Genomic DNA, 43,225 nt, shown 5'->3' with positions numbered 1-43,225 from the left:
GAAAAGTTTGAGCGGACCAAGCCGCACGTCAACGTTGGTACGATTGGTCACGTTGACCACGGCAAGACGACGCTGACGGCAGCGATCACGACGGTGCTGACGAAGAAGTTCGGCGGCGAAGCGAAGGCTTACGACCAGATCGACGCGGCACCGGAAGAAAAGGCGCGCGGTATCACGATCAACACGGCACACGTCGAGTACGAAACGGCTAACCGCCACTACGCACACGTCGACTGCCCGGGCCACGCTGACTATGTGAAGAACATGATCACGGGCGCGGCACAGATGGACGGCGCGATCCTGGTTTGCTCGGCAGCAGACGGCCCGATGCCGCAAACGCGTGAGCACATCCTGCTGGCACGTCAGGTTGGCGTTCCGTACATCATCGTGTTCCTGAACAAGTGCGACATGGTGGACGACGCTGAACTGCTCGAGCTGGTCGAGATGGAAGTTCGCGAACTCCTGTCGAAGTACGACTTCCCGGGCGACGACACGCCGATCGTGAAGGGTTCGGCCAAGCTGGCGCTGGAAGGCGACACGGGCGAGCTGGGCGAAGTGGCGATCATGAGCCTGGCCGACGCGCTGGACACGTACATCCCGACGCCGGAGCGTGCAGTTGACGGCGCGTTCCTGATGCCGGTGGAAGACGTGTTCTCGATCTCGGGCCGTGGTACGGTGGTGACGGGTCGTGTCGAGCGCGGCATCGTGAAGGTCGGCGAAGAAATCGAAATCGTCGGTATCAAGCCGACGGTGAAGACGACCTGCACGGGCGTTGAAATGTTCCGCAAGCTGCTGGACCAGGGTCAGGCAGGCGACAACGTCGGTATCCTGCTGCGCGGCACGAAGCGTGAAGACGTGGAGCGTGGCCAGGTTCTGGCGAAGCCGGGTTCGATCACGCCGCACACGCACTTCACGGCTGAAGTGTACGTGCTGAGCAAGGACGAAGGCGGCCGTCACACGCCGTTCTTCAACAACTACCGTCCGCAGTTCTACTTCCGTACGACGGACGTGACGGGCTCGATCGAGCTGCCGAAGGACAAGGAAATGGTGATGCCGGGCGACAACGTGTCGATCACGGTGAAGCTGATCGCTCCGATCGCGATGGAAGAAGGTCTGCGCTTCGCAATCCGCGAAGGCGGCCGTACCGTCGGCGCCGGCGTCGTCGCCAAGATCATCGAGTAAGCCAGTTATTCGTTGATCGACAGTTTTGGGGCTGGCAACAGCCAGCCCCAGCATGGTTTAGGGGTATAGCTCAACTGGCAGAGCGTCGGTCTCCAAAACCGAAGGTTGGGGGTTCGATTCCCTCTGCCCCTGCCAAAAATCGCCACGTGTCCCACGTGGCATTTGTTTTAAGGTGTTATGGCGAATCCATCCGTCGAAACTGTAAATACCTCCGGCGATAAGCTGATGCTGGCCCTGGGCGTATTGCTGGTCTTGGCCGGATTCGTGGGCTTCTTCTGGCTGGCCAACCAGCAGTGGTATGTCCGCGGTGCCGCATTGGCGGTAGGTATCATCGCCGGCGTGGCCGTCGGCCTGATGTCCGCACCTGGCAAGAGCCTCATCGCGTTTGCCAGGGATTCGTACAAGGAAGTCCGCAAGGTCGTTTGGCCCACCCGCAAGGAAGCAACGCAAACCACACTCGTCGTGTTCGGTTTCGTGCTCGTGATGGCGATTTTCCTCTGGTTGAGTGACAAATCGATCGAATGGGTGATTTTCTCGGCGATTCTGGGTTGGAAATGATATGAGCGATACTCCGGCATCCCCGAGCGGAAAGCGTTGGTACGTCGTGCACGCCTACTCCGGTATGGAGAAGAGCGTGCAGCGTGCGCTTCAGGAGCGCATCGAACGTGCTGGCATGCAGGATAAATTCGGTCAGATCCTGGTTCCGACCGAAGAAGTGGTCGAAGTCAAAGGTGGCCACAAGGCAGTAACCGAGCGTCGTTTCTTCCCCGGCTACGTGCTGGTGGAAATGGAAATGACGGACGAAACGTGGCACCTCGTGAAGAACACGGCGAAGGTCACGGGTTTCGTCGGCGGTGCGCGTAACCGCCCGACTCCGATTTCCCCGAAGGAAGTCGAAAAGATCATGTCGCAGATGCAGGAAGGCGTCGAGAAGCCGCGCCCGAAGACCCTGTTCGAAGTTGGCGAGATGGTGCGTGTCAAGGAAGGCCCGTTCACGGACTTCAACGGCACGGTCGAAGAAGTCAACTACGAAAAATCGCGCGTGCGTGTGTCGGTCACGATCTTTGGCCGATCCACTCCGGTCGAACTCGAGTTCGGCCAGGTCGAAAAAGTTTGATCCCGATTCGGTGGGCAGCCTCGGCTGCCCACCTTCGCGCTTACGGTCCGCGTTATGGCCGTTGAGGAGCGTCAGTAGCCAGCGGCGAACGCGCGTTATCACTCACCGAACGCCGTCTGGCGTTCCAACGAGGTTTACAAATGGCAAAGAAGATTGTCGGCTTTATCAAGCTGCAGATTCCTGCAGGTAAAGCCAACCCGTCGCCGCCGGTCGGTCCGGCACTGGGCCAGCGCGGCCTGAACATCATGGAGTTCTGCAAGGCGTTCAACGCGCAGACTCAAGGCATGGAGCCGGGTCTGCCGGTGCCGGTGGTCATCACGGCATACGCTGACAAGAGCTTCACGTTCGTGATGAAGACGCCGCCGGCAACCGTCCTGATCAAGAAGGCGGCGAAGGTGGACAAGGGCTCGAGCAAGCCGCACACCGACAAGGTCGGTTCGATCACGCGCGCTCAAGCCGAAGAAATCGCGAAGACCAAGATGCCGGACCTTACGGCAGCTGATCTGGACGCAGCCGTTCGCACCATCGCTGGTAGCGCACGCTCGATGGGCATCACTGTGGAGGGCGTGTAAATGGCTAAGATCTCCAAGCGCCGTCAGGCATTTGCCGCCAAGGTCGACCGTCAGAAGCTGTACGCGATCGAAGACGCACTGGCACTCGTGAAAGAATGCGCGAGCGCGAAGTTCAACGAATCGATCGACGTCGCAGTCCAGCTCGGCATCGATGCGAAGAAGTCGGACCAGGTCGTTCGTGGTTCGGTCGTTCTGCCGGCAGGTACGGGCAAGTCGGTTCGCGTTGCCGTGTTCGCGCAAGGCGAGAAGGCCGAGCAGGCTCGTGCAGCAGGCGCGGAAATCGTCGGTATGGAAGACCTGGCTGAGCAGATCAAGGCTGGCCAGATGGACTTCGACATCGTGATCGCTTCCCCGGACACGATGCGTATCGTCGGTACGCTCGGTCAGATCCTCGGCCCGCGCGGCCTGATGCCGAACCCGAAGGTTGGTACGGTCACGCCGGACGTCGCAACCGCCGTCAAGAACGCGAAGGCTGGTCAGGTGCAATTCCGTGTCGACAAGGCCGGTATCATCCACGCGACCATCGGCCGTGCATCGTTCGAATCGACCGCACTGCGTTCGAACCTGTCGGCGCTGATCGAAGCGCTGCAGAAGGCCAAGCCGGCAACGAGCAAGGGCGTCTACCTGCGCAAGATCGCACTGTCGAGCACGATGGGCGTCGGCGTGCGTGTCGACCAGGCTACGCTGGCAGCGTAAGAAAGTATTCGGGCCGCTTCGTTCTCGAAGCGGCCTACATGGGCTTTGGGCGGTTGTTCGTGCAGTTGGGCGGGCAACCGGTTATCAAAGACCGTTGGTGGGACGCAGCAGGCAGGCGATCCCTTAATTCAAGCCAACGCAGATGGCGAACCCGAAAAAGTTTTGCAGTGGTGAAGCCGCAGGTCGTGAAGCGATTCACGGCGTGAGGTGGAAATACTCCTAACGAGGTCGGACGCCGTTGTTGAACGAGGTACGTGAGGTTTCGGCCATGCCGGCCGCGCCGAACGTATCGTTTCTGGAGGCTAACCGTGCCGCTTAATAGAGAAGACAAGCAAGCCGTCGTCGCTGAGGTTTCCGCGCAAGTCGCGAAGGCCCAGACCGTTGTGCTGGCTGAGTATCGTGGAATTGCGGTTGGCGATCTGACCAAGCTGCGCGCGAAAGCGCGTGAGCAACAGGTTTACCTGCGCGTGTTGAAGAACACGCTGGCGCGTCGCGCTGTTGAAGGTACCCCTTTTGCTCCGCTGGCAGAGCAGATGACTGGTCCGCTGATCTACGGCATCTCGGAAGATGCAATTGCCGCTGCTAAGGTCGTCAACGACTTCAGCAAGAGCAATGACAAGTTGGTCATCAAGGCTGGTTCGTTCGATGGCAAGGTGATGGACAAGGCTGGCGTGCAAGCGCTGGCAAGCATCCCGAGCCGTGAAGAACTGCTCTCGAAGCTGCTGTTCGTTATGCAATCGCCTGTTTCGGGCTTCGCGCGTGCCCTGGCCGCGCTCGCCGAGAAGAAGCAAGCGGAAGCTGCGTAAGCGAACGTGCATCAGCGTTACTGATCGCTGGCTGTATCCGAATTCAATTTAGGAGTATTTCAAATGGCAATCGCAAAAGAAGACATCCTGGCAGCAGTCGAAGGGATGACCGTTCTGGAACTGAACGAACTGGTCAAGGCGTTCGAAGAGAAGTTTGGCGTGTCGGCAGCTGCAGTGGCAGTCGCTGGCCCGGCAGGCGGCGGCGCTGCTGCTGCTGCAGAAGAAAAGACCGAATTCACGGTCGTTCTGGCTGAAGCAGGCAGCAACAAGGTTGCAGTCATCAAGGCAGTTCGCGAACTGACGGGCCTGGGCCTGAAGGAAGCGAAGGACGTCGTTGACGGCGCACCGAAGGCTGTCAAGGAAGGCGTCGACAAGGCTGCTGCTGAAGAAGCCAAGAAGAAGCTGGAAGAAGCAGGCGCGAAGGTCGAAGTCAAGTAAGTTTCGACGCGCTGTGCGAAGGCTGGCGGTATTTTCACCGCCGGCCTTTTTGTGCTTTGTGGGGACGTTATTCTGGCACTCATTCGGGAGCCCGAATAATCGGCCCCAGAAGCCAAAGAAAACCGCCGAATCGTTGTCAATGCATCGATTGGCGTTTCTCTTTGTCTTCTGAAGCGACTGCAGAAGGCAAGTTTGGTCGGGTAGCGGGCAACACAGGCATCCGCTGCCGTCAGCCAGCGGTTGGTAGCGGCCAACCACCAAGCTTCTCGGCTCGTTCAAGCCATCGGGCGGCCATCGGGTCTCAGTCGGTGAACACTCGGGTTTGAAACGTCCAGGTATCCCGCCTCGACAGCACCCGCCGTGATTCGGAGATCGTATGCAATATTCCTTCACCGAGAAGAAGCGCATTCGCAAGAGTTTCGCGAAGCGCCCCATCGTTCACCAAGTTCCGTTCTTGCTGGCCACCCAGCTTGAATCATTCAGCACGTTTCTGCAAGCCGATGTGCCTGGCGCGCAACGCAAGCCTGAAGGTTTGCAGGCCGCCTTCACATCGGTATTTCCCATTGTTTCGCACAACGGCTTCGCGCGCCTCGAGTTCGTGAGCTATGCGTTGTCCGCGCCGGCATTCAACATCAAGGAATGCCAGCAGCGTGGCCTGACGTACTGCTCCGCGCTGCGCGCGAAGGTCCGCCTCGTCATCCTCGACAAGGAATCGCCGAACAAGCCGGTCGTCAAGGAAGTGAAGGAGCAGGAAGTGTACATGGGCGAAATTCCGCTCATGACGCCGACGGGCTCGTTCGTCATCAACGGCACCGAGCGTGTCATCGTCTCGCAGCTGCACCGTTCGCCGGGCGTGTTCTTCGAACACGACAAGGGCAAGACGCACAGCTCGGGCAAGCTGCTGTTCTCGGCACGGATCATTCCGTACCGCGGCTCGTGGCTCGACTTCGAATTCGATCCGAAGGACATCCTGTACTTCCGCGTCGACCGTCGCCGCAAGATGCCGGTCACGATCCTGCTGAAGGCCATCGGCCTGACGCCGGAACAGATCCTCGCGAACTTCTTCGTGTTCGACAACTTCACGCTGATGGGCGAAGGCGCGCAACTCGAGTTCGTGCCCGAGCGCCTGCGTGGTGAAGTCGCGCGCTTCGACATCACGGATCGTGATGGCAAGGTCATCGTCCAGAAGGACAAGCGGATCAACGCGAAGCACATTCGCGACCTCGAAGCCGCGAAGACCAAGTTCATCTCGGTGCCGGAAGACTATCTGCTCGGCCGCGTGCTGGCGAAGAACGTCGTCGACGGCGACACCGGCGAAGTGATCGCGAGCGCGAACGACGAAGTCACGGAAAGCGTGCTCGAGAAGCTGCGCGAAGCGGACATCAAGGACATCCAGACGCTCTACACGAACGATCTGGACCAGGGTCCGTACATCTCGTCGACGCTGCGTGTCGACGAAACGACCGACAAGACGGCCGCGCGCATCGCGATCTACCGCATGATGCGTCCGGGCGAGCCGCCGACCGAAGAAGCGGTCGAGGCGCTGTTCAACCGTCTGTTCTACAGCGAAGAAGCGTACGACCTGTCGAAGGTCGGCCGCATGAAGTTCAACCGCCGCGTCGGCCGTGACGAGATCGTCGGCCCGATGACGCTGCAGGACGACGACATCCTCGCGACGATCAAGATCCTCGTCGAGCTGCGCAACGGCAAGGGCGAAGTGGACGACATCGACCACCTCGGCAACCGTCGCGTGCGTTGCGTCGGCGAACTGGCGGAAAACCAGTTCCGCGCGGGTCTCGTGCGTGTCGAGCGCGCGGTCAAGGAACGCCTCGGCCAGGCCGAAAGCGAAAACCTGATGCCGCACGACCTGATCAACTCGAAGCCGATTTCGTCGGCGATCCGCGAGTTCTTCGGTTCGTCGCAGCTGTCGCAGTTCATGGACCAGACCAACCCCCTGTCGGAAATCACGCACAAGCGCCGTGTTTCCGCACTGGGCCCGGGCGGTCTGACGCGCGAACGCGCAGGCTTCGAAGTGCGTGACGTGCACCCGACCCACTATGGCCGCGTGTGCCCGATCGAAACGCCGGAAGGTCCGAACATCGGTCTGATCAACTCGCTCGCACTGTACGCGCACCTGAACGAGTACGGCTTCCTCGAGACGCCGTACCGCAAGGTCGTGGACAGCAAGGTGACCGACCAGATCGACTACCTGTCGGCGATCGAGGAAGGCCGCTACATGATCGCGCAGGCGAACGCCGCGATCGACGAAAACGGCACGCTGATCGACGAACTCGTGTCGTCGCGTGAAGCCGGCGAAACGATGATGGTCACGCCGGACCGTATCCAGTACATGGACGTCGCGCCGTCGCAGATCGTGTCGGTTGCAGCTTCGCTGATCCCGTTCCTCGAGCACGACGATGCGAACCGTGCACTGATGGGTTCGAACATGCAGCGTCAGGCCGTGCCGTGTCTGCGTCCGGAAAAGCCGGTCGTCGGTACGGGCATCGAGCGCACCTGCGCGGTCGACTCGGGCACGACGGTCCAGGCGTTCCGCGGCGGCGTGGTCGACTACGTCGACGCAGGCCGTATCGTGATTCGCGTGAACGACGACGAAGCGGTCGCGGGTGAAGTCGGTGTCGACATCTACAACCTGATCAAGTACACGCGTTCGAACCAGAACACGAACATCAACCAGCGTCCGATCGTGAAGATGGGCGACAAGGTCTCGCGCGGCGACGTGCTGGCCGACGGCGCCTCGACGGACCTGGGCGAGCTCGCGCTCGGCCAGAACATGCTGATCGCGTTCATGCCGTGGAACGGCTACAACTTCGAAGACTCGATCCTGATCTCGGAGAAGGTCGTTGCGGACGATCGCTACACGTCGATCCACATCGAAGAGCTGAACGTCGTTGCACGCGACACGAAGCTCGGGCCGGAAGAAATCACGCGCGACATCTCGAACCTGGCGGAAGTCCAGCTCGGCCGTCTCGACGAATCGGGCATCGTGTACATCGGTGCTGAAGTCGAAGCCGGCGACGTGCTGGTCGGCAAGGTCACGCCGAAGGGCGAGACCCAGCTGACGCCGGAAGAGAAGCTGCTGCGCGCGATCTTCGGCGAGAAGGCTTCGGACGTGAAGGACACGTCGCTGCGCGTGCCGTCGGGCATGAGCGGCACCGTGATCGACGTCCAGGTGTTCACGCGTGAAGGCATCCAGCGCGACAAGCGCGCCCAACAGATCATCGACGACGAACTGAAGCGCTACCGTCTCGACCTGAACGACCAGCTGCGCATCGTGGAAGGCGACGCGTTCCAGCGTCTCGCACGCATGCTGGTGGGCAAGGTCGCGAACGGCGGTCCGAAGAAGCTCGCGAAGGGCACGAAGATCGACCAGGCTTACCTGGAAGACCTCGACCACTACCACTGGTTCGACATCCGCCTCGCGGACGACGAAGCAGCGGCATCGCTCGAAGCGATCAAGAACTCGATCGAAGAGAAGCGTCACCAGTTCGACCTCGCGTTCGAAGAGAAGCGCAAGAAGCTCACGCAAGGCGACGAACTGCCGCCGGGCGTGCTGAAGATGGTCAAGGTGTACCTCGCGGTCAAGCGTCGCCTGCAGCCTGGCGACAAGATGGCGGGCCGTCACGGTAACAAGGGTGTCGTGTCGAAGATCGTCCCGATCGAAGACATGCCGTACATGGCCGACGGCCGTCCGGCAGACGTCGTGCTGAACCCGCTGGGCGTTCCGTCGCGGATGAACGTGGGTCAGGTTCTGGAAGTGCACCTCGGCTGGGCCGCGAAGGGCCTCGGCTGGCGTATCGGCGAAATGCTGCAGCGTCAGGCGAAGATCGAGGAACTGCGCGTGTTCCTGACGAAGATCTACAACGAGTCGGGCCGCCAGGAAGACCTGGAAAGCTTCACCGACGACGAGATCCTCGAACTCGCGAAGAACCTGCGCGAAGGCGTGCCGTTTGCAACGCCGGTGTTCGACGGTGCGACCGAGGAAGAAATGGGCAAGATGCTCGACCTCGCGTTCCCGGACGACATCGCGGAACAGCTCGGCATGAACCCGTCGAAGAACCAGGTCCGCCTGTACGACGGCCGCACGGGTGAAATGTTCGAACGTCGCGTGACGCTCGGCTACATGCACTACCTGAAGCTGCACCACTTGGTCGACGACAAGATGCACGCACGTTCGACCGGCCCGTACTCGCTCGTCACGCAGCAGCCGCTGGGTGGTAAGGCGCAGTTCGGTGGCCAGCGTTTCGGTGAAATGGAAGTGTGGGCACTCGAAGCGTACGGCGCGTCCTACGTGCTGCAGGAAATGCTGACGGTGAAGTCGGACGACGTGACCGGCCGGACGAAGGTTTACGAGAACCTCGTCAAGGGCGATCACGTGATCGATGCAGGCATGCCGGAATCCTTCAACGTGCTCGTGAAGGAAATCCGCTCGCTCGGTATCGACATCGATCTCGACCGCAATTAATCGGACTACGGAGAGAAGGCAATGAAAGCTCTGCTCGATCTATTCAAGCAAGTCCAACAGGAAGAAGTTTTCGACGCGATCAAGATCGGTCTGGCCTCGCCGGACAAGATCCGTTCGTGGTCGTTCGGCGAAGTGAAGAAGCCGGAGACCATCAACTACCGTACGTTCAAGCCGGAACGCGATGGTCTGTTCTGCGCGAAGATCTTCGGGCCGATCAAGGACTACGAGTGCCTGTGCGGCAAGTACAAGCGCCTGAAGCACCGCGGCGTGATCTGCGAGAAGTGCGGCGTCGAAGTGACGCTGGCGAAGGTGCGTCGCGAACGGATGGGCCACATCGAGCTGGCCTCGCCGGTCGCGCACATCTGGTTCCTGAAGTCGCTGCCGTCGCGTCTGGGCATGGTGCTCGACATGACGCTGCGCGACATCGAACGCGTGCTGTACTTCGAAGCATACGTGGTGATCGAACCGGGCATGACGCCGCTGAAGGCGCGGCAGATCATGACCGAAGAGGATTACTACAACAAGGTCGAGGAATACGGCGACGAATTCCGTGCCGAGATGGGCGCGGAAGGCGTGCGTGAACTGCTGCGTGCGATCAACATCGACGAGCAGGTCGAGACGCTGCGCACCGAGCTGAAGAACACCGGCTCGGAAGCGAAGATCAAGAAGTACGCGAAGCGCCTGAAGGTCCTCGAGGCATTCCAGCGCTCGGGCATCAAGCCTGAGTGGATGATCCTCGAAGTGCTGCCGGTGCTGCCGCCGGAACTGCGTCCGCTCGTGCCGCTGGACGGCGGCCGTTTCGCGACGTCGGACCTGAACGACCTGTATCGCCGCGTGATCAACCGTAACAACCGGTTGAAGCGTCTGCTCGAGCTGAAGGCACCTGAAATCATCGTCCGCAACGAAAAGCGGATGCTGCAGGAAGCCGTCGACTCGCTGCTCGACAACGGTCGTCGCGGCAAGGCGATGACGGGCGCGAACAAGCGTCCGCTGAAGTCGCTCGCCGACATGATCAAGGGCAAGGGCGGTCGTTTCCGTCAGAACCTGCTGGGCAAGCGCGTCGACTACTCGGGCCGTTCGGTCATCGTGGTCGGCCCGACGCTGAAGCTGCACCAGTGCGGTCTGCCGAAGCTGATGGCGCTCGAGCTGTTCAAGCCGTTCATCTTCAACAAGCTGGAAGTGATGGGCGTCGCGACGACCATCAAGGCTGCGAAGAAGGAAGTCGAGAACCAGACGCCGGTGGTGTGGGACATCCTCGAAGAGGTGATCCGCGAGCACCCGGTGATGCTGAACCGTGCGCCGACGCTGCACCGTCTCGGTATCCAGGCGTTCGAGCCGGTGCTGATCGAAGGCAAGGCGATTCAGCTGCACCCGCTCGTCTGCGCGGCGTTCAACGCCGACTTCGACGGTGACCAGATGGCCGTTCACGTGCCGCTGTCGCTCGAAGCGCAGATGGAAGCGCGTACGCTGATGCTGGCGTCGAACAACGTGCTGTTCCCGGCCAACGGCGATCCGTCGATCGTGCCGTCGCAGGATATCGTGCTGGGTCTGTACTACGCGACCCGCGAAGCGATCAACGGCAAGGGCGAAGGCCTGTCGTTCACCGGCGTGTCGGAAGTGATCCGCGCGTACGAGAACAAGGAAGTCGAGCTGGCCTCGCGCGTCAACGTGCGGATCACCGAAATGGTCCGCAACGAGGACACGTCGGAAGGCGCGCCGGAATTCGTGCCGAAGATCTCGCTGTACGCGACGACCGTCGGTCGCGCGATCCTGTCGGAGATCCTGCCGCACGGCCTGCCGTTCTCGGTGCTGAACAAGCCGCTGAAGAAGAAGGAAATCTCGCGCCTGATCAACACTGCATTCCGCAAGTGCGGTCTGCGTGCGACGGTCGTGTTCGCCGACCAGCTGATGCAGTCGGGTTTCCGCCTCGCGACGCGTGCCGGCATTTCGATCTGCGTGGACGACATGCTCGTGCCGCCGCAGAAGGAAACGATCGTCGGCGACGCTGCGAAGAAGGTGAAGGAGTACGACCGCCAGTACATGTCGGGTCTCGTCACCGCGCAGGAACGCTACAACAACGTGGTCGACATCTGGTCGGCAACGTCGGAAGCGGTCGGCAAGGCGATGATGGAGCAGCTGTCGACGGAGCCGGTGACGGACCGCGACGGCAACGAGACGCGCCAGGAGTCGTTCAACTCGATCTACATGATGGCCGACTCGGGCGCCCGGGGTTCGGCGGTGCAGATTCGTCAGCTGGCCGGTATGCGAGGCCTGATGGCGAAGCCGGACGGCTCGATTATCGAGACGCCGATTACCGCGAACTTCCGCGAAGGCCTGAACGTGTTGCAGTACTTCATCTCGACCCACGGCGCACGTAAGGGTCTGGCTGATACGGCACTGAAGACCGCGAACTCGGGTTACCTGACGCGTCGTCTCGTCGACGTCACGCAGGATCTGGTGGTGGTCGAGGACGATTGCGGCACGTCGAACGGCGTCGCGATGAAGGCGCTGGTCGAAGGCGGTGAAGTCGTCGAGGCGCTGCGCGACCGTATCCTCGGCCGCGTCGCGGTCGCGGACGTCGTGAACCCGGAAACGCAGGAAACGCTGTACGAATCGGGCACGCTGCTCGACGAAACGGCGGTCGAGGAAATCGAACGCCTCGGCATCGACGAAGTGCGCGTGCGCACGCCGCTGACCTGCGAAACGCGTTACGGTCTGTGCGCGGCCTGCTACGGCCGTGACCTCGGCCGCGGCTCGCTCGTGAACGTCGGCGAAGCAGTCGGCGTGATCGCGGCACAGTCGATCGGTGAGCCGGGCACGCAGCTGACGATGCGTACGTTCCACATCGGTGGTGCGGCATCGCGTGCGGCAGTGGCGTCGTCGGTCGAAGCGAAGAGCAACGGTATCGTGCGTTTCACGGCGACGATGCGTTACGTCACCAACGCGAAGGGCGAGCAGATCGTCATTTCGCGTTCGGGCGAGGCGCTGATCACCGACGATTTCGGTCGCGAGCGCGAGCGTCACAAAGTGCCGTACGGCGCGACGCTGCTGCAACTCGACGGCGCGACGATCAAGGCCGGCACGCAGCTGGCGACGTGGGACCCGATGACGCGTCCGATCATCACCGAGTACGGTGGTACGGTGAAGTTCGAGAACGTCGAGGAAGGCGTGACCGTCGCGAAGCAGATCGACGACGTGACCGGCCTGTCGACGCTGGTCGTGATCGACGTGAAGCGTCGTGGTTCGCAAGCTTCGAAGAGCGTGCGTCCGCAGGTGAAACTGCTCGACGCGAACGGCGACGAAGTGAAGATCCCGGGCACGGAGCACGCAGTGCAGATCGGCTTCCAGGTCGGCGCACTGATCACCGTGAAGGACGGCCAGCAAGTGCAGGTGGGTGAAGTGCTTGCACGTATCCCGACCGAAGCGCAGAAGACGCGTGACATTACCGGCGGTCTGCCGCGGGTGGCGGAACTGTTCGAAGCGCGTTCGCCGAAGGACGCCGGCATTCTCGCGGAAGTCACCGGTACGACGTCGTTCGGCAAGGACACGAAGGGCAAGCAGCGTCTCGTCATCACGGACCTCGAAGGCAATCAGCACGAGTTCCTGATCGCGAAGGAAAAGCAGGTCCTGGTCCACGATGCTCAGGTCGTCAACAAGGGCGAAATGATCGTGGACGGCCCGGCCGATCCGCACGACATCCTGCGTCTGCAGGGTATCGAGGCGCTGTCGCGCTACATCGTCGACGAAGTGCAGGACGTGTATCGTCTGCAGGGCGTGAAGATCAACGACAAGCACATCGAGGTGATCGTTCGCCAGATGCTGCGTCGTGTGCAGATCACCGACAACGGCGATACGCGCTTCATCCCGGGCGAACAGGTCGAGCGTTCCGACATGCTGGACGAGAACGATCGCATGATCGCCGAGGGCAAGCGCCCGGCTTCGTACGACAACGTGCTCCTCGGTATCACGAAGGCGTCGCTGTCGACCGACTCGTTCATCTCCGCGGCATCGTTCCAGGAAACGACCCGCGTGCTGACCGAAGCGGCGATCATGGGCAAGCGCGACGATCTGCGCGGCCTGAAGGAAAACGTGATCGTCGGCCGTCTGATCCCGGCCGGTACGGGTCTCGCGTTCCACAAGGCACGCAAGGCGAAGGAGATGTCCGACCGCGAGCGTTTCGACCAGATCGCAGCGGAAGAGGCATTCGACTTCGGTACGCCGAGCGCGCCGGCGGAAGAGCCGCAACACCCGGCAGCCGAATAAGCGCGGGCGGCGCGAGCCGCCTCACGCTGCCGTATTCGCTGTCATCGAAACCGCCCGGTCCGCCGGGCGGTTTTTTTTATCCGTCGTTCACGTGCATGACGGGCTTGCCGCACGGTCGCGCAGGCCCGTCATGCGCGCGCTCGAACCCTGTCCGATCGGCCAACGTTGCACGATTCGCCGCGCGCTGCGCGAGCGGGTTGTTAAAATTGCGGTCATCCTTCCGCCGTCCTCGTTCTCACTCATGTCCCGCGCCCTCGAAATCCTCGACGAAGTTTTTGGTTATTCCGCCTTTCGCGGCCAGCAGGGCGAGATCGTCGAACACGTCGCCGGCGGCGGCGATTGCCTCGTGCTGATGCCGACGGGCGGCGGCAAGTCGCTGTGCTACCAGATCCCGGCGCTGCTGCGCCGCGAGGCCGGGCAGGGCGCGGGCATCGTGGTGTCGCCGCTGATCGCGCTGATGCAGGACCAGGTCGCCGCGCTGAGCGAAGTCGGCGTGCGCGCGGCCTACCTGAACTCGACACTGTCGGGCGCCGAGGCCGCGGCGACCGAGCGCGCGTTGCGCGAGGGCGAGATCGACCTGCTGTACGTCGCGCCCGAGCGGCTGATGACGGGTCGCTTCCTCGACCTGCTCGAGCGCGCGAAGATCGGCCTGTTCGCGATCGACGAGGCGCACTGCGTGTCGCAGTGGGGCCATGACTTCCGTCCCGAATACATCCAGCTGTCGGTGCTGCACGAACGCTTCCCGTCGGTGCCGCGCATCGCGCTGACGGCTACTGCCGACGCGATCACGCGCGACGAGATCATCCATCGCCTCGCGCTCGACGACGCGCGTGTGTTCGTGTCGAGCTTCGACCGCCCGAACATCCGTTACCGGATCGTCGAGAAAGACAACGCGCGTTCGCAACTGCTCGATTTCATCCGCGCGGAACACACGAACGCGGACGGCACGACCGACGCGGGCGTCGTCTACTGCCTGTCGCGCCGCAAGGTCGAGGAAACGGCCGAATGGCTGAAGGCCCAGGGCGTGCGCGCGCTGCCGTATCACGCGGGGATGGAGTTCGAGGTACGGCAGAAGCACCAGGAAATGTTCCAGCGCGAGGAAGGCATCGTGATGTGCGCGACGATCGCGTTCGGCATGGGCATCGACAAGCCGGATGTGCGCTTTGTCGCGCACCTCGATTTGCCGAAGAGCGTCGAGGGCTACTACCAGGAAACCGGCCGTGCGGGCCGCGACGGGATGCCGGCGAACGCGTGGATGGCGTACGGGCTCGGCGACGTCGTCCAGCAGCGCAAGATGATCGACGAGTCCGATGCGGACGACGCGCACAAGCGCGTGCAGACGTCGAAGCTCGACGCGTTGCTCGGGTTGTGCGAGACGATCTCGTGCCGGCGCGTGCGGCTCCTGAACTACTTCGGCGAGGCGAGCCAGCCGTGCGGCAACTGCGACACGTGCCTCGAACCGCCCGATTCATGGGACGCGACGCGCGAGGCGCAGATGGCGCTGTCATGCGTATTCCGCGCGCAGCGCGCGAGCGGCTTCAATTTCGGCTCGAGCCATCTGATCGAGATCCTGCGCGGCGGCCGCACGGAGAAAGTGTTGCAGCGCGGCCACGATCAGCTCAGCACGTTCGGGATCGGCGCATCGCTGTCCGAACCCGAGTGGCGCGCGATTTTCCGGCAACTCGTCGCGTACGGCTATCTCGCGGTCGACCATGGCGGCTTCGGCGCGCTGATGCTGACCGAGGCCGCGAAGCCGGTGCTGAAGAACGAGGAGAAGGTCACGCTGCGCCGCTACGTGAAGCCGCAGCGCACGCGCCAGTCGTCGAGCCGCAGCGGCACCCGCGTCGACCCGACGGCCGGCATGGGCACGCGCGAGCGCGCACGCTGGGACGCGCTGCGCGCGTGGCGCGCGGAAACCGCGAAGTCCGACGGCGTGCCGGCCTACGTGATCTTCCACGATGCGACGCTGGCCGAAATCGCGCGCAACGCGCCAGAGACGATCGACGACCTGCGCCATATCCCCGGCATGGGCGTGCGCAAGCTCGAACGCTTCGGCGACGAGATCATCGACGTCGTCGAATCGGCGTGACACAGGTGTTCCGACCCTTCCGGTAAACCGCCCGCGCGGCTGGCAAATCACGCAAGCCGTTGACTTAGTTGGTATTTCCGGAATATCATGCTGGGTTCCGGTATTCGGTGGGCCGTGTCGCGTTCGAAAGCTCGCACCCGATTCGCCGGTTCGGAAGTCAACTGTGCGTCGATTCTCGCTTTGCCCGAAATCGATGTGCAGATTTTGTTCAATTTCAGGAATAAACAATGCCAACCATCAACCAACTGGTTCGCAAAGGCCGTCAGTCGGAAACGACGAAGAGCAAGAGCCCGGCCCTGCAGGACTGCCCCCAGCGTCGCGGCGTGTGCACCCGTGTGTACACGACGACGCCGAAGAAGCCGAACTCGGCACTCCGTAAGGTCGCCAAGGTTCGTCTGACGAACGGCTTCGAAGTGATTTCGTACATCGGCGGTGAAGGCCACAACCTGCAGGAACACTCGGTTGTGCTGATCCGCGGCGGCCGTGTGAAGGACTTGCCGGGTGTGCGTTACCACATGGTTCGCGGCTCGCTGGATACCCAGGGCGTCAAGGACCGTAAGCAAGCGCGCTCGAAGTACGGCGCGAAGCGTGCAAAGGCTGCCAAGTAAGCAGTTTTTGATCAGGGATCGCCGCAGGGCGGTCAAGGCGGGAGTGCCGGATTGCCGGTGCTGTCGAGTAAGTGGTCACCCGGCCAAGCTGGTTAGTCGTGAAGATGTGATCGGGTTTGTTGGTGGCCGCGGAGCTGGAACCAGCTCCAACTGAACAAGTAAAGGAAGAATCATGCCGCGTCGTCGCGAAGTCCCCAAGCGGGAAGTGTTGCCGGATCCGAAGTTCGGCAACGTTGATGTTGCCAAGTTCATGAACATGCTGATGCTGTCCGGCAAGAAGTCGGTTGCAGAGCGCATCGTTTATGGCGCATTCGAACAAATCCAGACCAAGGGTGGCAAGGACCCGCTGGAAGTGTTCACGGTTGCGCTCAACAACGTGAAGCCGGTGGTCGAAGTGAAGAGCCGCCGCGTTGGTGGTGCCAACTATCAAGTTCCGGTCGAAGTGCGCCCGTCGCGTCGTATGGCATTGGCGATGCGCTGGCTGCGTGAGGCTGCGAAGAAGCGCAGCGAGAAGTCGATGGCTCTGCGCCTGGCAGGTGAACTCTCCGAAGCGGCCGAAGGCCGTGGCGGCGCGATGAAGAAGCGCGATGAAGTTCACCGCATGGCAGAAGCCAACCGCGCGTTCTCGCATTTCCGTTTCTAAGCGCCTGGCTGGGCTGTTTGCGGAAATAAATTCCGGGCGGGTGCGCTTTTCAGGCGCCTCGCCCGTTTGTGTTGAAGCATGATGCAGCTGGGCTGCATCATGTCATCCCAGTAGAGGATCAAAGTGGCTCGCAAGACTCCTATCGAGCGCTACCGCAATATCGGTATTAGCGCTCACATCGACGCCGGCAAAACGACGACGACCGAGCGCATTCTGTTTTACACCGGTGTGAACCACAAGATCGGTGAAGTCCACGACGGCGCAGCAACGATGGACTGGATGGAGCAGGAACAAGAGCGTGGCATCACGATCACGTCCGCTGCTACCACGGCCTTCTGGAAGGGCATGGGCGGCAACTATCCGGAACACCGCATCAACATCATCGACACCCCGGGCCACGTCGACTTCACGATCGAAGTGGAGCGTTCGATGCGCGTGCTCGACGGCGCGTGCATGGTGTACTGCGCAGTGGGCGGCGTGCAGCCGCAGTCGGAAACGGTGTGGCGCCAGGCTAACAAGTACAAGGTGCCCCGTCTCGCGTTCGTCAACAAGATGGACCGTACCGGCGCGAACTTCTTCAAGGTCTACGACCAGCTCCGTCTGCGCCTGAAGGCGAACCCGGTTCCGGTCGTGGTGCCGATCGGCTCGGAAGAAAACTTCAAGGGCGTGGTCGACCTGATCAAGATGAAGGCGATCATTTGGGACGAAGCGTCGCAAGGCACGAAGTTCGACTACGTCGACATCCCGGCCGAGCTCGCCGAGACCTGCAAGGAATGGCGCGAAAAGATGGTCGAAGTGGCTGCTGAAGCCAGCGAAGACCTGATGAACAAGTACCTGGAAGAAGGCGATCTGCCGGAAGCCGACATCGTCAAGGCGCTGCGCGACCGTACGATCGCGTGCGAAATCCAGCCGATGCTGTGCGGTACTGCGTTCAAGAACAAGGGCGTGCAGCGTATGCTCGACGCCGTGATCGACTTCCTGCCGTCGCCGGTCGACATCCCGCCGGTCAGGGGCGAGCTCGAAAACGGTGAAGAAGCAGAGCGCAAGGCGTCGGACGAAGAGAAGTTCTCGTCGCTCGCGTTCAAGATCATGACCGACCCGTTCGTCGGCCAGCTGATCTTCTTCCGTGTGTACTCGGGCGTCGTCAATTCGGGCGACACGCTGCTGAACTCGACCAAGGGCAAGAAGGAGCGCCTCGGCCGGATTCTGCAGATGCACGCGAACCAGCGTGAAGAAATCAAGGAAGTCCGTGCGGGCGACATCGCTGCTGCGGTCGGCCTGAAGGAAGCGACCACGGGCGACACGCTGTGCGACCCGGCGAACCCGATCGTTCTCGAACGCATGGTGTTCCCGGAGCCGGTGATTTCGCAGGCTGTCGAGCCGAAGACCAAGGCTGACCAGGAAAAGATGGGCCTCGCGCTGAACCGTCTGGCGCAGGAAGATCCGTCGTTCCGCGTGCAGACCGACGAAGAGTCGGGCCAGACCATCATTTCGGGCATGGGCGAGCTCCACCTCGAAATTCTGGTCGACCGGATGAAGCGTGAATTCGGCGTGGAAGCGACCGTCGGCAAGCCGCAGGTTGCATACCGCGAAACGATCCGTTCGACGGCGAAGGATGTCGACGGCAAGTTCGTCAAGCAGTCGGGTGGTCGCGGCCAGTACGGTCACGCGGTCATCACGCTCGAGCCGAACGAACAAGGCAAGGGCTACGAGTTCTTCGACGAGATCAAGGGTGGTGTGATTCCGCGTGAATACATCCCGGCGGTCGACAAGGGTATCCAGGACACGCTGAAGTCGGGCGTGCTGGCTGGCTTCCCGGTCGTCGACGTGAAGGTTCACCTGACGTTCGGTTCGTACCACGACGTTGACTCGAACGAAAACGCGTTCCGCATGGCCGGTTCGATGGCGTTCAAGGAAGCGATGCGCAAGGCGAACCCGGTCGTCCTCGAGCCGATGATGGCTGTCGAAGTCGAGACGCCGGAAGACTACATGGGCAACGTGATGGGCGACCTGTCGGGCCGTCGCGGCATCGTCCAGGGCATGGAAGACATGGTTGGCGGCGGCAAGATCGTTCGCGCCGAAGTGCCGCTGTCGGAAATGTTCGGTTACTCGACGTCGCTGCGTTCGCTGACGCAAGGTCGTGCAACGTACACGATGGAGTTCAAGCACTACGCTGAAGCTCCGCGCAACGTTGCTGAAGCGATCATCAGCGCGAAGTCGAAGTAAATCTGCAGCTACCAACCGATATTTTTTGAAAGAAGAGAATCATGGCAAAAGAAAAGTTTGAGCGGACCAAGCCGCACGTCAACGTTGGTACGATTGGTCACGTTGACCACGGCAAGACGACGCTGACGGCAGCGATCACGACGGTGCTGACGAAGAAGTTCGGCGGCGAAGCGAAGGCTTACGACCAGATCGACGCGGCACCGGAAGAAAAGGCGCGCGGTATCACGATCAACACGGCACACGTCGAGTACGAAACGGCTAACCGCCACTACGCACACGTCGACTGCCCGGGCCACGCTGACTATGTGAAGAACATGATCACGGGCGCGGCACAGATGGACGGCGCGATCCTGGTTTGCTCGGCAGCAGACGGCCCGATGCCGCAAACGCGTGAGCACATCCTGCTGGCACGTCAGGTTGGCGTTCCGTACATCATCGTGTTCCTGAACAAGTGCGACATGGTGGACGACGCTGAACTGCTCGAGCTGGTCGAGATGGAAGTTCGCGAACTCCTGTCGAAGTACGACTTCCCGGGCGACGACACGCCGATCGTGAAGGGTTCGGCCAAGCTGGCGCTGGAAGGCGACACGGGCGAGCTGGGCGAAGTGGCGATCATGAGCCTGGCCGACGCGCTGGACACGTACATCCCGACGCCGGAGCGTGCAGTTGACGGCGCGTTCCTGATGCCGGTGGAAGACGTGTTCTCGATCTCGGGCCGTGGTACGGTGGTGACGGGTCGTGTCGAGCGCGGCATCGTGAAGGTCGGCGAAGAAATCGAAATCGTCGGTATCAAGCCGACGGTGAAGACGACCTGCACGGGCGTTGAAATGTTCCGCAAGCTGCTGGACCAGGGTCAGGCAGGCGACAACGTCGGTATCCTGCTGCGCGGCACGAAGCGTGAAGACGTGGAGCGTGGCCAGGTTCTGGCGAAGCCGGGTTCGATCACGCCGCACACGCACTTCACGGCTGAAGTGTACGTGCTGAGCAAGGACGAAGGCGGCCGTCACACGCCGTTCTTCAACAACTACCGTCCGCAGTTCTACTTCCGTACGACGGACGTGACGGGCTCGATCGAGCTGCCGAAGGACAAGGAAATGGTGATGCCGGGCGACAACGTGTCGATCACGGTGAAGCTGATCGCTCCGATCGCGATGGAAGAAGGTCTGCGCTTCGCAATCCGCGAAGGCGGCCGTACCGTCGGCGCCGGCGTCGTCGCCAAGATCATCGAGTAATATCGACGATCCGCGGATCCCTCCGGGGTCCGCGATTCCACGGTAGGCAGTCGTACCGTCGAAACCGGGTGCCCAGTTCGATCTGGCACCCGGTTTTTCTTTGTGGCGTGCGCGTTGCCATATTGACAAACGCACACCACCGCTTCGATTTTTCGTGTAGAATCGCGGGCTTAGCAGTGGAAGTACCGTTCGGGACCGGGCGCCTCGCTCCCCGCAGGCAACAGGTTTCGCGTTCTTTTAGTGTCCGGCGATGCAACATCGCCTCGCTCTTTTCAAGGAATCGTCATGCAGCAACAGAAAATCCGCATTCGCCTGAAGGCTTTCGACTATCGTCTGATCGATCAATCGGCTGCCGAGATCGTCGATACCGCGAAGCGGACTGGCGCAATCGTCCGTGGCCCGGTGCCGCTGCCGACGCGCATTCAGCGTTTTGACATCCTGCGTTCGCCGCACGTCAACAAGACGTCGCGCGATCAGCTCGAAATCCGTACCCACCAGCGCCTGATGGACATCGTCGATCCGACCGACAAGACGGTTGACGCGCTGATGAAGCTCGACCTGCCGGCTGGCGTCGACGTGGAAATCAAGCTGCAGTAAGGCTTTCGGCGCCTCCCGGCGTGTCGGGTGGTGCTAAGTCTTTGTATTGCTTGCGGAAATCGAGAAGTCGGGCTATACTGCTTGGCTTTTCGCGTATTCGCGTAAAAAAGTTGGGCCTTGCGTGCCCGGCATTTTGTAAATCAGCCCCGACCAATCGCAGTCGGGAATGGAGAAAATGATGAGCCTTGGACTCGTAGGTCGCAAGGTTGGCATGACCCGTATCTTCACGGCTGAAGGGGATTCGATTCCCGTCACCGTGCTGGACGTGTCGGACAACCGCGTGACGCAGATCAAGACTGTTGAAACCGACGGCTACACGGCCGTGCAGGTTGCATTCGGCTCCCGCCGCGCATCGCGCGTGACGAAGCCGCTGGCAGGTCATCTCGCCAAAGCCGGTGTCGAAGCCGGTGAAATCCTCAAGGAATTCCGCATTGACGCGGCCAAGGCAGCCGAGCTGTCGAATGGCGCCGTGGTCGGTGCTGATCTTTTCGAAGTAGGCCAGAAGGTCGACGTGCAAGGCGTGTCGATCGGTAAGGGCTACGCCGGTACGATCAAGCGTTACAACTTCTCCTCCGGCCGTGCTACCCACGGTAACTCGCGCTCGCACAACGTGCCGGGCTCGATCGGTATGGCGCAGGATCCGGGTCGCGTTTTCCCGGGTAAGCGCATGACGGGTCACCTCGGTGACGTTACGGTGACGGTGCAGAACCTCGAAATCGCTCGTATCGACGCAGAGCGCAAGCTGCTGCTCGTCAAGGGCGCGATTCCGGGCGCGAAGGGCGGCAAGGTTTTCGTGACGCCGGCCGTCAAGACCAAGGGGGCGAAATAATGGAACTCAAGCTCCTGAACGAAAATGGTCAGGAAGGTGCAGTGGTCAACGCGTCGGACGTCGTGTTCGGTCGTGACTACAACGAAGCGCTGATCCACCAGGTCGTCGTCGCGTACCAGGCGAATGCTCGCCAGGGTAACCGCGCACAGAAGGACCGCGAGCAAGTCAAGCACACCACCAAGAAGCCGTGGCGTCAGAAGGGTACGGGCCGCGCTCGTGCCGGTATGTCGTCGAGCCCGTTGTGGCGTGGCGGTGGTCGCATCTTCCCGAACTCGCCGGAAGAAAACTTCTCGCACAAGGTCAACAAGAAGATGCATCGCGCAGGTCTCTGCTCGATCTTCTCGCAGCTGGCCCGCGAAGGCCGTCTGTCGGTCGTCGAGGACATCATCCTCGAAGCGCCGAAGACCAAGCTGCTGGCTGACAAATTCAAGACCATGGGTCTCGACTCCGTTCTGATCATCACGGACACGGTCGACGAGAACCTGTACCTGGCTTCGCGCAACCTGCCGCACGTGGCGATTGTCGAGCCGCGCTACGCTGACCCGCTGTCGCTGATCTACTTCAAGAAAGTGCTGGTCACGAAGGCTGCGGTCGCCCAGATCGAGGAGTTGCTGTCATGAGCGAGATTCGCAAGAACGATCATCGTTTGATGCAGGTCCTGCTCGCACCGGTGATCTCGGAAAAGGCGACGCTGGTTGCCGACAAGAACGAGCAAGTCGTGTTCGAAGTCGCACCGGATGCCACGAAGCAGGAAGTGAAGGCGGCTGTCGAGCTGCTGTTCAAGGTTGAAGTTGATTCGGTCAACGTGCTGGTTCAGAAGGGCAAGCAAAAGCGCTTCGGCCGTTCGATGGGCCGCCGCAAGGACGTGAAGAAGGCGTACGTTTGCCTGAAGCCCGGCCAGGAAATCAACTTTGAAGCGGAGGCCAAGTAATCATGGCAATCGTGAAAGTTAAGCCGACATCGCCGGGTCGCCGCGCGATGGTCAAGGTGGTCAACAAGAACCTGCACCAGGGCAAGCCGTTCGCGGCACTGCTCGACTCGCAGAGCTCGACCGCCGGCCGTAACAACAACGGCCGTATCACCACGCGTCACAAGGGTGGTGGTCACAAGCAGCACTATCGTATCGTCGACTTCCGTCGCACGAAGGATGGCATTCCGGCAAAGGTCGAGCGTCTCGAGTACGACCCGAACCGTAGCGCGAACATCGCGCTGGTGCTCTACGCAGACGGCGAGCGTCGCTACATCATCGCCCCGAAGGGCCTGACCGTCGGCCAACAGCTGATGTCGGGTTCGGAAGCGCCGATCCGTGCAGGCAACACGCTGCCGATCCGCAATATTCCGGTCGGTACGACGATCCACTGCATCGAGATGCTGCCGGGCAAGGGCGCGCAAATGGCGCGTTCGGCTGGCACGTCGGCCATGCTGCTGGCACGTGAAGGCGTCTACGCGCAGGTTCGTCTGCGTTCGGGCGAAATCCGCCGCGTGCACATCGAGTGCCGTGCAACGATCGGTGAAGTCGGTAACGAAGAGCATAGCCTGCGCCAGATCGGCAAGGCTGGCGCGAACCGCTGGCGCGGTATCCGCCCGACGGTGCGTGGCGTTGCGATGAACCCGGTTGATCACCCGCACGGTGGTGGTGAGGGCAAGACGGCTGCAGGTCGCGACCCGGTGAGCCCGTGGGGTACGCCGGCTAAGGGTTACCGCACCCGCAGCAACAAGCGCACGACGACGATGATCGTCCAGCGCCGTCACAAGCGTTAAGGAGTAGGCAATGGCACGTTCTGTAAAAAAAGGTCCGTTCTGCGACGCCCATTTGCTGAAGAAAGTTGAGGCGGCTGCAGCTTCGCGCGACAAAAAGCCGATCAAGACCTGGTCGCGTCGCTCGACGATTCTGCCGGATTTCATCGGCCTGACGATCGCTGTTCACAACGGCCGTCAACACGTTCCGGTGTACATCTCGGAAAACATGGTCGGCCACAAGCTTGGCGAGTTCGCACTGACCCGTACGTTCAAGGGTCACGCGGCCGACAAGAAGGCCAAGAAATAAGGGGCAATCAAGATGGAAGTGAAAGCAATTCATCGCGGTGCCCGCATCTCGGCGCAAAAAACGCGCCTTGTGGCTGACCAGATCCGCGGTTTGCCGGTCGACAAGGCGCTGAACGTTCTGACGTTCTCGCCGAAGAAGGCGGCTGGCATCGTGAAGAAGGTTGTGCTGTCGGCAATCGCGAATGCGGAGCACAACGAAGGCGCTGATATCGACGAGCTCAAGATCAAGAGCATCTACGTCGACAAGGCGGCATCGCTCAAGCGTTTCACCGCGCGCGCCAAGGGCCGCGGTAACCGCATCGAGAAGCAATCCTGTCACATCACTGTGACGGTCGGGAATTAAGGAGCCATACGATGGGACAGAAAATTCATCCGACTGGCTTCCGCCTGGCTGTCAGCCGCAATTGGGCTTCGCGTTGGTACGCGAACAACAACAATTTCGCGGCGATGCTGCAGGAAGACATCGGTGTTCGTGAATACCTGAAGAAGAAGCTGAAGAACGCTTCGGTCGGTCGGGTGGTCATCGAGCGTCCGGCGAAGAACGCGCGCATCACGATTTACAGCTCGCGTCCGGGCGTCGTCATCGGCAAGAAGGGCGAGGATATCGAACAGCTGAAGACGGAACTGCAACGCCGCATGGGCGTGCCGGTTCACGTCAACATCGAAGAAATCCGCAAGCCGGAAACCGATGCGCAACTGATCGCTGACTCGATCACGCAACAGCTCGAGCGCCGGATCATGTTCCGTCGCGCGATGAAGCGTGCGATGCAGAACGCGATGCGTCTGGGTGCCCAAGGCATCAAGATCATGAGCGCAGGCCGTCTGAACGGTATCGAAATCGCTCGTACGGAGTGGTATCGCGAAGGTCGCGTGCCCCTTCACACGCTGCGTGCCGACATCGACTACGCGACCTCGGAAGCGAAGACGACCTACGGGATCATCGGCGTCAAGGTGTGGGTGTACAAGGGCGACACGCTCGGCCGCAATGACGCGCCGGTGGTCGAAGAAGTAGCCGAAGACAAGCGTCCGCGTCGCAATGCGCGTCCGGGCGACCGTCGTCCGCGCCGTGACGGCGAAGGCGGCGCTCCGGGTGCTCGTCGTGGCGCACCGCGCCGTGGCGCCGGCAAGCCCGAAGACGGCAAGACTGGAGAATAACGATGCTGCAACCGAAACGCAGAAAGTATCGTAAAGAGCAGAAGGGTCGTAACACCGGCAAGGCGACGCGCGGCAACGCAGTGTCGTTCGGTGAATTCGGTCTGAAGGCGATCGGTCGCGGTCGTTTGACCGCACGTCAGATTGAAGCGGCGCGTCGTGCAATGACGCGTCACATCAAGCGTGGCGGCCGCATCTGGATCCGGATCTTCCCGGACAAGCCGATTTCGCAAAAGCCGGCAGAAGTGCGTATGGGTAACGGTAAGGGTAACCCGGAGTACTACGTCGCCGAGATCCAGCCGGGCAAGATGCTCTATGAAATGGACGGCGTAACCGAAGAACTGGCACGCGAAGCGTTCCGTCTGGCTGCAGCCAAGCTGCCGCTGAAGACGGCATTCATCGTGCGCCAGCTCGGCGCCTAAGGAGAAAACATGAAGGCTTCCGAACTTCTCCAGAAAGACCAGGCCGCGCTCAACAAGGAGCTGGCGGACCTGCTGAAGGCGCAATTCGGCCTGCGCATGCAACTCGCGACCCAGCAGCTCACGAACACGAGCCAGCTGAAGAAGGTTCGTCGCGACATCGCACGTGTGCGGACCGTCATGACTCAGAAGGCGAACCAGAAATGAACGATAGCGTGAAAACCTCGCTGAAGCGGACGCTGGTCGGTCGGGTCGTCAGCAACAAGATGGACAAGACCGTCACCGTGCTGATCGAGCACCGCGTCAAGCACCCGATCTACGGCAAGTATGTCGTGCGCTCGAAGAAGTACCACGCGCATGATGAAGCGAACACCTGCAACGAAGGCGATCTCGTCGAAATCCAGGAAACTCGTCCTGTTTCGAAGACGAAGGCCTGGACGGTGTCGCGCCTCGTCGAAGCAGCTCGCGTCATCTAAGCGGGCAGAGCAGTAGGCAGTAACAAGCACTTCGCCACGAAGTGCTTGAAATCGCAAAGTTTTTGCTTGCGTGACCAGGGTTATTTGTTATAATCCTGGTCTTCCCTCTTTATGGGAGCCCCGTCGCGGGCGAAGTTGGTGGGGGAAGCGGACTGGCGCCAGCCTGTCCGAAAGATTCACCGAATTGCGATGGCGGGTTTCGTTTGCCGTCGCTGCTGTTCCAACCCAAGCAGCCGATTGGCTGACGGGACCAAGACTGACCGAATGCATCATGGTGGTGCAATCGGATTAAGTTGGGAAAGACAAACCATGATCCAGACCGAATCTCGGCTCGAAGTAGCCGACAACACGGGTGCACGTGAAGTCATGTGCATCAAGGTGCTCGGCGGCTCGAAGCGTCGTTATGCCGGCATTGGCGACATCATCAAGGTGACCGTCAAAGAAGCAACGCCGCGCGGGCGCGTGAAGAAAGGCGAAATCTACAACGCCGTGGTGGTCCGCACCGCCAAGGGTGTTCGCCGTCAAGACGGCTCGCTGATCAAGTTCGACGGCAACGCCGCTGTGCTTTTGAATAACAAGCTTGAGCCGATCGGCACCCGTATCTTCGGGCCGGTGACGCGTGAGCTGCGTAGCGAACGATTCATGAAGATCGTTTCGCTGGCGCCGGAAGTGCTGTAAGGAGTCGCGATGAACAAGATTCGCAAAGGTGACGAAGTCATCGTCGTCACTGGCAAAGACAAGGGCAAGCGCGGCGTCGTGCTGGCTGTCGGTGCAGAACATGTGACGGTTGAAGGTATCAACCTCGTCAAGAAGCATGTGAAGCCGAACCCGATGAAGGGTACGACGGGCGGCGTGGAAGCGAAGACGATGCCCCTGCATATTTCGAACGTCGCACTGGTCGACGCGAATGGCAAGGCGTCGCGTGTTGGCATCAAGGTCGAGGAAGGCAAGAAGGTTCGCTTCCTGAAGACGACCGGTGCCGTACTGAGCGCCTGACGCAGCGGAGTAAAAAATGGCTCGTTTTCAAGAGTTTTACAAAGAAAAGGTTGTGCCCGGCCTGATCGAGAAGTTCGGTTACAAGTCGGTCATGGAAGTGCCGCGCATCACCAAGATCACGCTGAACATGGGTCTTGGCGAAGCGATCGCTGACAAGAAGATCATCGAGAACGCCGTCGGCGACCTCACGAAGATCGCTGGTCAGAAGCCGGTCGTCACGAAGGCACGCAAGGCAATCGCAGGCTTCAAGATCCGCCAGGGTTACCCGATCGGCGCGATGGTGACGCTGCGTGGCCAAGCGATGTACGAATTCCTCGACCGTTTCGTGACCGTTGCCCTGCCCCGCGTGCGTGACTTCCGCGGTGTGTCGGGTCGTGCCTTCGATGGCCGCGGCAACTACAACATCGGTGTGAAAGAGCAGATCATTTTCCCCGAAATCGACTACGACAAGATCGACGCACTGCGTGGGCTGAACATCAGCATCACGACGACTGCGAAGACCGACGACGAAGCAAAGGCTCTGCTCGCCAGCTTCAAGTTCCCGTTCAGAAACTGAGGTTACCGTGGCTAAACTGGCACTGATCGAACGTGAAAAGAAGCGCGCCCGCCTGGTCGCGAAGTTCGCAGCAAAGCGCGAAGCGCTGAAGGCGATCGTCGAAGACCAAAGCAAGTCGGAAGAAGAGCGCTACGAAGCACGCCTTGAGCTGCAGCAACTGCCCCGCAACGCAAACCCGACCCGCCAGCGTAACCGCTGCGCGATCACGGGCCGTCCGCGTGGCACGTTCCGTAAATTCGGCCTCGCGCGTAACAAGATTCGTGAAATCGCATTCCGTGGCGAGATTCCTGGCCTGACCAAGGCGAGCTGGTAATAGGAGAAACGTAAATGAGCATGAGTGATCCTATCGCCGATATGCTGACTCGCATCCGCAACGCGCAGATGGTCGAGAAGGTATCGGTCGCGATGCCCTCGTCGAAGGTCAAGGTTGCAATCGCGCAAGTCCTGAAGGACGAAGGTTATATCGACGATTTCGCCGTCAAGGCGGAAGGTGCGAAGTCCGAACTGAATATCGCGCTGAAGTACTACGCAGGTCGCCCGGTCATCGAACGCCTCGAGCGCGTGTCGAAGCCTGGTCTGCGCGTGTACCGCGGCCGTAACGACATTCCGCAGGTCATGAACGGCCTGGGTGTGGCAATCGTGTCGACGCCGAAGGGCGTGATGACCGACCGCAAGGCGCGCGCTACCGGCGTCGGCGGCGAAGTCATCTGCTACGTTGCTTAAAGCCGAGGAGAGAGAAACATGTCTCGAGTAGGTAAGAGCCCGATCGCGCTGCAAGGCGCGGAAGTCAAGCTGGCCGACGGTGCGATCACCGTCAAGGGCCCGCTGGGCACCATCACGCAAGCGATCAATCCGCTCGTGAACGTGGCGAACAACGACGGCACGCTGAATCTGTCGCCGGTCGACGAAAGCCGCGAAGCAAACGCACTGTCGGGCACGATGCGCGCGATCATCGCGAATGCCGTGCACGGCGTGACCAAGGGTTTCGAGCGCAAGCTGACGCTGGTTGGCGTCGGTTATCGTGCGCAAGCGCAAGGCGACAAGCTGAACCTGTCGCTGGGTTTCTCGCACCCGGTGGTGCACCAGATGCCGGAAGGCGTCAAGGCTGAAACCCCGACGCAAACCGAAATCGTGATCAAGGGGATCAACAAGCAACAAGTCGGTCAAGTGGCTGCGGAAGTCCGCGGTTACCGTCCGCCGGAGCCGTACAAGGGCAAGGGCGTGCGCTATTCCGACGAGGTTGTGATCCTCAAAGAAACGAAGAAGAAGTAAGGGTGCGCAATCATGGATAAGACTCAATCTCGCCTGCGCCGCGCTCGCCAGACGCGTATCAAGATCGCTGAGCTGCAGGTCGCGCGTCTCGCCGTGCATCGCACGAACACGCACATCTACGCTCAAGTGTTCTCGCCCTGCGGCACCAAGGTGCTCGCCAGCGCGTCGACGCTCGAAGCAGAAGTGCGCGCTGAACTGGCCGACAAGTCGGGCAAGGGCGGCAACGTTAATGCCGCGACGCTGATCGGCAAGCGTATTGCCGAGAAGGCAAAGGCTGCCGGCATCGAATCCGTCGCCTTCGACCGCTCGGGCTTCCGCTACCACGGCCGCGTCAAGGCGCTGGCTGAGGCAGCTCGCGAAGCTGGGCTCAAGTTCTAAGGAAGGAATTCGTCATGGCAAAGATGCAAGCGAAAGTTCAGGCTGACGAGCGCGACGACGGCCTTCGCGAAAAGATGATTTCGGTCAATCGCGTGACCAAGGTCGTGAAGGGTGGCCGTATTCTCGGCTTCGCCGCACTGACCGTGGTTGGCGACGGTGATGGCCGCATCGGTATGGGCAAGGGCAAGGCGAAGGAAGTGCCGGTCGCTGTCCAGAAGGCAATGGAACAAGCTCGCCGCAACATGTTCAAGGTGCCGCTCAAGAACGGCACGCTGCAGCACGAAGTGCACGGCAAGCATGGCGCATCCGCTGTCCTCCTCGCTCCGGCGAAGGCAGGTACGGGCGTGATCGCCGGCGGCCCGATGCGCGCAGTGTTCGACGTGATGGGCGTTCAGAACGTCGTGGCGAAGAGCCACGGTTCGACGAACCCGTACAACCTCGTTCGCGCCACGCTGGACGGTCTGCGCAAGCAGTCGACCCCGGCAGACATCGCGGCGAAGCGCGGCAAGTCCGTCGAAGATATTTTGGGCTAAGCCCGGGTGGTCACCATGTCTGAAAAAACTGTCAAGGTTCAGCTCGTCAAGAGCCTGATCGGGACCCGCGAATCGCACCGTGCGACCGTGCGTGGCCTGGGCCTGCGCCGACTCAACTCGGTTAGCGAGCTGCAGGATACGCCGGCGGTCCGCGGCATGATCAACAAGGTCTCGTACCTCGTTAAGGTCATCGCGTAAGCGGCCCTACGGATCAAGGAGTTGATATGGAATTGAATAACCTGAAGCCGGCCGCTGGTGCAAAGCACGCCAAGCGTCGTGTCGGCCGCGGCATCGGTTCGGGCCTCGGCAAGACGGCTGGCCGTGGTCACAAGGGTCAGAAATCGCGTTCGGGCGGCTTCCACAAAGTCGGTTTCGAAGGCGGTCAGATGCCGCTGCAACGTCGTCTGCCGAAGCGCGGCTTCACGTCGCTGACGAAGGAATTCGTCGGTGAAGTGCGCCTGGGCGACCTCGAGAAGCTGCCGGTCGATGAAATCGATCTGCTCGCACTGAAGCAAGCCGGCCTGGTCGGCGAGCTGACGAAGAGCGCAAAGATCATCGCGACGGGCGAACTGAAGCGCAAGATCGTCGTGAAGGGTCTCGGCGCCACCAAGGGTGCGCGCGCTGCGATCGAAGCGGCTGGCGGTTCGTTCGCCGAGTGACACGCGTAGCGCGTCGTTACTTGCATTCATCGGAGAAGGTACTTGGCTAACAGCCCGAGTCTTGCAAAACCCGGTCGAAGCACGGCGAAATTCGGCGATCTGCGTCGGCGAGCGATGTTCCTGCTCCTGGCGCTGATCGTCTATCGCATCGGCGCGCACATCCCCGTGCCGGGCATCGATCCGGATCAACTGGCGAAGCTGTTCCAGAGCCAGGCGGGCGGCATCCTTGGCATGTTCAACATGTTCTCGGGTGGCGCGCTTTCCCGCTTCACGATCTTTGCGCTGGGGATCATGCCGTACATCTCGGCGTCGATCATCATGCAGTTGCTGGCGATCGTCTCGCCGCAACTCGAGGCGCTGAAGAAGGAAGGGCAGGCAGGGCAACGGAAGATCACGCAGTACACGCGGTATTTCACCGTGGTGCTCGCGACCTTCCAGGCGTTCGGTATCGCGGCTGCGCTGGAAAACCAGCCGGGCCTCGTGATCGACCCCGGCATGCTGTTCCGGCTGACGACGGTCGTGACGCTGGTTACCGGCACGATGTTCCTGATGTGGCTGGGTGAGCAGATCACCGAGCGTGGTCTGGGCAACGGCATCTCGATCATCATCTTCGGCGGGATCGCAGCAGGGTTCCCGAATGCCGTCGGTGGGCTGTTCGAGCTGGTGCGTACGGGTTCGATGAGCATCATTTCGGCGATCATCATCGTCGTTCTGATCGCCGCGGTGACTTACCTGGTCGTGTTCATCGAACGCGGTCAGCGCAAGATCCTCGTGAACTACGCGAAGCGCCAGGTCGGCAACAAGATCTACGGTGGCCAGTCGTCGCACTTGCCGCTGAAGCTGAACATGTCGGGCGTGATTCCGCCGATCTTCGCATCGTCGATCATCCTGTTCCCGGCCACGATTCTCGGCTGGTTCAGCACGGGTCAGCCGTCGGGAAGCTGGATCTCCAACACGTTGCATAACGTCGCGGAGGCGCTGAAGCCGGGCCAGCCGGTCTATGTGCTGCTGTACACGCTGGCGATCGTGTTTTTCTGCTTCTTCTACACCGCACTGGTGTTCAACAGCAGGGAAACCGCGGACAACCTGAAGAAGAGCGGCGCGTTTGTTCCGGGCATTCGTCCGGGCGACCAGACCGCACGATATATCGACCGCATCCTCACGCGTCTGACGCTGGCCGGTGCGATCTACATCGTCTTCGTGTGTCTGCTGCCGGAATTCCTGGTGCTGCGCTGGAACGTGCCGTTTTATTTTGGTGGAACGTCGCTGCTGATCATTGTCGTCGTCACGATGGACTTCATGGCGCAGGTGCAGTCGTACGTTATGTCGCAACAGTATGAGTCGCTGCTCAAGAAGGCAAACTTCAAGGGCGGCAACATCCCAATGCGTTAATCAAGGACTATGGCCAAAGACGATGTAATCCAGATGCAAGGTGAGGTGATCGAAAACCTCCCGAATGCGACCTTCCGCGTGAAGCTGGAAAACGGCCATGTCGTGTTGGGGCATATCTCCGGGAAGATGCGGATGCACTACATCCGCATCCTGCCGGGCGACAAGGTGACGGTTGAATTGACGCCTTACGATCTGTCTCGTGCGCGGATCGTGTTCCGGGCGAAGTGATTTGAAAAAAGGGTATTATCATGAAAGTGATGGCATCGGTTAAGCGCATTTGCCGCAATTGCAAGATCATCAAGCGCAAAGGCGTCGTTCGCGTGATCTGCAGCTCGGATCCGCGCCACAAGCAGCGCCAAGGCTGACCGCGCGTTTGTTTGCGCTTTTTGTTTGAGGAAAAACAATGGCTCGTATCGCAGGGGTTAACATCCCGAATCACCAGCATACCGAGATCGGCCTGACGGCAATCTTCGGTATCGGCCGCACGCGCTCGCGCAGCATCTGCACGGCAGCTGGCGTGGAATTCTCGAAGAAGGTCAAGGACCTGACCGACGCAGACCTCGAAAAGCTGCGTGAAGAAGTGGGCAAGTTCATCGTCGAAGGCGATCTGCGCCGTGAAGTGACGATGAACATCAAGCGCCTGATGGACCTCGGTTGCTACCGTGGCGTTCGTCATCGCAAGGGCCTGCCGATGCGCGGTCAGCGTACGCGTACGAACGCACGTACCCGCAAGGGTCCGCGTCGTGCAGCGCAAGCGCTGAAGAAGTAAGCGGAACTGACAGTTACAGGAAAACGTAATGGCTAAGGCTTCGAACACCGCGGCGCAACGCGTTCGCAAGAAGGTTAAGAAGAACGTCGCTGAAGGCGTGGTTCACGTTCACGCGTCGTTCAACAACACGATCATCACGATCACCGATCGCCAGGGCAATGCACTGGCATGGGCGACGTCGGGCGGCCAGGGCTTCAAGGGCTCGCGCAAGTCGACGCCGTTCGCTGCTCAGGTTGCTGCTGAGTCGGCCGGTCGCGTGGCGATGGAATATGGCGTGAAGAATCTGGAAGTGCGGATCAAGGGCCCGGGCCCGGGTCGTGAGTCGGCAGTGCGTGCACTGCATGGCCTCGGCATCAAGATCACCGCGATTTCGGACGTCACCCCGATTCCGCACAACGGCTGCCGTCCGCCGAAGCGCCGTCGTATCTAAGAATGCTGCTGGCACGTTCGTGCTGGCGCATTTGCCTGTCGCCGCGTAGCGTCGACGGGCGTTGCTTTTTTGATTGACTAAGCCCACCGTTCGCCCCAAAGGGCGCGAACTAGCGCGGATTCCGGTCCGCGTGACTGATTGATAAAGGAATGCAAAGTGGCACGTTATATCGGCCCCAAGGCCAAGCTGTCCCGCCGTGAAGGCACCGACCTGTTCCTGAAGAGCGCGCGCCGCTCGCTCGCCGACAAGTGCAAGCTCGACAGCAAGCCGGGTCAGCACGGCCGTACCTCGGGCGCACGTACGTCCGACTATGGTACGCAGCTGCGCGAAAAGCAGAAGGTCAAGCGTATTTACGGCGTCCTGGAGCGTCAGTTCCGCCGCTACTTCGCTGAAGCCGACCGCCGCAAGGGCAACACGGGTGAAAACCTGCTGCAACTGCTCGAGTCGCGTCTCGACAACGTCGTGTATCGCATGGGCTTCGGCTCGACCCGCGCTGAAGCGCGTCAGCTGGTGAGCCACAAGTCGATCACGGTGAACGGCGTCGTCGCGAACGTGCCGTCGCAGCAAGTGAAGGCGGGTGACGTCGTCGCGATCCGCGAAAAGGCGAAGAAGCAGGCGCGTATCGTCGAAGCGCTGTCGCTGGCCGAGCAAGGCGGCATGCCGAGCTGGGTTGCAGTCGATGCGAAGAAGTTCGAAGGCACGTTCAAGCAAATGCCGGAACGCGCTGAAATCGCAGGCGACATCAACGAAAGCCTGATCGTCGAATTGTATTCGCGTTAATCCGATTGACGGCCGAGGTACCCCGATTGCGTTATGCAAGGAGGGGCCTCGGCTGTTTATTTTCTGGTTGTTACCGGTCAGCCTTATCGGTGTAACGAGCCGAGGGTATTGAAAAGGAAAGCCCATGCAAACCAGTTTGCTGAAACCCAAGATCATCGCCGTGGAATCGCTGGGCGAGAACCACGCGAGGGTGGTCATGGAACCGTTCGAACGCGGTTACGGCCACACCTTGGGCAATGCGCTTCGCCGCGTGCTGCTGTCGTCGATGGTTGGCTACGCGCCGACCGAAGTCACGATCGCTGGCGTGGTGCACGAGTATTCGACGCTTGACGGCGTGCAAGAGGACGTCGTCAACCTGCTGCTGAACCTGAAGGGTGTGGTGTTCAAGCTGCACAACCGTGACGAAGTGACGGTGACCCTGCGCAAGGAAGGCGAAGGCGTCGTCACGGCCGGCGATATCGAGCTGGCGCACGATTGCGAAGTCATCAACCCGAATCACGTGATCGCACACCTGTCGAAGGGCGGCAAGCTCGACGTTCAGATCAAGATCGAAAAGGGTCGCGGCTATGTGCCCGGCAACGTCCGTCGCTACGGCGAAGACACGGCCAAGATCATCGGCCGCATCGTCCTCGACGCATCGTTCTCGCCGGTTCGCCGCGTGAGCTACGCCGTTGAAAGCGCACGTGTCGAGCAGCGTACCGACCTCGACAAGCTCGTGATGAACATCGAGACGAGCGGCGTGATCACCCCGGAAGAGGCGATCCGTCAATCGGCCCGCATCCTGGTCGACCAGCTGTCCGTGTTCGCGGCACTGGAAGGCACGGAAACGGCTGCCGAAGCACCGTCGCGCGCACCGCAGATCGATCCGATCCTGCTGCGTCCGGTGGACGATCTCGAGCTGACGGTTCGTTCGGCGAACTGCCTGAAGGCCGAGAACATCTACTACATCGGCGACCTGATCCAGCGCACGGAAAACGAGCTGCTGAAGACGCCGAACCTCGGTCGCAAGTCGCTCAACGAGATCAAGGAAGTGCTCGCTTCGCGCGGTCTCACGCTGGGCATGAAGCTCGAAAACTGGCCGCCGGCTGGTCTCGACAAGTAAGCCCGGTTGTAGCCCGGCTGTAGCAGTAGTTGGCAAAGATGCGGATTTTCCTTTAAAATCCGCATCTTGCTTTTTTCTCTACCGGCCCGTGCACCCCAGAGGTGCGATAGAAGAGCTGGATCAAAACTTTGAATCAAGGAAACTGAAATGCGCCATCGTCATGGTCTGCGGAAACTGAACCGCACGAGCAGCCACCGTCTGGCTATGCTCCGTAACATGTCCAACTCGCTGATCGAGCACGAAGTCATCAAGACGACGCTGCCGAAGGCGAAGGAACTCCGTAAAGTCGTCGAGCCGCTGATCACGCTCGGCAAGAAGCCGTCGCTGGCAAACCGTCGCCTGGCGTTCAACCGCCTGCGCGATCGTGACTCGGTGGCGAAGCTGTTCGACGTGCTCGGTCCGCGTTTCGCGAACCGTCCGGGCGGCTACCTGCGCGTGCTGAAGTTCGGCTTCCGCGTCGGCGACAACGCACCGATGGCACTGGTCGAGCTGCTCGATCGTCCGGAAGTCGACGAAACGGAAAACGTGCAAGAAGCCGAGTAAGCTTCCGGTACGCAGCAGGATCCGAAAGGGCCGAGCAATTGCTTGGCCCTTTTTGTTTTTGGCGGCGCCTCGGCTGCGATCGATTGTCGCAGGCCGGTGCCGGCAGTGCCGCGCGGGCTGCGCTACGATATGCAGTTATTGGCGCAGGCCCCTCGATGGGGCGATTCGTGGCGGCGGAAGCCGGTAAAGGCCAGTCAGGAGGGCGCGTATGGTGGTGGTATTGATGCTGACGACGGTGCCGGATGCGGTGACGGCCGCGGCGCTCGCCGACGGCGCGCTCGACGCGCGGCTTGCCGCGTGCGTGTCGGAGCTCGGTGCGATCAAGTCGCGCTATCACTGGCAGGGCAAGGTCGAGACGGCCGACGAGATCCAGTTGCTGTTCAAGACGAGCCCCGTCCGCTCGCTCGAACTGGAGCGATTTATTCTCGCGCATCATCCGTACGAGACGCCGGAAATCGTCTCGTGGCAGGGGACGGCCACGGCCGCGTACGGCCAGTGGGTGACCAGCGAAACTCAACGTCTATTTCATGTTTAACGGTATGGCGCTTTCCGTGCGCGTGCGCGCGCTGCGGTTCCTCGCAGTCCTGATGTCGTTCATGTTCGTGCTGGGCGGCCTGTCGGTCGCGCGCGCGGCCGACGATTTTCTCGATCCGTCGGTCGCATTCAAGTTCAGCGCGAGCGAATCGCCGGGGCAGGTGGACGTCCGTTTCAAGGTTGCCAGCGGCTATTACCTGTACCGCGAGCGGTTCGCGTTCGCGGTGAAGGGCGGGCAGGCGACGCTCGGCGATCCGCAATTCCCGGCCGGCCATGTGAAGTTCGACCAGACGTTCCAGAAGGAAGTCGAGACCTATCGCGACGAGGTCGTGATTCATGTTCCGGTCAAGCAGGCGGCGGGGCCGTTCGAGCTCGCTGTGACGTCGCAAGGATGCGCCGACGAAGGAATCTGCTATCCGCCTGCGGAGCACGTCGTGAAGGTCGACGGCGCTGCGCTGGGCGCGGCCGCGCCGGTCGATCGCACGGCGGCTTCGGGCAGCTGGTTCGACAAGGTCACGAGCGCGGATTTCGCGCAGTCGCTGCTCGAGGGGCACGGTTTCTTCACCATCGTCGCACTGTATTTCGTCGCCGGCGTCGTGCTGAGTCTCCTGCCCTGCTCGTATCCGATGATTCCGATCGTGTCCGCGATCATCATCGGCCAGGGCACGCGCGCGACGCACGCACGCGGTTTCGCGCTGTCGCTGACGTACGTGGTCGGCATGGCGCTCGTCTATACGGTGCTGGGCATCGCGGCGGCGCTGGTCGGCCAGAGCCTGGGCGCATGGCTGCAGAACCCGTGGGTGCTCGGTGCATTCGGCGTGCTGCTCACCGCATTCGCCGTATCGCTGATTTCCGGCAAGGACATCGCGCTGCCCGAGCGCTGGCAGAACGGCGCGGCGGAAGCCTCGAGCGCGCGCCGGGGCGGCCACTTCGTCGCGGTCGCCGCGATGGGGGCGTTGTCGGCGCTGGTCGTCGGCGCATGCATGACGGCGCCGCTGTTTGCGGTGCTCGCGTTCATCGCGCACACCGGCAATGCGCTGCTCGGCGGCGCTGCGCTGTTCGCTATGGGGTTGGGGCTCGGCGTGCCGCTGCTCGTCGTCGGCATCGGTGCAGGTACGGTGCTGCCGCGCGCGGGCGCATGGATGGACGGCGTGAAGGTGTTCTTCGGCATCGTGCTGCTTGCCGCCGCGCTGTGGATCGTGTGGCCGGTGCTCGCGGGCGCTCTGAAGATGGTGCTCGCCGCATTGTGGCTGCTCGTCGCGGCTGCGGCGCTTGGCCTGTTTACGCCGCATGCCGGCGCCGCATCGATCTGGCGCCGTCTCGGTCGCGGCCTCGGTGCTGCGCTTGCGATCTGGGCTGCAACGCTGCTCGTCGGTCTTGCGGCGGGCTCCAACGACCCCGTGAAGCCGCTGGCCGTGCTCGCGGCGCGCACGGTTGCGTCGGGCGATGCGTCGGCAGCCGGTGCGGCGACCGGAGGGCAGGGGCCCGCGTTCGCGTCGGTGCGCTCCAGTCGCGAGCTCGACGCGCTGCTGAAGACGTCGGGCCAGCCCGTGATGCTCGACTTCTACGCCGACTGGTGCGTGAGCTGCAAGGAGATGGAGCATCTGACGTTCACCGATTCGCGCGTGCAGGCGCGGCTCGCGCAGCTTCACCTGGTGCGTGCCGACGTCACCGCGAACAATCCGGACGACCAGGCGCTGCTCAAGCGCTTCAACCTGTTTGGGCCGCCGGGCATCATCTTCTTCGATCGCAACGGCAACGAAATCGGCCGTGTGGTCGGTTATCAGGCGGCCGAGACGTTCCTGCGCAGCCTCGATCGAGCGGCGGTACCGACGGTGTGACGCGCGCTCGTCGGCGCACGGGCGGCCCGCTGCGCCGACCGGACGGTGCAAAAAAAACGGCGGGACACCGAAGTGTCCCGCCGTTTTTCCTTGTGCCGGCCGGCGCGCGGCTCAGCGCTGCGCTTTCAGCAGACGCGCGGCATCGAGCGCGAAGTACGTGAGCACGCCGTCGGCGCCTGCGCGCTTGAATGCGAGCAGCGATTCGAGCACGACCTTGTCGTGATCGAGCCAGCCGTTCATCGCGGCGGCCTTCAGCATCGCGTATTCGCCGCTCACCTGGTACACGTAGGTCGGGAAGCGGAACTCGTCCTTCACGCGACGCACGATGTCGAGATACGGCATGCCGGGCTTGACCATCACCATGTCGGCGCCTTCGTCGATGTCGAGGCGCACTTCGCGCAGCGCTTCGTCGCTGTTCGCCGGATCCATCTGGTAGGTCATCTTGTTGCCCTTGCCCAGATTGGACGCCGAGCCGACCGCATCGCGGAACGGGCCGTAGAACGCCGACGCGAACTTGGCCGAATAGGCCATGATGCGCGTATGGATGTGACCGTCGCTTTCCAGCATTTCACGGACCGCGCCGATGCGGCCGTCCATCATGTCCGACGGCGCGACGATGTCGACGCCGGCTTCGGCCTGCGCACGCGCCTGGTCGACCAGGATCTCGATCGTGTCGTCGTTGATCACGTAGCCGTTCTCGTCGAGCACGCCGTCCTGGCCGTGGCTCGTGTACGGGTCGAGCGCGACGTCGGTCAGCACGCCGAGTTCGGGGAAGCGCTTCTTCAGCTCGCGCACCGCGCGCGGGATCAGGCCTTCCGGATTTGCCGCTTCGCGGCCGTCAGGCGTCTTCAGCGACGGCTCGATGGCCGGGAACAGCGACAGCACGGGCACGCCGAGTTCGACGCACTGCTCGGCGACATGCATCAGCAGATCGACCGACACGCGCTCGACGCCGGGCATCGACGGGACGCTCTGGCGTTCGTTGGTGCCGTCGACGACGAACACCGGATAGATCAGGTCGTCGGTGGTCAGGCGGTTTTCGCGCATCAGGCGCCGGGAGAAGTCGTCGCGGCGCATCCGGCGCGGACGGTGAAGCGGATGGAAGCTCATGGCGATTGGGCAGAAATCAGGGTAGTAAGAACCTTACGGAACCCTTAGGTCATTTTCGAGAGCGTTGGTATATGATAGCGATCGAGCGGCACGCGTCGCGTGCAGCTCCCCGCTTCTCCTCCCTGAGCGGGTGCCTGTCGTTATTCGATTAGGCTGTTTGACCCGCCGTTCAACGGCGGGTTTTTTTATGAGCCGGCCGAATCCGCAGGTGCCGTCAGGTGCGCACGGCCGGTCCCGGCCGCGCGTTGCCCGCTCATTGTGCTACAGGCTCGCTTTTTTCGTCGGCAACGGACGGCCGCACCCAGCTCTCGATCAGTTCATGGGCCTCGTCGAGCCCCGTGCGCTTCAGCGCCGAGAACAGCTGGACCGTCAGCTTGCCCTTCACGCCCTGGTCACGGTACGCGTCGAGTCCCTTCTGCGTGTTGCGCAGCGCGTTGATGCTTTCTTGCCGCGTCAATTTGTCGCACTTCGTCAGCAGCGTGTGGATCGGCTTGCCGGTCGGCGCGAACCACTCGATCATCCGGCGATCGAGGTCGGTCAACGGGCGGCGCGAATCCATCATCAGGATCAGGCCGCACAGCTGCGAACGCGTCGCGAGGTAGGACGACAGCAGCATTTCCCAGTGGGCCTTCGCGGCCCCCGGCACTTCCGCGTAGCCGTAGCCGGGCAGGTCGACGAGGTTCGCGACGGGCTCGGCGGCCGGGCCGACGGAGAAGTAGTTGATGTGCTGGGTGCGGCCGGGCGTCTTCGACGCGAAGGCAAGCCGCTTCTGGTTGCACAGCACGTTGATCGCCGTCGATTTGCCGGCATTCGAGCGGCCCGCGAACGCGATTTCCGGTTGTACCGTCGGCGGCAGGTCGCGCAGATGGTTGACGGTCGTGTAGAAGCGGGCTTGGTGGAGCAAAAAGGCCATGGGGGAAACCGGTGGGACGGGGCGGCGCGAGCCGCTTGGTGGAGGCGGGGTAGCCCCGATAGGCGCGGGAGCTTTCAGCGCGATATTGTACAATACGGCGGTTTTGCCGAAGGGCTGCGGGCGCCTGCCTCGCGCTTTTATGCAGCTTCTGCGGTAGACTGGTCGACGTCGTTTTTTGCAGAACCTCAAATTCCCACAAGACGAAACAGGGTGTGCGAATGAATCGACTGTGCAAGTCTCTGATGGTGCTTCAGGTTGCAGCAGGGTTCGTAGGTTTCGTAGCGGAGGCAAATGCGGCGGATGCGGCAAAGCCGGATCTGGACCGCGGCAAGGCGATTGCCGGGCAAGTTTGCGCGTCGTGTCACGGCGCGGACGGCAACAGCGCGTCGGGCAGTTTCCCGAAGCTGGCCGGCCAGCATCCCGACTATCTGGTCAAGCAGTTGAACGACTTCAAGGCCCAGCCGGGCGCGAAGGGGCCGGCGCGGACCAATCCGGTGATGGTCGGGTTCGCGAGCGCGTTGAGCGCGGACGACATGCGCAACGTCGCTGCGTATTACGGATCGCAGACGACGAAGCTCGGCACCGCACGCGACGCGGCGACCGTGCCGATCGGCCAGAAGATCTATCGCGGCGGCATCGCGGAAAAGGGTGTACCCGCCTGCGCGAGCTGCCACGGGCCGACGGGGCAGGGCATTCCGGTCCAGTACCCGCGTCTGTCGGGGCAATGGGCCGATTACACGGTTGCCCAGTTGACCGCGTTCCAGCAGGGTGTCGGCGCGCGCAACAACAACGAGGCGATGCATCAGATCGCAGCGCGTCTGTCGGACAACGAGATCAAGGCCGTCGCGGATTACATCGCGGGCCTGCGTTGACCGGACGGTCGCGAATGGAATGACCGGGCGCCCGAAGGGCGGCCGGCGTCAGAACAAGAAAAAGGGTGGGGCGCCGCGTGATTGCGGTTGCCTCGCCCTTTTTTGTCAGCACTCGCCGGGTCGTCCCCAGCGTGCTGACCGCCCCCTTGGGGCAGCGAACATAGTGAGCGTAGGGGCTGTTTCCCCTTAGTCGGAGTTTGAATGAGCGTTACCACGTCGGGGTTGCAGTCGAAGTCGGGTCAAAGTGCGTCCAGGCGCGCGATCGAGCTGCTGAGCTCGATGCGCTTCGCGATCGCGCTGCTGGTAGTGCTGTCGATCGCGAGCATCGTCGGCACGGTCCTGACGCAGGACGACCCGTATCCGAACTACGTGAACCAGTTCGGGCCGTTCTGGGCGGACATCTTCCGCTCGCTGGGCCTGTACAACGTGTACAGCGCCTGGTGGTTCATGCTGATCCTGATCTTCCTCGTCGTGTCGATCTCGCTGTGCGTGATCCGCAATGCGCCGAAGATGCTTGCCGATGCGAAGAGCTGGAAGGACAAGGTCCGCGAAGGCAGCCTGCGCGCGTTCCACCACAAGGCCGAATACTCGGCGTCCGGCACGCGCGCGACCGTCGCGGCCACGCTCGCCACGTTCGTCACCAAGGCCGGCTACAAGCACGTCGTGCGTGAAACCGACGGCGCGACGCTCATTTCCGCGAAGCGCGGCGCGCTGACGAAGTGGGGCTACATCTCCGCGCACCTTGCGATCGTCGTGATCTGTATCGGCGGCCTGCTGGACAGCAACCTGCCGATCAAATTCCAGATGTGGATGTTCGGCAAGAGCCCGGTCAACACGAGCGCGACGATCAGCGAAATCTCGCCCGACCACCGGCTGTCCGTGTCGAACCCGACGTTCCGCGGCTACGCGTGGGTGCCGGAAGGCCAGTTCGTATCGACCGCGATCCTGAACCAGCCGAGCGGCTCGCTGATCCAGGACCTGCCGTTCTCGATCCAGCTCAACAAGTTCATCGTCGACTACTACACGACCGGGATGCCGAAGCTGTTCGCGAGCGACATCGTCGTGATCGATCGCGAGACGGGCCAGAAGATCCCGGCGCGCGTCGAGGTCAACAAGCCGTTCACGTACAAGGGCGTGTCGATCTACCAGTCGAGCTTCCAGGACGGCGGCTCGCAGATGGAGATGACGGCCTACCCGATGACGGGCGGCAACGCGAAGACCTTCGCGGTGAAGGGCACGATCGGCAGCACGGCGCCGCTGCAGATGCCGGGCAGCGACGGCGACACGATCGAGTTCTCCGACTTCCGCGCGATCAACGTCGAGAACATGGCCGACGCGAACGGCAAGCCGGACGTGCGCGGCGTCGCGAAGACGGCGTCGCTGAAGGAAGCGTTCGACGAGCGGCTCGGTTCGGGCGCGAAGACGTCGAAGCCGGTGCAGCTCCACAACATCGGCCCGTCGGTGCAGTACAAGATTCGCGGCAAGGACGGCCAGGCGCGCGAATTCAACAACTACATGCTGCCCGTCGACATGGGCGGCACGCGCGTGTTCCTCGCCGGCGTGCGCGCGAGCCCGAACGATCCGTTCCGCTACATGCGGATTCCGGCCGACAGCCAGGATTCGATCGGCGAATGGATGCGCCTGCGCGCCGCGCTCGAGGATCCAGCCGTGCGTGCCGATGCCGCCGCGCGCTTCGCGCAGCGTTCGCTGCCGACGACCGAAGCGTCGCTGCGTGGCCGCCTGCAGGACAGCGCGTTCAAAGTGCTGACCCTTTTTGCGGCGAGCGACGACAGCATCGGCCGCGGCGCCGACGGCCAGCCGGTCGGCGGCTTCCAGGCGGTGGCGACCTTCATCGATCGTTCGGTGCCGAAGGCTGAGCAGGAGAAGGCGGCGAGCCTGCTGCTGCGCATGCTCGAGGGTTCGATGTGGGAGGTCTGGCAGATCGCGCGCGAGCGCGCCGGCGAGCCGGCTGCCCAACAGGGCGCCGACACGATCCGCTTCGTGCAGAACGCGATCAATGCGCTATCGGACAGCTTCTTGTATGGATCGCCGGTCTATTTGCAGCTTGACTCCTTCAAGCAGGTGCAAGCTTCGGTATTTCAGTTGACGCGCGCACCCGGCAAGAATCTGGTGTATCTTGGCAGCCTGCTGCTGGTCGCCGGCATCTTCTCGATGTTCTACGTGCGCGAGCGGCGCCTCTGGTTCTGGCTCAAGGATGCCGGTTCCGGCGTCGATGTGGTGATGGCGATGTCCACGGCCCGCAAGACCTTCGATTTCGAAAAAGAATTCGTGCAGACGCGCGACGCGGCCGGCGCCGCCTTGCGCGCCGCACCGCGCGACGCCGCGCCCGCCGGTGCGGCAGCGACTGCCCGTCCGCCTGCCGGCGGCGATTCCGAGAATTCCACCCGGTAACATCATGGATCTCACGCAAGTTTCCTCTTCCCGTTCGGGGCCGGTTCAGGCCCCGAATCCGGCGCCGTTGTTCGACGACCGTCCGTTCCTCGCGCGCCTGTCGGTCATCGACTGGCTGTTCGCACTGGCACTCGTGGTCGGCGCGGGCTATGCGTTCGTGCATTACAACGAACACATGAATTACTACGACAAGGCGGTGATGATCGGCACCGTGCCGGCGCTCGTCGTGCTCGGCTGGCGCTGGAAGCCCGCGCGGCTG

At 61.7% G+C, this 43,225-nt stretch carries 49 protein-coding genes, 1 tRNA gene and 1 pseudogene; 49 read left to right on the top strand and 2 right to left on the bottom strand.

Translation table 11 applies throughout. The annotated features are described in order from the left end of the window. From tuf (DID98_RS32510) to dsbD, 46 genes are all read left to right on the top strand, one after another. Nucleotides 1-1,182: elongation factor Tu (tuf, locus tag DID98_RS32510; protein ID WP_034191706.1), on the top strand; the 1,182-nt coding region annotated here is incomplete at its 5' end. A 59-nt stretch (nucleotides 1,183-1,241) separates the two neighbouring features. After that, nucleotides 1,242-1,317, top strand: a tRNA-Trp gene (locus DID98_RS32505). A gap of 42 nt (nucleotides 1,318-1,359) precedes the next feature. Continuing rightward, entirely contained in the window at nucleotides 1,360-1,740 is a 381-nt protein-coding gene (gene secE, locus DID98_RS32500; RefSeq protein ID WP_124572031.1) for a preprotein translocase subunit SecE, read from the top strand. A gap of 1 nt (nucleotide 1,741) precedes the next feature. After that, nucleotides 1,742-2,299: a transcription termination/antitermination protein NusG gene (nusG, locus tag DID98_RS32495; RefSeq protein WP_006400672.1), complete on the top strand. Its 558-nt coding sequence runs from the start codon at nucleotides 1,742-1,744 to the stop codon at nucleotides 2,297-2,299. Between the two features lie 140 nt (nucleotides 2,300-2,439). Further along, the gene (rplK, locus tag DID98_RS32490) at nucleotides 2,440-2,871 is read left to right on the top strand and encodes a 50S ribosomal protein L11 (protein ID WP_006400671.1); all 432 of its coding nucleotides are present in this window, start codon (nucleotides 2,440-2,442) and stop codon (nucleotides 2,869-2,871) included. Further along, complete coding sequence (rplA, locus tag DID98_RS32485; RefSeq protein ID WP_044849038.1) at nucleotides 2,872-3,567, top strand: 50S ribosomal protein L1; 696 nt, start codon at nucleotides 2,872-2,874, stop codon at nucleotides 3,565-3,567. Nucleotides 3,568-3,875: 308 nt separating this feature from the next. Then, nucleotides 3,876-4,373 carry a 50S ribosomal protein L10 gene (gene rplJ / locus DID98_RS32480; RefSeq protein WP_021161756.1) on the top strand — a complete coding sequence of 166 codons (498 nt, stop codon included), beginning with the start codon at nucleotides 3,876-3,878 and terminating at the stop codon, nucleotides 4,371-4,373. 63 nt (nucleotides 4,374-4,436) lie between these two features. Beyond that, nucleotides 4,437-4,811, top strand: a complete 375-nt coding sequence (gene rplL / locus DID98_RS32475) for a 50S ribosomal protein L7/L12 (RefSeq protein ID WP_021161757.1) — start codon at nucleotides 4,437-4,439, stop codon at nucleotides 4,809-4,811. A 376-nt stretch (nucleotides 4,812-5,187) separates the two neighbouring features. Continuing rightward, nucleotides 5,188-9,294 (top strand): DNA-directed RNA polymerase subunit beta, encoded by a 4,107-nt coding sequence (gene rpoB / locus DID98_RS32470; RefSeq protein WP_044849037.1) that lies wholly within the window; start codon nucleotides 5,188-5,190, stop codon nucleotides 9,292-9,294. A gap of 21 nt (nucleotides 9,295-9,315) precedes the next feature. Continuing rightward, nucleotides 9,316-13,557, top strand: a complete 4,242-nt coding sequence (gene rpoC, locus DID98_RS32465; protein WP_044849036.1) for a DNA-directed RNA polymerase subunit beta' — start codon at nucleotides 9,316-9,318, stop codon at nucleotides 13,555-13,557. Between the two features lie 241 nt (nucleotides 13,558-13,798). Then, nucleotides 13,799-15,646, top strand: coding sequence for a DNA helicase RecQ (gene recQ / locus DID98_RS32460; RefSeq protein WP_044849035.1), 1,848 nt, complete (start codon nucleotides 13,799-13,801; stop codon nucleotides 15,644-15,646). Between the two features lie 227 nt (nucleotides 15,647-15,873). Then, the gene (rpsL, locus tag DID98_RS32450; RefSeq protein ID WP_006400662.1) at nucleotides 15,874-16,254 is read left to right on the top strand and encodes a 30S ribosomal protein S12; all 381 of its coding nucleotides are present in this window, start codon (nucleotides 15,874-15,876) and stop codon (nucleotides 16,252-16,254) included. 172 nt (nucleotides 16,255-16,426) lie between these two features. Further along, nucleotides 16,427-16,897, top strand: a complete 471-nt coding sequence (gene rpsG / locus DID98_RS32445) for a 30S ribosomal protein S7 (protein ID WP_006477195.1) — start codon at nucleotides 16,427-16,429, stop codon at nucleotides 16,895-16,897. Between the two features lie 123 nt (nucleotides 16,898-17,020). Further along, nucleotides 17,021-19,123, top strand: coding sequence for an elongation factor G (fusA, locus tag DID98_RS32440; protein ID WP_124572029.1), 2,103 nt, complete (start codon nucleotides 17,021-17,023; stop codon nucleotides 19,121-19,123). A gap of 41 nt (nucleotides 19,124-19,164) precedes the next feature. Beyond that, entirely contained in the window at nucleotides 19,165-20,355 is a 1,191-nt protein-coding gene (tuf, locus tag DID98_RS32435) for an elongation factor Tu (RefSeq protein WP_006482910.1), read from the top strand. Between the two features lie 285 nt (nucleotides 20,356-20,640). Next, nucleotides 20,641-20,952 (top strand): 30S ribosomal protein S10, encoded by a 312-nt coding sequence (rpsJ, locus tag DID98_RS32430; RefSeq protein ID WP_004199280.1) that lies wholly within the window; start codon nucleotides 20,641-20,643, stop codon nucleotides 20,950-20,952. Nucleotides 20,953-21,130: 178 nt separating this feature from the next. After that, entirely contained in the window at nucleotides 21,131-21,781 is a 651-nt protein-coding gene (rplC, locus tag DID98_RS32425) for a 50S ribosomal protein L3 (RefSeq protein WP_006752926.1), read from the top strand. Further along, entirely contained in the window at nucleotides 21,781-22,401 is a 621-nt protein-coding gene (gene rplD / locus DID98_RS32420; RefSeq protein WP_006477192.1) for a 50S ribosomal protein L4, read from the top strand. The genes rplC and rplD overlap by 1 nt, the downstream gene beginning before the upstream one ends. Beyond that, nucleotides 22,398-22,712, top strand: a complete 315-nt coding sequence (gene rplW, locus DID98_RS32415; RefSeq protein ID WP_004199275.1) for a 50S ribosomal protein L23 — start codon at nucleotides 22,398-22,400, stop codon at nucleotides 22,710-22,712. The genes rplD and rplW overlap by 4 nt, the downstream gene beginning before the upstream one ends. A gap of 2 nt (nucleotides 22,713-22,714) precedes the next feature. Further along, nucleotides 22,715-23,542, top strand: coding sequence for a 50S ribosomal protein L2 (gene rplB, locus DID98_RS32410; RefSeq protein ID WP_006482900.1), 828 nt, complete (start codon nucleotides 22,715-22,717; stop codon nucleotides 23,540-23,542). 10 nt (nucleotides 23,543-23,552) lie between these two features. Continuing rightward, the gene (gene rpsS / locus DID98_RS32405) at nucleotides 23,553-23,828 is read left to right on the top strand and encodes a 30S ribosomal protein S19 (RefSeq protein WP_004199273.1); all 276 of its coding nucleotides are present in this window, start codon (nucleotides 23,553-23,555) and stop codon (nucleotides 23,826-23,828) included. 12 nt (nucleotides 23,829-23,840) lie between these two features. After that, a complete protein-coding gene (gene rplV, locus DID98_RS32400) occupies nucleotides 23,841-24,170 on the top strand; it encodes a 50S ribosomal protein L22 (RefSeq protein WP_004199272.1) in 330 nt (109 codons plus the stop codon). Nucleotides 24,171-24,181: 11 nt separating this feature from the next. Then, entirely contained in the window at nucleotides 24,182-24,982 is an 801-nt protein-coding gene (gene rpsC, locus DID98_RS32395; RefSeq protein WP_006482899.1) for a 30S ribosomal protein S3, read from the top strand. Between the two features lie 2 nt (nucleotides 24,983-24,984). Beyond that, on the top strand, nucleotides 24,985-25,401 hold the full coding sequence (gene rplP / locus DID98_RS32390) for a 50S ribosomal protein L16 (RefSeq protein ID WP_006482873.1): 417 nt from the start codon (nucleotides 24,985-24,987) through the stop codon (nucleotides 25,399-25,401). A gap of 9 nt (nucleotides 25,402-25,410) precedes the next feature. Beyond that, nucleotides 25,411-25,605: a 50S ribosomal protein L29 gene (gene rpmC, locus DID98_RS32385; protein WP_006400652.1), complete on the top strand. Its 195-nt coding sequence runs from the start codon at nucleotides 25,411-25,413 to the stop codon at nucleotides 25,603-25,605. Then, nucleotides 25,602-25,874 carry a 30S ribosomal protein S17 gene (gene rpsQ / locus DID98_RS32380; RefSeq protein WP_006752928.1) on the top strand — a complete coding sequence of 91 codons (273 nt, stop codon included), beginning with the start codon at nucleotides 25,602-25,604 and terminating at the stop codon, nucleotides 25,872-25,874. Before rpmC ends, rpsQ begins: the two co-directional genes overlap by 4 nt. A gap of 309 nt (nucleotides 25,875-26,183) precedes the next feature. Then, the gene (rplN, locus tag DID98_RS32375; RefSeq protein ID WP_006752929.1) at nucleotides 26,184-26,552 is read left to right on the top strand and encodes a 50S ribosomal protein L14; all 369 of its coding nucleotides are present in this window, start codon (nucleotides 26,184-26,186) and stop codon (nucleotides 26,550-26,552) included. A gap of 9 nt (nucleotides 26,553-26,561) precedes the next feature. Then, on the top strand, nucleotides 26,562-26,870 hold the full coding sequence (rplX, locus tag DID98_RS32370) for a 50S ribosomal protein L24 (protein WP_006477187.1): 309 nt from the start codon (nucleotides 26,562-26,564) through the stop codon (nucleotides 26,868-26,870). 16 nt (nucleotides 26,871-26,886) lie between these two features. After that, entirely contained in the window at nucleotides 26,887-27,426 is a 540-nt protein-coding gene (rplE, locus tag DID98_RS32365) for a 50S ribosomal protein L5 (RefSeq protein WP_006477186.1), read from the top strand. 7 nt (nucleotides 27,427-27,433) lie between these two features. Then, nucleotides 27,434-27,739 (top strand): 30S ribosomal protein S14, encoded by a 306-nt coding sequence (rpsN, locus tag DID98_RS32360; protein ID WP_006482884.1) that lies wholly within the window; start codon nucleotides 27,434-27,436, stop codon nucleotides 27,737-27,739. Between the two features lie 14 nt (nucleotides 27,740-27,753). After that, entirely contained in the window at nucleotides 27,754-28,149 is a 396-nt protein-coding gene (gene rpsH, locus DID98_RS32355; protein ID WP_006477185.1) for a 30S ribosomal protein S8, read from the top strand. Nucleotides 28,150-28,167: 18 nt separating this feature from the next. Further along, nucleotides 28,168-28,698, top strand: a complete 531-nt coding sequence (gene rplF, locus DID98_RS32350; protein WP_006758786.1) for a 50S ribosomal protein L6 — start codon at nucleotides 28,168-28,170, stop codon at nucleotides 28,696-28,698. Nucleotides 28,699-28,710: 12 nt separating this feature from the next. Next, a complete protein-coding gene (gene rplR, locus DID98_RS32345; RefSeq protein WP_006477183.1) occupies nucleotides 28,711-29,076 on the top strand; it encodes a 50S ribosomal protein L18 in 366 nt (121 codons plus the stop codon). Nucleotides 29,077-29,090: 14 nt separating this feature from the next. Beyond that, the gene (gene rpsE / locus DID98_RS32340; RefSeq protein ID WP_006752931.1) at nucleotides 29,091-29,609 is read left to right on the top strand and encodes a 30S ribosomal protein S5; all 519 of its coding nucleotides are present in this window, start codon (nucleotides 29,091-29,093) and stop codon (nucleotides 29,607-29,609) included. Between the two features lie 15 nt (nucleotides 29,610-29,624). Beyond that, a complete protein-coding gene (gene rpmD / locus DID98_RS32335) occupies nucleotides 29,625-29,807 on the top strand; it encodes a 50S ribosomal protein L30 (RefSeq protein WP_006400644.1) in 183 nt (60 codons plus the stop codon). A gap of 26 nt (nucleotides 29,808-29,833) precedes the next feature. After that, on the top strand, nucleotides 29,834-30,268 hold the full coding sequence (gene rplO, locus DID98_RS32330) for a 50S ribosomal protein L15 (RefSeq protein ID WP_006482880.1): 435 nt from the start codon (nucleotides 29,834-29,836) through the stop codon (nucleotides 30,266-30,268). Between the two features lie 42 nt (nucleotides 30,269-30,310). After that, nucleotides 30,311-31,660 carry a preprotein translocase subunit SecY gene (gene secY / locus DID98_RS32325; protein WP_006400642.1) on the top strand — a complete coding sequence of 450 codons (1,350 nt, stop codon included), beginning with the start codon at nucleotides 30,311-30,313 and terminating at the stop codon, nucleotides 31,658-31,660. A 9-nt stretch (nucleotides 31,661-31,669) separates the two neighbouring features. Continuing rightward, nucleotides 31,670-31,888 carry a translation initiation factor IF-1 gene (gene infA / locus DID98_RS32320; RefSeq protein WP_004521905.1) on the top strand — a complete coding sequence of 73 codons (219 nt, stop codon included), beginning with the start codon at nucleotides 31,670-31,672 and terminating at the stop codon, nucleotides 31,886-31,888. Between the two features lie 20 nt (nucleotides 31,889-31,908). After that, the gene (gene rpmJ, locus DID98_RS32315; protein WP_004199844.1) at nucleotides 31,909-32,025 is read left to right on the top strand and encodes a 50S ribosomal protein L36; all 117 of its coding nucleotides are present in this window, start codon (nucleotides 31,909-31,911) and stop codon (nucleotides 32,023-32,025) included. 38 nt (nucleotides 32,026-32,063) lie between these two features. Further along, nucleotides 32,064-32,429, top strand: a complete 366-nt coding sequence (rpsM, locus tag DID98_RS32310; protein ID WP_039323572.1) for a 30S ribosomal protein S13 — start codon at nucleotides 32,064-32,066, stop codon at nucleotides 32,427-32,429. A gap of 28 nt (nucleotides 32,430-32,457) precedes the next feature. Beyond that, nucleotides 32,458-32,859: a 30S ribosomal protein S11 gene (gene rpsK, locus DID98_RS32305; protein WP_004197937.1), complete on the top strand. Its 402-nt coding sequence runs from the start codon at nucleotides 32,458-32,460 to the stop codon at nucleotides 32,857-32,859. 156 nt (nucleotides 32,860-33,015) lie between these two features. Continuing rightward, nucleotides 33,016-33,639, top strand: coding sequence for a 30S ribosomal protein S4 (gene rpsD, locus DID98_RS32300; RefSeq protein ID WP_006477177.1), 624 nt, complete (start codon nucleotides 33,016-33,018; stop codon nucleotides 33,637-33,639). A gap of 124 nt (nucleotides 33,640-33,763) precedes the next feature. Next, nucleotides 33,764-34,741 (top strand): DNA-directed RNA polymerase subunit alpha, encoded by a 978-nt coding sequence (locus DID98_RS32295; protein WP_006477176.1) that lies wholly within the window; start codon nucleotides 33,764-33,766, stop codon nucleotides 34,739-34,741. A 147-nt stretch (nucleotides 34,742-34,888) separates the two neighbouring features. Beyond that, complete coding sequence (rplQ, locus tag DID98_RS32290; RefSeq protein ID WP_006477175.1) at nucleotides 34,889-35,284, top strand: 50S ribosomal protein L17; 396 nt, start codon at nucleotides 34,889-34,891, stop codon at nucleotides 35,282-35,284. A 208-nt stretch (nucleotides 35,285-35,492) separates the two neighbouring features. Continuing rightward, complete coding sequence (cutA, locus tag DID98_RS32285) at nucleotides 35,493-35,819, top strand: divalent-cation tolerance protein CutA (RefSeq protein WP_124489450.1); 327 nt, start codon at nucleotides 35,493-35,495, stop codon at nucleotides 35,817-35,819. Further along, nucleotides 35,812-37,659, top strand: coding sequence for a protein-disulfide reductase DsbD (gene dsbD, locus DID98_RS32280; RefSeq protein WP_124523861.1), 1,848 nt, complete (start codon nucleotides 35,812-35,814; stop codon nucleotides 37,657-37,659). The genes cutA and dsbD overlap by 8 nt, the downstream gene beginning before the upstream one ends. 111 nt (nucleotides 37,660-37,770) lie before the next feature. On the opposite strand, the gene hemB is transcribed toward dsbD, so the two are convergent. Together hemB and yihA are read right to left on the bottom strand one after the other, a co-directional pair. Beyond that, nucleotides 37,771-38,769 (bottom strand): porphobilinogen synthase, encoded by a 999-nt coding sequence (gene hemB, locus DID98_RS32275; RefSeq protein WP_121860787.1) that lies wholly within the window; start codon nucleotides 38,767-38,769, stop codon nucleotides 37,771-37,773. A gap of 253 nt (nucleotides 38,770-39,022) precedes the next feature. Next, nucleotides 39,023-39,682, bottom strand: coding sequence for a ribosome biogenesis GTP-binding protein YihA/YsxC (yihA, locus tag DID98_RS32270; RefSeq protein WP_044848923.1), 660 nt, complete (start codon nucleotides 39,680-39,682; stop codon nucleotides 39,023-39,025). Between the two features lie 218 nt (nucleotides 39,683-39,900). On the opposite strand from yihA, the gene DID98_RS32265 reads away from it, so the two are divergent. From DID98_RS32265 to DID98_RS32255, 3 genes and pseudogenes are all read left to right on the top strand, one after another. Further along, complete coding sequence (locus DID98_RS32265) at nucleotides 39,901-40,554, top strand: cytochrome c (RefSeq protein ID WP_044848922.1); 654 nt, start codon at nucleotides 39,901-39,903, stop codon at nucleotides 40,552-40,554. Between the two features lie 201 nt (nucleotides 40,555-40,755). Next, complete coding sequence (locus DID98_RS32260; RefSeq protein ID WP_044848921.1) at nucleotides 40,756-42,966, top strand: cytochrome c biogenesis protein ResB; 2,211 nt, start codon at nucleotides 40,756-40,758, stop codon at nucleotides 42,964-42,966. Nucleotides 42,967-42,970: 4 nt separating this feature from the next. Continuing rightward, nucleotides 42,971-43,225, top strand: a pseudogene (locus tag DID98_RS32255) (c-type cytochrome biogenesis protein CcsB); the annotation flags it as partial.

This window comes from Burkholderia sp. Bp8984, from assembly GCF_003853755.1.
In the GTDB taxonomy this organism is placed as follows: Bacteria; Pseudomonadota; Gammaproteobacteria; order Burkholderiales; family Burkholderiaceae; genus Burkholderia.
This window is presented reverse-complemented; position numbering and strand designations above follow the sequence as displayed.

Coding starts and splice junctions, on each gene's coding strand:
- rpoB (WP_044849037.1), top strand. CDS start 5,188: ATGCAATATTCCTTCACCGAGAAGAAGCGCATTCGCAAGAGTTTCGCG.
- rpsM (WP_039323572.1), top strand. CDS start 32,064: ATGGCTCGTATCGCAGGGGTTAACATCCCGAATCACCAGCATACCGAG.
- rpoC (WP_044849036.1), top strand. CDS start 9,316: ATGAAAGCTCTGCTCGATCTATTCAAGCAAGTCCAACAGGAAGAAGTT.
- rpsE (WP_006752931.1), top strand. CDS start 29,091: ATGGCAAAGATGCAAGCGAAAGTTCAGGCTGACGAGCGCGACGACGGC.
- rplE (WP_006477186.1), top strand. CDS start 26,887: ATGGCTCGTTTTCAAGAGTTTTACAAAGAAAAGGTTGTGCCCGGCCTG.
- DID98_RS32295 (WP_006477176.1), top strand. CDS start 33,764: ATGCAAACCAGTTTGCTGAAACCCAAGATCATCGCCGTGGAATCGCTG.
- rplC (WP_006752926.1), top strand. CDS start 21,131: ATGAGCCTTGGACTCGTAGGTCGCAAGGTTGGCATGACCCGTATCTTC.
- DID98_RS32260 (WP_044848921.1), top strand. CDS start 40,756: ATGAGCGTTACCACGTCGGGGTTGCAGTCGAAGTCGGGTCAAAGTGCG.
- tuf (WP_006482910.1), top strand. CDS start 19,165: ATGGCAAAAGAAAAGTTTGAGCGGACCAAGCCGCACGTCAACGTTGGT.
- rplP (WP_006482873.1), top strand. CDS start 24,985: ATGCTGCAACCGAAACGCAGAAAGTATCGTAAAGAGCAGAAGGGTCGT.
- infA (WP_004521905.1), top strand. CDS start 31,670: ATGGCCAAAGACGATGTAATCCAGATGCAAGGTGAGGTGATCGAAAAC.
- rpmC (WP_006400652.1), top strand. CDS start 25,411: ATGAAGGCTTCCGAACTTCTCCAGAAAGACCAGGCCGCGCTCAACAAG.
- rpsJ (WP_004199280.1), top strand. CDS start 20,641: ATGCAGCAACAGAAAATCCGCATTCGCCTGAAGGCTTTCGACTATCGT.
- secE (WP_124572031.1), top strand. CDS start 1,360: ATGGCGAATCCATCCGTCGAAACTGTAAATACCTCCGGCGATAAGCTG.
- rpsL (WP_006400662.1), top strand. CDS start 15,874: ATGCCAACCATCAACCAACTGGTTCGCAAAGGCCGTCAGTCGGAAACG.
- rpmJ (WP_004199844.1), top strand. CDS start 31,909: ATGAAAGTGATGGCATCGGTTAAGCGCATTTGCCGCAATTGCAAGATC.
- rplN (WP_006752929.1), top strand. CDS start 26,184: ATGATCCAGACCGAATCTCGGCTCGAAGTAGCCGACAACACGGGTGCA.
- rpsC (WP_006482899.1), top strand. CDS start 24,182: ATGGGACAGAAAATTCATCCGACTGGCTTCCGCCTGGCTGTCAGCCGC.
- rpsG (WP_006477195.1), top strand. CDS start 16,427: ATGCCGCGTCGTCGCGAAGTCCCCAAGCGGGAAGTGTTGCCGGATCCG.
- rplK (WP_006400671.1), top strand. CDS start 2,440: ATGGCAAAGAAGATTGTCGGCTTTATCAAGCTGCAGATTCCTGCAGGT.
- rplA (WP_044849038.1), top strand. CDS start 2,872: ATGGCTAAGATCTCCAAGCGCCGTCAGGCATTTGCCGCCAAGGTCGAC.
- rpsK (WP_004197937.1), top strand. CDS start 32,458: ATGGCTAAGGCTTCGAACACCGCGGCGCAACGCGTTCGCAAGAAGGTT.
- rplF (WP_006758786.1), top strand. CDS start 28,168: ATGTCTCGAGTAGGTAAGAGCCCGATCGCGCTGCAAGGCGCGGAAGTC.
- rplL (WP_021161757.1), top strand. CDS start 4,437: ATGGCAATCGCAAAAGAAGACATCCTGGCAGCAGTCGAAGGGATGACC.
- rpmD (WP_006400644.1), top strand. CDS start 29,625: ATGTCTGAAAAAACTGTCAAGGTTCAGCTCGTCAAGAGCCTGATCGGG.
- rpsQ (WP_006752928.1), top strand. CDS start 25,602: ATGAACGATAGCGTGAAAACCTCGCTGAAGCGGACGCTGGTCGGTCGG.
- rpsS (WP_004199273.1), top strand. CDS start 23,553: ATGGCACGTTCTGTAAAAAAAGGTCCGTTCTGCGACGCCCATTTGCTG.
- dsbD (WP_124523861.1), top strand. CDS start 35,812: ATGTTTAACGGTATGGCGCTTTCCGTGCGCGTGCGCGCGCTGCGGTTC.
- rplV (WP_004199272.1), top strand. CDS start 23,841: ATGGAAGTGAAAGCAATTCATCGCGGTGCCCGCATCTCGGCGCAAAAA.
- rplB (WP_006482900.1), top strand. CDS start 22,715: ATGGCAATCGTGAAAGTTAAGCCGACATCGCCGGGTCGCCGCGCGATG.
- recQ (WP_044849035.1), top strand. CDS start 13,799: ATGTCCCGCGCCCTCGAAATCCTCGACGAAGTTTTTGGTTATTCCGCC.
- rplQ (WP_006477175.1), top strand. CDS start 34,889: ATGCGCCATCGTCATGGTCTGCGGAAACTGAACCGCACGAGCAGCCAC.
- rplW (WP_004199275.1), top strand. CDS start 22,398: ATGAGCGAGATTCGCAAGAACGATCATCGTTTGATGCAGGTCCTGCTC.
- rpsH (WP_006477185.1), top strand. CDS start 27,754: ATGAGCATGAGTGATCCTATCGCCGATATGCTGACTCGCATCCGCAAC.
- cutA (WP_124489450.1), top strand. CDS start 35,493: ATGGTGGTGGTATTGATGCTGACGACGGTGCCGGATGCGGTGACGGCC.
- rplO (WP_006482880.1), top strand. CDS start 29,834: ATGGAATTGAATAACCTGAAGCCGGCCGCTGGTGCAAAGCACGCCAAG.
- rplD (WP_006477192.1), top strand. CDS start 21,781: ATGGAACTCAAGCTCCTGAACGAAAATGGTCAGGAAGGTGCAGTGGTC.
- hemB (WP_121860787.1), bottom strand. CDS start 38,769: ATGAGCTTCCATCCGCTTCACCGTCCGCGCCGGATGCGCCGCGACGAC.
- nusG (WP_006400672.1), top strand. CDS start 1,742: ATGAGCGATACTCCGGCATCCCCGAGCGGAAAGCGTTGGTACGTCGTG.
- yihA (WP_044848923.1), bottom strand. CDS start 39,682: ATGGCCTTTTTGCTCCACCAAGCCCGCTTCTACACGACCGTCAACCAT.
- DID98_RS32265 (WP_044848922.1), top strand. CDS start 39,901: ATGAATCGACTGTGCAAGTCTCTGATGGTGCTTCAGGTTGCAGCAGGG.
- rplX (WP_006477187.1), top strand. CDS start 26,562: ATGAACAAGATTCGCAAAGGTGACGAAGTCATCGTCGTCACTGGCAAA.
- rplR (WP_006477183.1), top strand. CDS start 28,711: ATGGATAAGACTCAATCTCGCCTGCGCCGCGCTCGCCAGACGCGTATC.